Origin of the sequence: Vibrio sp. B7 (assembly GCF_963888765.1) — a bacterium.
Taxonomy (GTDB): domain Bacteria; phylum Pseudomonadota; class Gammaproteobacteria; order Enterobacterales; family Vibrionaceae; genus Vibrio; species Vibrio anguillarum.
In genome coordinates this window covers 57,672-115,342 of sequence record NZ_CAWPKR010000004.1, presented here as the reverse complement: position 1 = coordinate 115,342, position 57,671 = coordinate 57,672, and the positions used below count along the sequence as shown (strand labels likewise).

Genomic DNA, 57,671 nt, shown 5'->3' with positions numbered 1-57,671 from the left:
CTTTAGATAAAATTGAAGCGGTTGCGCTTTCTATTCCTCGCTCTAAAACGGCGGTGAAAGAGGACAATTATCTCCGCATTGAATGCACCAGTCGTATTTGGCGATTTGTGGATGATCTTGAACTTAAGATAGAGAACGGGCGTTTAATCGTACGATCTGAATCGCGCATTGGTTATTCAGATATGGGCGTCAATCGTAAGCGAGCAGAAACACTGCGAGAAAACCTCACCAAAGCAGGCTTGATTGAATAGTTGCTCAATATCGCACTGGCGGAAAGTTTCGTGCTAAACTTCGGCCAATTTTGCTATACCCAAACAACTTGGAGTTACAGGTAGGCGGCAAGTGAGTGAGTCCCCATGAGCATAGGCAAACTATGTGATTGGGGTGAGCGAACGTAGCCAACACCGCTGCGGCCTCAAGTAGGAAGGGCATATTCACCAGATATTTACTATTAAACGAATATTTACTACTAACCGAATAAGAGAAACCTCATGAAAATCGGCATTATTGGCGCGATGGAGCAAGAAGTCGCGATATTAAAAAACGCAATCGACAATGTTCAAGAAGTCAGCAAAGCGGGCTGCACCTATTTTTCAGGTCAAATCCATGGGGTGGATGTGGTGCTGCTACAATCTGGCATTGGTAAAGTCGCCGCAGCCATTGGCACCACTATTTTACTTAATGAATACCAACCAGATGTAGTGATTAACACCGGTTCTGCAGGTGGTTTTGATTCAAGCTTAACCATGGGTGATGTAGTCATTTCAAGCGAAGTTCGTCACCATGATGCCGATGTAACAGCATTTGGCTATGAAATGGGGCAAATGGCAGGTCAACCAGCCGCTTTCAAAGCGGATGATGCATTGATCCGCGTTGCAGAACAAGCACTCACACACATCAAAGATAAGCACGCGGTACGCGGCCTGATTTGTACCGGGGATGCTTTCGTTTGTACCGCTGAGCGTCAAAGCTTTATTCGCCAACACTTCCCAACCGTGATTGCCGTTGAGATGGAAGCTTCAGCAATTGCACAAACTTGCCACCAATTCAAAGTGCCTTTTGTGGTCGTTCGCGCCATTTCAGATGTAGCCGATAAAGCGTCGCCGATGTCCTTTGATGAATTTTTACCGCTTGCCGCACAAAGCTCATCAGAAATGGTGATTAAGATGATCGAACTGCTTAAGTAAGCAGTGACCGACTCAACATGGACGAGTTAATCACCTACTTGTATGCCAACGGTACGCTCCTCGTTATGTGGGGAGCGGTTGCCTTTCATCTTATTTTACCCATCCCGCGTAACGCTCATCCCGTCACTTTGTGGCGAAAATTTGCGGAAATATTAGCGGATAAAGTCAATACCAGTAGCAGTTATTCACAAAGCCTACTTTCCGGCACACTGGCTTGGCTATTGATGTGCCTACCCGCATGGGTCACCTTAGTCGCGTTAAAACCTTTGGTATGGCAACCTCAACTATTTGATTTAGCGCTACTATTACTCGCATTTGATTGGCGTAGCCAAGAATTATTAGCCAATCAGCTTATCGGCGCACTCAGCAAAGAAGACAAAAAATACGCTCGCAGCGTGCTTGCCCCTTTTGTGAATCGTGAAACCGATAGCTTGTCTGCGCTGGGGTTAGGTAAGGCGGGGGCTGAAACCGTCATTGTTGGCTATGGGCGCAACGTGATTGCAGTGCTATTTTGGTACGCCTGTTTTGGCGGTATTGGCGCGTTGATGTACCGTCTCATCGCTGAACTCGCCAGAGCTTGGGCGCCTTCGCGAGCGGCGTTTCATCCTTTTGGTATTCCATCGGTACGCTTGCTGGCTGTGCTTGACTTTGTGCCACTGCGCCTATTTAGCCTATTGATTATCATTGGTCGCAACGCATCAAACACCTTCTCAGCCATGTTACAACAAAGCCGCTTATGGCCACTCCCGGGGCCTGCATGGCTGTTAACCGCCGTCGGCAATAAACTATCACTGGCCTTAGGTGGCCCAGCTATCTACGGTGATAAAAAAGCCCTGCGCGTAAAAATAGGCGGACGTATCGCCCCATCAGCCTTCCACCTTGCGCAAATCCAAAAACTGTTAGCTTGGCGTATTTTCGCGTGGATAGCATTAGAGAGCGCGATACTGCTGCTCGTCCATCAAGGATTTTAGATGCGTTTACTGTTTCTCAATATTGTCGTCACGCTGTGCGTAGCTTTTCCAGTTCAAGCGCAAGTTAAACGCATCATTAGCTTAGCCCCTCATGCCACGGAATTGGCCTTTTCGGCTGGCCTTGGTGATAAATTGGTGGCCGTCAGCGAGTACAGTGACTACCCAGCACAAGCACTCAAACTCGAAAAAGTGGCCAATTACCAAGGGTTGAATATAGAGCGCATTCTTACCCTAAAACCGGATTTAGTGATTGCTTGGCCTGCGGGCAATCCGGCGAAGGAGCTCGATAAATTAGAGCAGTTAGGGCTGAGGATTTATACGACAAAAACTCAAAAACTCGATGACATTGCCAATAATATTGAAGCACTTAGCCAATTTGCCGATGATCCGAGTATCGGCCAGCAAGCGGCGCGTGATTTTCGTCAATCACTCATCACTCTGAAACAGAGTTATGGCAGCCAAAGTAAAGTTCGTTATTTCTATCAACTCAGTGAAAAACCGATCATCACACTGGCCAAAGGCAGTTGGCCCAGTGAGGTCTTTGAATTTTGTGGCGGCGAAAATATTTTTGCCAACAGCGCATCCCCCTACCCTCAAGTTGGGATTGAGCAAGTGCTGCTGGCTAAACCTGATGTGATTTTCACCTCTGAACATGCGATAAAAAATGGCACGATGTGGCAAAAGTGGCAACAGCAACTACCCGCTGTACAAAACGGGTTTGTGTGGGCACTGACCTCAGATTGGTTAAATCGACCAACGCCCAGAACACTGCAAGCGATAGAAGAAGTGTGTGAGTACTTTTCCGTCGTTCGCCAAAAACGCTAACGCTTGCGTAATAAAATCTCGTACAATTCCTGCCCGAATTTTGTTCCATTAACGACTAAAGAGAACCCAGTAACATGGACTCCATGCTGCTCTATCTTATTGACTTATTTGGTACAGCTATCTTTGCCATTTCTGGCGTATTATTAGCTGGTCGATTAAAAATGGACCCGTTTGGCGTGGTCGTGCTTGCGAGCGTTACTGCAATTGGCGGTGGAACAATTCGTGATATGGCATTGGGTGCGACGCCAGTCTTCTGGATAAAAGACACCACTTATCTTTGGGTCATTTTCATCACTTGTTTACTCACCATGCTGCTGGTTCGCAGGCCTAAACGCGTTGCTTGGTGGATCTTACCCGTTTGTGATGCAATCGGTTTAGCCGTGTTTGTTGGCATTGGTGTTGAAAAGGCGATGAACTATCAAGACTCGGCCATGGTTGCGGTAATCATGGGCGTTATTACTGGCTGTGGCGGCGGTATTATTCGTGATGTACTGGCCCGTGAGATTCCAATGGTGCTACGCAGCGAAGTCTATGCTACAGCTTGTATCATCGGCGGTCTGTTTCATACCACAGCACTGGCGATGGACTACGATAGCTCAAGCGCCTTTCTGGCCGGAGTCGCCTCAACCTTGATCATTCGACTTGGCGCGATCCGCTGGCACTTATCACTGCCCACTTTTGCACTGAATAAATAAAGCCGATCTCATCAAAACCGCAAACAGTAACATGTACAGACGCTATGGGTTATGGTCGCTTTGCGATAAGATGAGCTAATCTATTCCTCATCGTCATTAATTATGTTGCTAGAAGGTATCGAAACTTTGCTGGTGCTGAGCAAAGAAAAAACCATGGGGCGTACGGGCAGCCTACTCTACATTAGCCAGTCCGCCGTTAGTAAGCGGATTGCTAATTTAGAAAAAAGGGTCGGTAAAAAGCTGATTGAGCCTGATGGCCGACAGATTAAATTAACCACAGATGCACAGGCCTTGGTTGAAACTATTGGCCCAAGCTTTAGTGAGTTATGCGGTTTAATTTTCGATCAGCAATCTTTTACGGATGCCACACTGATCAGGATAGACTGCTCAGAAACGTTAGTCGCTGGCTATATTAATACCACCATGGGGCAGTACCTCAAGCACGATAAGTTCATCACCATCACCACGAACCATACGCCGAGGATTGTTCAGCACGTTCAATCAGGCAAAGCGACATTAGGATTTTGCGCAGGCTACTTACCCGTTAATCATGGGCTAATGACGTTTCATCTGGTAGATGAACCCTTTTACATTGTCAGCCAAACACCCTTATCTTCGTTACCTAAACAGCTCGTTACCAATGATTTATCCAACCCAGCGAACGCCTATCAAGTCGATATATTGGCGAAACTCGCCATCACGCCGCAGATGGAAATGGATTCGTATACGGCCGCAGCACAATTGGCATTAGGAGGCATGACGCCTGCTTTAGTACCACTTTCAGTGATTAAAGCGCTGAACATTGAACCTCGCTATTACTTTGATTTTGATGAACTGCAATCTTTAGTTCGACCTGTTCATCTCTGTCTGCGCAGCAATAGTTATCGCTCGCCAAGGGTCAAAAGATTGATAACAACCATTGCTGATGCTGTTGCCAAAGAAGTTTTATTGCCATTAACATCGACATCACAATAACTAATGGGCGGATCCATTTCTGCCCTTTAGTCACCACTATCTTTGCGCCCATTCTCGCCCCTAAAAAACCACCGACGGCCATCACCAGCCCTATCTTCCAAATCGGCAAGCCAGCAATAACAAAAAAAAGCAGCGCAGCAATGTTTGAAGTGAAGTTGAGAACCTTGGTTCTTGCAGTCGCTTCAATCAACGAAAAATGACCTAACACGACAAAACAGACCGTAAAAATAGACCCGGTGCCCGGACCGAAAAAACCATCATAAAAGCCGATACCAAAACCGACCGTAAAAGCAAAAGCCGTTTCAGACAATGGAGCAGACCCATTGTGGGTTTTCGTCGCGGGTGCAAGTAGAAAATAAAGTGAAATGCCGATCAGCAACAGCGGGATTAAGCTGGTCAACAAACTGGCATCCATATGCTGCACAAGTTCAGCCCCACACGCAGCGCCGATAAAAGTACAAGCTATCGCCAACTTCATCTCTTTTAGGTTCACAATGCCATTGCGTACAAAATACCAAGTGGCGGAGAAACTGCCAAATGAGCTTTGTAGCTTATTGGTAGCCAGCGCTTGAGTCGGTGGCACGCCTACTGCCAGCAAAGCCGGCAAAGTAAGCAAACCGCCACCGCCAGCCATCGCATCAATGAACCCTGCAATCCCTGCAACCAAAAACAACAGGCCTAATACTTCCAGTGAAAGTTCCATTTCTTATCAACGCATTGAACAATAAAAACCAACAATAGCACCACTTAAAAGGTGAAAACAGCGAAAGCCAAGACAACAACCCATTCCCATTTTTCATCAATTAAAAAGCTATCCTCTAGGCCAAATCTCTTCTTCATTGGTAAAACGATTCAATTCGGCCGAATAAAAAAAGCCCGCTTAATTCAGCGGGCAATGAGGTTGTCATGTAGGTCTTAGACCTACTGATTTATTATTTTTTAACGCTTATGCTAAGTGTGCTTTCACTTGCGCGTGTAACTCTTGCACTGACGTAACTGATGACTTCGCATCGGCCGTATGAGACATACAGGTTGCAAAGGCAGCATTCAGTGTTGTGGTGTAGTTGACTTTTTGTGCTAATGCTCCACGACGAAGAACTTTAGAATCTTCAATCGCTTGACGCCCCTCGGCTGTATTAATGATGTAGGTGTATTCATTATTCTTAATACGGTCAAGAATATGAGGGCGACCTTCATGCACTTTATTCACCAAACGTGGGTTAATACCGGCTTCACCTAAAATTACAGCTGTACCGTGGGTAGCATCAAGCTGATAACCTAATTTCACCAGTTTCGACGCTAAATCAACCACACGCTGTTTATCACCTTCACGTACAGAGAGCAGAGCTCGGCCACCTTCAGGATAAACATTACCGCAACCTAATTCCGCTTTTGCATAAGCTTCAGCAAACGTTGCACCCACACCCATCACTTCACCCGTTGAACGCATTTCAGGGCCAAGCAGTGGGTCAACACCAGGGAATTTATTAAATGGCAGAACCACTTCTTTCACTGAGTAGTAAGGAGGAATGATCTCTTTAGTAAAGCCTTGTGACTCTAGAGACTGCCCTGCCATCACGCGCGCGGCAATTTTGGCAAGCGGTGCGCCCGTTGCTTTTGACACAAACGGTACAGTACGAGCGGCACGAGGGTTAACTTCAATCAGGTACACTTGATTATCTTTAACCGCAAACTGCGTGTTCATCAAACCACGAACGCCTAATTCAAACGCCAGCTTCTCAACTTGTTCACGCATCACATCTTGGATTTCTTGGCTTAACGTGTAAGCCGGTAGAGAGCAAGCTGAGTCACCAGAGTGAACACCCGCTTGTTCGATGTGCTCCATGATGCCGCCAATGACGACACGCTCACCATCACAAATCGCATCGATATCGACTTCAATTGCATCATCGAGGAAGCGATCAAGCAGTACTGGGGATTCGTTAGACACACTGACCGCTTCGTTAAAGTAACGACGCAGATCTTGTTCGTCATAGACGATTTCCATCGCGCGGCCACCAAGAACGTAAGACGGGCGTACCACCAGCGGGAAGCCGATGTCTTTCGATTTTTCAATCGCCTGTTCCATTGTGGTCACTGTTGCGTTTTCTGGCTGCAGCAGACCTAAACGATCAACCGCTTGTTGGAAACGCTCACGATCTTCGGCGCGGTCAATCGCATCTGGGCTAGTACCAATGATAGGCACTCCAGCAGCTTCAAGTGCACGAGCCAATTTCAGTGGTGTTTGACCACCGTATTGCACGATGACGCCTTTAGGTTTTTCAACACGAACAATCGCCAATACATCTTCGAGTGTCACTGGTTCAAAATAGAGGCGATCGGAAGTGTCATAGTCTGTTGAAACCGTTTCAGGGTTACAGTTAACCATGATGGTTTCATAACCATCTTCGCGTAGCGCGAGTGAGGCATGAACACAACAGTAATCAAACTCGATACCTTGACCAATACGGTTTGGACCACCGCCGAGCACCATGATTTTGTCTCTATCGGTCGGTTGTGCTTCACATTCGTCATCATAAGAGGAGTACATGTAAGCCGTATCAGACGAAAACTCCGCCGCGCAAGTATCGACACGCTTGTAAACCGGATGAATATTATATTGGTCACGCATACGACGAATTTCACTTTCAGCCACGCCAAGCAGTGAAGAGAGACGCGCATCCGCAAAACCTTTGCGCTTCATCTTGCGTAGAACATCCGCATTTAAGCCAGCAAAACCACCCGCTTTGACTTCTTGTTCCATTTTGACCAGTTCTTCGATTTGTACCAAGAACCAGCGATCAACGTTAGTCAGGTTGAAGACCCCATCCACTGACAAACCAGCGCGGAAAGCATCTGCGATATACCAAATACGCTCAGCACCCGCTTCTTTCAGCTCATGGCGAATTTTAGTCAGTGCATCTGGCGCGTCTAAATCAACCATTTCGTCTAGGCCGTTTACGCCAATTTCCAGCCCACGCAGTGCTTTTTGCAGCGATTCTTGTTGGTTACGACCAATCGCCATCACTTCGCCCACCGACTTCATTTGCGTGGTTAAGCGATCGTTAGCACCGGCAAATTTTTCGAAGTTAAAGCGAGGGATTTTCGTCACAACATAATCAATAGTTGGTTCAAACGACGCTGGGGTTGCACCACCAGTAATGTCGTTCATTAACTCATCAAGTGTGAAACCTACCGCCAATTTGGCCGCAACTTTGGCAATAGGGAAACCCGTCGCTTTCGATGCAAGAGCCGAAGAGCGAGAAACACGTGGGTTCATCTCGATGATCACCATGCGGCCATCTTTCGGGTTGATACCAAACTGTACGTTCGAACCCCCCGTTTCCACACCGATTTCACGCAGTACGGCTAGCGATGCGTTACGCATGATCTGATATTCTTTGTCAGTTAGCGTTTGCGCAGGAGCTACCGTGATCGAGTCACCCGTGTGAATACCCATTGGGTCAAAGTTTTCAATCGCACAGACTATGATGCAGTTGTCCGCTTTATCGCGAACCACTTCCATTTCGTACTCTTTCCAACCGATGAGTGATTCATCAATCAACAACTCGTTGGTTGGCGAAAGATCAAGGCCACGGCGGCAGATCTCTTCAAACTCTTCTTTGTTGTAAGCGATACCGCCGCCGGTTCCACCCATGGTAAATGAAGGGCGAATAATGCAAGGGAAACCCACCATCTCTTGAACGCGGTAAGCTTCTTCCATCGTTTTTGCCGTATCAGCGCGAGGACAAGCTAAACCGATTGACTTCATCGCTTTATCAAAGCGAGAACGATCTTCCGCTTTATCAATCGCATCAGCCGTTGCGCCAATCATCTCAACGCCAAACTCAGCCAGAACACCATGCTTTTCCAGTTCAAGTGCACAGTTCAATGCAGTTTGGCCACCCATGGTCGGTAATACCGCGTCTGGGCGCTCTTTTTCGATGATTTTACGCACTACTTCCCAATGGATAGGCTCAATATAAGTCGCATCGGCCATCTCTGGGTCAGTCATGATAGTGGCAGGGTTCGAGTTAACCAAAATCACTCGGTAACCCTCTTCACGCAGGGCTTTACATGCTTGAGCGCCAGAGTAGTCAAACTCACAAGCCTGACCGATTACAATCGGGCCAGCACCTAGAATTAGAATACTTTTAATGTCAGTACGTTTTGGCATTGTCTACTACTCCGAATTACGCTGTGTGCTTTTTAATTAGTTCAATAAAATGGTCAAACAAAGGGGCGGCATCGTGCGGGCCAGGACTCGCTTCAGGGTGTCCCTGAAAGCTAAAGGCTGGCTTATCGGTGCGGTGAATTCCTTGTAGTGAACCATCAAATAGCGATTTGTGCGTTGCACGAAGTGTGATAGGCAGCGTTGCTTCATCAGCAGCAAAACCGTGGTTTTGTGCCGTAATCATCACCACATTACGATCCAAATCTTTCACTGGATGGTTCGCGCCATGGTGGCCAAATTTCATTTTTACTGTTTTTGCACCAGACGCCAATGCCAAAATTTGATGTCCTAAACAGATACCAAAAATAGGCAGTCCTTTCTCTAAGAACACTTTGGTTGCTTCAATCGCATAAGTACATGGTTCTGGGTCGCCAGGGCCATTTGATAAAAAGACACCATCAGGTTTCAGCGCTAGAACTTCTTCAGCCGAGGTTTGTGCTGGTACCACAGTTAGGCGGCATCCTCGGTCAACCAACATACGGAGGATATTGCGCTTTGCACCGAAATCGTAGGCAACAACGTGATAGGGCAACTCGCTGTCATCTTTCGCTTCAGGAAGTCCACCTTCGAGCGTCCACGAACCTTGTTTCCATTGGTACGCTTCTTTTGTTGTAACTTCTTTCGCAAGATCCATTCCTTTTAAACCGGGGAACTCTTTGGCTTTTACCAGCGCCAATGCTTCATCTAAATGGTCACCTGCCATAATGCAGCCATTCTGAGCTCCTTTTTCACGCAAAATGCGCGTTAGCTTGCGCGTATCGATATCGGCAATGCCCACAATATTTTGTGATTTAAGGTAGTCAGAAAGGGAAAGTTCATTACGGAAGTTAGAAGCGATAAGAGGGAGATCGCGAATCACAAGGCCTTGTGCATGGATAGAAGAGGATTCTTCGTCTTCGGAATTGGTTCCGGTATTGCCTATGTGGGGGTAAGTAAGAGTAACGATTTGTTGAGAATAGGAAGGATCAGTGAGGATTTCTTGGTACCCCGTCATCGAGGTATTAAAGACGACTTCACCAACGGATATTCCATCAGCGCCAATGGATACACCGTGGAACACCGTCCCATCTTCTAGGACTAACAGTGCTGACTTACTCAAGACAACCTCCAGAATAAAAATGCAAAAAATATAAATTAAACTGCAAACTTGTCTTCCTTAAGGCCATTGAGACGCGCCATAGGGTGAATTAGACAAATTGGCGGTATTCTAATGACCACCATGATTACTGTCAACATTTCATAATAAATTAAAGCAACATTTAAAGCGTTAGAGATAAAAAGCGAACCTAAGACAGCAAAAAGATAGGTTTGATGAGTAAAAAAATGAGAATGGAGGAATTAGAATCAGCAAACTGAAACTCTTTGATGCATTTTAAACAATCAACGATAAACAAAATCACGCAAACGTTAATCAAGCAGAGAATAAGTGCAATTTCAGAGATCTAAAACCAAAAGAAAGCAATATCAACTAAAAATACAACAAAAGTAAGTCAGTAAAGTGAAAATAAAGAGAGATAATTAAATCGGTAAAAAGAGGTGTAACAAAGATGCGCCAGCAAACACTGACGCATAATTATGTAATCAAAGATCGTTCAAACCTAACACGTCAGTCATGCTATAAAAACCCGCAGGTTTATCAGCAAGCCAAACCGCCGCTCTCACTGCACCATTGGCAAAAGTCATACGATCCGTCGCTTTATGGGTGATTTCTACACGTTCACCGATATCAGCGAACATCGCGGTATGCTCACCCACGATATCGCCAGCACGAATCGTAGCAAAACCAATCTCATTTTTAGTACGTTCACCGGTAATACCTTCTCGCGCATAGACGGCAACGTCACTCAGTTGGTTACCCATAGCATTAGCAATCGCCTCTCCCATGCCAATTGCGGTTCCTGACGGAGCATCCACTTTATGACGATGGTGGGCTTCAATGATCTCAATATCACAGTAATCACCCATCACTTTAGCCGCTTTTTCAAGCAATTTGAAAACAAGGTTAACCCCAACGCTGTAGTTAGGAGCCATGACAATCGCAATCTGTTGTGCGGCAGCATTGATTTGTGCTCTTTCTGCTTCAGAAAAGCCCGTTGTGCCAATCACTAGCTTCTTACCGTGTTTTTTACATAACTCAATATTGGCTAAGGTGCTCACAGGAGCTGTAAAATCAATGATGACATCGAAGTTATCTACGGCATTCTCTAGGTTATCCACCAACGCGATATCAAATCGCCCTTCACCGCATAACTCACCGATATCAACACCAACCAACGAGGACTCAGGACGCTCTGAGCCCGCACCCACTCGAGCATGGTTATTTTGATAAGTGGCTTTCACCAAATTGCGGCCCATTCGACCCGCCGCTCCTGCAATCGCAATTCTCACCATTGCGTTATTCTCCATTGTGACGACATCAGCTTAAGCTTGCATCGTTTCTCTTCGTTCAAGGTGTTTCTGTAAACTATCAACATTTGCTTGTGGTGGCTAGCGACTTAGGCAAACTCTTTCATGACGCGCTCGACGATGGGCGCATTGGCTTCAGGAAATGAATAGTTTGCCAACTCAGAAACCGCTACCCATTCTCCTTGCTGCCCTTCTTTACCATACGGCTGATGATCAAATTGTGTCACGCAAATAAAATCAAAAGTTAAGGACTTGTCTGAATAGTCAAACTCAAGGTATTGGTAAGGAGATTGCTCAGTAATATGAATACCAATCTCTTCATCTAGCTCGCGGAAAATGGCTTGTTCAATCGTTTCTCCCGCTTCAACTTTGCCGCCAGGGAACTCCCAAAAACCGCCTTTGTGAAGATGATCTGGTCGTTTGGTAATGTAAATTTCTGATTTATCGCTATTGAAGATAATAGCCGCAACAATATGAACACGTTTCATAAAGACTCCGATTCGCCGACTTCCCAACCTAGAAAAGAAAGATGAGAAATATTGAGTTAAAAAAAGAGTCGCCTAAGCGACTCTTGGGGTGATCATTCAAGGGATTAGTTGATCTGTCCGTGGCACTGTTTGTACTTTTTACCGCTACCACAAGGGCAAGGCTCATTACGACCAACTTTACGCTCTTCACGAACCATAGGCTGGTGCCCTTGATCTTCAGAAGCTTCATCTGCAACCGAACTGTCGGCACTTTGGTGCTGGAACTGTTGGCGACGCGCGGCTTCTTCCGCTTGCGCTTGACGCTGTGCTTCCATACGTTCAACTTCTTCTTGCTGTTGTACGCGCACCTTCGACAAGATAGTAATCACATCGGTTTTTAAAGAATTCAGTAGTTCTTCAAACAGCTCAAATGACTCACGCTTGTACTCTTGTTTTGGGTTTTTCTGCGCGTAGCCACGTAGGTGGATGCCTTGGCGCAAATGATCCATCGCCGCTAGATGCTCTTTCCACAAGGTATCCAGAGTTTGTAGCATGACCGATTTTTCAAAATTACGCAGAACAGAAGCCCCAACTGCTTTCTCTTTTTCACGATACACACTAACCGCTTGTTCAAGAATACGTTCGCGCAGCGCTTCTTCGTACAATTTATCATCAGCATCTAGCCATTGCTGTAATGGCAGCTCTAAATCAAAATCGTTTTTCAAACGATCTTCCAATCCTTTAACATCCCACATATCCTCAAGTGATTGTGGCGGAATGTATTCGTCAATAACGGAAGTCAGAACATCTTGACGATTCTGCTCAATCATTTCGCTGATATCGTCTGCTTCCATGAGCTCATCACGCAGCTCATAAACTACTTTACGTTGATCGTTCGCAACATCATCGTATTCAAGAAGCTGTTTACGAATATCAAAGTTACGTCCTTCGACTTTACGTTGTGCTTTTTCAATCGAGCGAGAAAGCATCTTACTTTCGATCGCTTCACCTTCATCCATACCACTTTGGATAAGGCTTGCCATACGATCTGAGGTGAAGATACGCAGCAGTGAATCTTCCATCGATAGATAGAAACGTGAAGAACCCGCATCCCCTTGACGACCAGAACGACCACGTAACTGGTTATCGATACGACGAGATTCGTGGCGTTCAGTACCAATAATGTGCAGACCACCAGCGGCTAACACTTGGTTATGAACCTCTTTCCACTTCGCTTTGATCTCATCGATCTGTTCTTGTGTTGGATTCTCTAGCTGCTCAATTTGTGCCTGCCAGCTGCCGCCCAATACAATATCAGTACCACGACCAGCCATGTTAGTCGCAATCGTCACCGCGCCCGGAATACCCGCTTGCGCTACAATTTCTGCTTCTTTTTCATGGAATTTCGCGTTAAGCACGTTATGTTTCACTTTAGCTTGCTTCAACGCATTAGAAAGTAGTTCAGATTTCTCAATCGAAACCGTACCGACTAGCGTTGGCTGACCTTTCGCAACACGCGCTTTGATGTCTTCAATGATCGCCGCAAATTTTTCAGCTTCAGTGCGATACACCACATCAGGCATATCATCACGAACCATAGGTTTATTGGTTGGGATCACCACGGTTTCCAAACCGTAAATCGATTGGAATTCGAACGCTTCGGTATCGGCAGTGCCCGTCATACCAGAAAGTTTTTCGTATAAACGGAAATAGTTTTGGAAGGTGATCGACGCAAGAGTCTGGTTCTCGTTTTGGATTTTAACACCTTCTTTCGCCTCGACAGCTTGGTGTAAACCTTCAGACCAACGACGACCTGGCATAGTGCGGCCAGTGTGCTCATCAACGATGACCACTTCGCCCTCTTCTGTCACGATGTAATCAACGTTTTTCTCAAATAACACATGCGCACGCAATGCGGCATTGACGTGGTGAAGTAAGCTAATGTTCGTGGGTGAATAAAGAGTATCGCCCTCTTCCATCAAACCATTTTTCACCATTAACTCTTCAACAAATTCTTGACCCGTTTCAGTCAAATGAACTTGTTTTGATTTTTCGTCAACCGTGTAGTGACCATCACCACGATACTCTTCAGAATCTTCTTTATCTTGCTTTTGCAGAAGTGGAATGAGGGTATTAATGCGGATGTACAACTCAGAACTATCTTCTGCAGGACCTGAGATGATCAACGGCGTTCGCGCTTCATCAATAAGAATCGAGTCTACTTCATCGACTACGGCAAAGAAACGTTCACGCTGTACACGATCTTCTTTACGGAAAGCCATGTTGTCGCGTAAGTAATCGAAACCAAACTCGTTATTGGTTCCGTAAAGAATGTCGGCTTGATAAGAAAGTTTTTTCTCTTGTGGTGGCATATTGGGTACGTTAATACCGACCGTCATGCCTAAAAATTCAAACAGTGGGCGGTTTGTTTCTGCGTCACGTTTAGCAAGATAATCGTTTACAGTAACAATGTGCACGCCTTTGCCAGGCAAGGCATTGAGATACGCAGGCAAAGTCGCGGTTAACGTTTTACCTTCACCAGTGCGCATTTCTGCGATTTGACCCGCGTTGAGAACCATACCGCCGATCAACTGTACGTCGAAGTGACGCATACCATATACGCGCTTGGACGCTTCACGCACGGTGGCAAATGCTTCAGGAAGTAATTGGTCTAAGGTTTCACCTTGCTCTAAACGTTGACGAAACTCAACCGTTTTGGCTTTTAATTCTTCATCAGTTAGTGCTTCAAAAGTAGGCTCGTAGCTGTTGATCTCTTTGACAATTTTTTTAAGGCGGCGCAGCGTTCTGTCATTGCGACTGCCAATAACCTTTGTCAGTAGCTTAGTTATCATGTGTCAGGAATCTCTCTTTATTAGATCGTTTTCGATCTACTCTTAATGCCGTCAGTCTCTACCAGTTTTAAACTAAGGATACTGAGATAAATCATGTATCACAGATATTGTGACGGTGAGGTTTATTTTCAAGGTATTAAATAATTATGTAACGCATAGTGTAAGGAATTTTTGCGGCAACAACCAATAGCAAAACTATTTGTTTGAAGCACACTTAATATTTTTACGCTTTTTGAGCACTGTTTAAGCAATAAAATGGATTTATTACTATACGCATCATAGGCACCACAATAGAATTGAATGGCAACTTAAGAGGGAGACACCATGCGCGATCACCGTCCCACGTTAACGAAAGAGCTGATCAGCGATTCATCTCTAAAGAAAATACAGCAACATGCCACCGAGATCCTCGCTTTAAATAAAGTGCTCAATAAGTTGCTTCCTAAAGGAACGGCCGATCATGTCCGAGCCGCTAATGTGCGCGGTGGTCACTTAATCGTTGAAGTGGCCAGTGCATCAATAAAAATGAAGCTTGATTATGACCGATTACACATTTTGAATCAGTTACGCAACCAAGGATTTGCCAAATTGATCAGCATTGAGCTCAAGATAAACCCAGCGCTCTATCGTAATCGTGGTATGAAAGAAGAAAAAGAAACGGTCGCTCGCCCACCACTATCTGAAAATACGGCGCAAGCATTATTGATGGTGGCAAGTAGCGCTTCCCCCAAAGTCAAAAAACGTTTGGAAAATTTGGCGAAATTGGCTAGGCCCAAATAAGCGTCATCAATGAATTAGTACAAATAAAAAGGCCAGACAACTGTCTGGCCTTTTTATTTAAAAATTGCGATTAAGCGAGAACCATATTTGGTTCAGCAAACGCCACTGGAGAGCCAACTTCTTCTTCAAAAGTAGCCCATTCCCACGCCTCTTGGTCGGCTAAGACCGCACGCAGTAGCTGGTTATTCAAACCATGGCCTGATTTATAAGCACGGAACTCACCCACAATGGAATGACCACACATGTACAAGTCACCAATGGCATCCAATACTTTATGAGTGACAAACTCATTGGCAAAACGCAAACCTTCTTCATTGAGAATACGGTATTCATCTAATACGATGGCGCAATCAAAGCTACCACCTAAACAGAGGTTTTGCGATTGTAGGTACTCAATGTCACGCATGAAACCAAAAGTACGAGCTCTTGAAATTTCTTTGACGAAACCTTGCGAGGAAAAATCAAACACCATGCGTTGTTCATCAGAATCGATAGCAGGATGTTGAAAGTCAATCTCAAAATCCATACGAAAACCGTTATGAGGTACAAGTTCTGCCCACTTATCACCATCTTCAAATCGAACTGGTTTCTTAATTCGAATAAAACGTTTTGGTGTATTCAGCGTTTGAATGCCCGCTTGTTGTAGCAAGTAAACAAATGGGCTAGCACTACCATCCATAATAGGAATTTCAGGTGCGTCAACTTCGATGATAACGTTGTCGATTCCCATGCCCGCTAATGCTGCATTTAAGTGCTCAACAGTAGATATACGAATACCTTCATCGTTGACCAAAGCAGTACATAGCATGGTATCGCGAACAGATTCAGGATCCGCAGGGAAGTCTACTGGAGGATTGACATCAGTACGGCGGTAAATGATCCCAGTGTTTGCAGCAGCAGGGCGAAGCGTTAATGTGACTTTACGACCAGAGTGTAAGCCCACCCCAGTTGTTTTCACTATTTCTTTCAGAGTTCGTTGTCTGATCATCTACTTGCCTCTATGTCAGTGCGACAAAACACGGTCGGTAAAGCACCGACCGCGAATGCTACCATAATTTTGAACAGTGTCAAATTATGTCTAATTGTTAATCAGCCTGACGACGTAAAAATGCTGGGATATCAAGATATCCATTTTCCTTATCAGCTTTCGGTGCCGTATTTTGGCTTGCACCGGAAGAAGATGAAACAGTTGACGACGATGCTGATTGCGGTTTCACTTCTGCTCTTTCCTGCAAAGGCTGTGCCGTTTTTTCTTCGATTTTCGCTGCTTGTTGAACCATTTGTGGTTGAACTGCTGGTGCGACTTTGGCTTTACCGCCTGCAACTAAAGTAATGTCTGGCTTTTTCTCATTGCCAATACCCGTTGCAACGACAGTCACGCGAATTTCGTCTGCCATATCAGGATCTAACGAAGTACCGATGACAACTGTCGCATTGTCAGACGCAAACGCCTTAACAGTATTACCGACGGTTTCGAATTCGTCTAGTCGCATATCCAAACCAGCAGTAATATTGACCAACACGCCACGAGCGCCTGCAAGATCAATATCTTCCAAAAGAGGGCTAGAAATTGCCATCTCTGCCGCTTCTTCAGCACGATCTTCGCCGCGAGCTACTCCGCTACCCATCATCGCGTGGCCCATTTCTGACATCACAGTACGTACGTCAGCAAAGTCCACGTTAATCATGCCTGGGCGTGTAATTAGCTCTGCAATACCTTGCACTGCATTTTTAAGTACATCATTCGCACTCGCAAATGCTTCAAGTAAGGTAATACCACGACCTAACACTTTCAGTAGTTTTTCATTAGGAATGGTAATCAAAGAGTCAACGTGTTTTGACAACTCTTCAATACCTTGCTCAGCAAATGCCAAACGCTTTTTTCCTTCAAAACTGAAAGGTTTAGTGACAACCGCTACGGTTAAGATACCCAGTTCTTTGGCAACTTCTGCAATAACAGGAGCAGCACCTGTACCTGTACCACCGCCCATACCAGCTGCGATAAACACCATATCGGCACCCATCAGAACTTCTTTAATTCTTTCTCTGTCTTCTAGAGCTGCATCACGTCCAACTTGCGGGTTTGCACCAGCACCCAAACCTTTAGTGATATCACCACCAATTTGAATGACGCTACTTACGCTTGTTTTACGAAGTGCTTGCGCATCGGTATTGACACTGATGAATTCCACGCCTTCGATGGACTCACGCACCATGTGTTCAACAGCGTTACCGCCACCACCACCAACTCCAACGACTTTAATTACAGCATCGTCAGACATTTCCATCATCGGTTCAAACATGTGTTATCTCCGTTTTCCCTGCAACTCAGGTTAAAACTCTTTTTGTATCCAGTTACGCAAACGACCAATTAAGCTCGACATGGATTGGCGTTTCGGTTCGCTGTATTCCGTGTCGTCATTAATTTGGCTCTCTTTCGCATAATGAAGTAAACCAACCGCCGTAGAATGATACGGCTCTTTTACATAATCTGTAAGGCCACTCACCTCTAAAGGCTTGCCTACGCGAACTTGATTGCGGAAAACGCGTTCCGCACACTCAACCAAACCTTCAATTTGCGCAGCGCCGCCAGTTAAAACAACACCAGCCGCTAAATGGTGTTTAATACCATTTTTGCGCAATTTGTCTTGGACAGTATCTATAGTTTGGTTAACTAATCCCATTAATTCAGTGTAGCGAGGTTCAATCACTTCCGACAAGGTTTGTCTTTGCAAACTTCGCGAAGGTCTTCCTCCTACACTTGGGACGTTAACGGTATCATCCTTGCTTACCAATTCACTCAGCGCACAGCCATATTTTACTTTAATCTCTTCAGCATCACTGACTGGTGTGCCAAACGCAAAAGCAATATCACTGGTTACTGCGTTTCCTGCATAAGAAAACACTTCAGTATGTCGTAACGCACCACCGGTCCAGATAGCAACATCCATAGTGCCTGCGCCTATATCAATCACGCACACACCTAACTCTCGCTCATCTTCCGTAATAACTGCATTACTTGCCGCTAAACCAGAGTAAACCAGTTGTTCAACTTTTAAACCACAGCGTTCTACCGCTTTGATAATATTTCTCGCCATATCATTATGACAAGAAATAAGATGCACGCTCACTTCCATGCGCACACCTGATAAACCAAGCGGGTTTTTAATTCCCTCTTGGTAATCAATCGTAAATTCTTGAGGAATGACGTGCAATATTCTTTGCTCTTCCCCAATTTTTATTGATTTGGCGGTATGAATCGCTCGATCCATATCTTCTTGAGAAACTTCTTCATCTGAAATAGTTCCCATGCCTTTTTCAATACGGCTCGCAATATGTCGCCCAGATAGAGAGAGAAACACATTACTAATTTGGCATTCCGCCATTAATTCTGCTTGGTCAACCGCTCTTTGGACAGACTTAACGACCGATTCAAGATCATTAACTCCCCCTTTATCCATCCCACGGGATGGGCTCGTACCAGCGCCAATAATATTAATTTGACCGTCAGGCAGTATTTCACCGACTAAAGCTGACACGGTGGCTGTGCCTATATCAAGACCAACAATAATGTTGTCATCAGCGGTCTTAGTCATTTTTACTCTCTTGTGCTTCTTGTTCAGGGAACCAACCTACTGCGGCTCCTGTATCATATCTAAGATCGATATAGCTAACTTGTTCAGCTTTATTACCTAAATTCTTATACAGCGAAATAAAACGTGCAACTCGCTCATCTAGTGATTCTTTACCTAACTCTAAGCGGATGCCATTATCTAAAATTATTTGCCACGCTCGACGATCGTTGAGTAACAGTGACGATATATTTAAGTTTAATGATTGAAACTTAGGGTTCGTTTTATTCCAAACATCCAGTACTTCGTGACTGGTTCCTTGCGGGCCATAAAGTTTCACTCTATCGCCGTTCAATTGACCAATATCACCATTAAATACCGTGCCATATCCGTCTAACAAAGCGTTGCCATTCCAAATCGCTACCGCTCTATACTCTGTCAGAAACACTTTTATTGTGTCAGGCCATTGTTTACGAATCGATGCATGGGCCACCCACGGGATGACCTGTACACTCGATTGAAGTACGTTAATATCTTGCGACATGAAAGTACCGATATGATCCAACTGAGCAAAAGCGCGCTGCACATCTAGCGAAGATACGTATTGCAAGTCACCTTGTAGAACAATTTTTGAAAGCGGTAGCCTCTGTTCGTCCCACATCCAACTGAGTGTTGAATAAATGAGTGAACTTATCAGCAACAACACCACAAATAAAAAAATAGCGCCAGCGGCGTGATCTTTTATGAGTGGCGAACGGGACACAGCTCGGCTTTCATCGAACACATTCATTAACAAAGCCTGATGTTCCTGTTTCTAAATCGCAATCGCATGCCCTATTTGGTTCACAATAGAGGTAAAAGCACTGACTTTAACCTCCGGATTATACTGAGGTCGCTGAAAGTATCAAACATTGAAAGTAATAAATCTGGACTGGATACCATGTTATTCAATATTGATACACAAATAAGCCATTTAAATTAAACCTGTTGCATTTTACTGATATTCAGTTCGAGTCCCGCTAAATGTTTCGCTACCTTGCCGATATCCCCAGCACCTTGCGTCAGCACGAGGTCACCATCTTGTAATACATTAGCCAGAATCGAAGGCAGTATGGTGCTGTCGGGAACAAAAATAGGATCAATTTTACCGCGACTGCGTATCGTTCGGCACAACGATCGACCATCGGCTCCCGCAATCGGCTTTTCTCCTGCGGCATAGACATCGAGCATGATCAGCACATCGACTTGCTCCAGTACATTGGCAAAATCATCATACAGATCGCGAGTTCGACTGTAGCGATGGGGTTGGAAAATCATCACTAGCCGTTTTTCTTGCCAGCCACTACGCGCCGCCTTAATAGTCACGCCCACCTCAGTCGGATGATGACCATAATCATCGACGAGCATCGCAACTCCATTGCCCGTATCAAACTCGCCCAGATGATCAAAACGACGTCCCGTACCTTGGGTGCTAGCCATCGCTTTTAAAATCGCTTCATCGCTGATGTCGTCTTCCGTTGCCACTGCAATAGCCGCGGAGGCATTAAGCGCATTATGACGACCTGGAATATTAAGCGTGATATCCAGATTGGCTCGTCCCTGTCTGACGACCGTAAACTGGCCTTGTTGCCCCTGCTGATGGTAATTCTCAATCCTGACATCTGCATCATCGGCAAAACCGTAGGTGATCACTTGACGGCTGATACGTGGGATGATTTCACGCACAACAGGATCATCAATACATAATATCGCCTGACCATAAAATGGCAGGTTGTGTAAGAAATCGATGAAGGTCTGTTTGAGCGTTTCAAAATCACCGCCATACGTATCCATGTGATCAGCTTCGATGTTGGTCACGATACTAACCATAGGCTGAAGATGAAGGAATGAAGCATCACTTTCGTCAGCTTCAGCAATCAAAATCCGACTTGAACCCAAACGCGCATTGGTGCCAGCGCTTTTGACTAACCCGCCATTAACAAACGTGGGATCTAAACCAGCCTCAGAATAAATTTGCGTAACCAATGCCGTAGTCGTTGTTTTACCATGCGTACCAGCCACCGCAATGCCATGACGAAAACGCATTAATTCCGCCAACATTTCTGCACGACGAACAATAGGAATGCGTCGCTCACGCGCCGCTTTCAGTTCAGGATTTAGCTCATCGATTGCAGTAGAGACTACCACCACGCTGGCGAGTTCAATATTAGTGGCTTGATGACCGATATAAATGATAGCCCCTTTACTTGCCAATCTTTCAGTCACAGGGTTGGAAGCGAGATCAGAGCCAGTAATTTGGTAGCCTTCATTGAGCAATACTTCTGCAATTCCGCTCATTCCCGCCCCACCAATACCGACAAAGTGAATACACTTGACGCGGCGCATCTCTGGCACCATGGCACGGATTTGAGCTAAATCTTGAGTATGTTTAATGGTCATGAAAAATTTCTCGTTATTGGGTAAGTGCGATGATAGCGTCGGCAACGACTTTATCAGCATCCAGTTGTGCGGCTGCACGCGCTTGTTGCGCCATCAACAGCAGATCATGACGCTCAAGTGAAGCAATCTCTTGCGCTAGTTTTTCTACTGTGAGCTGCGGCTGTTCAATCATTTTGGCCGCACCACAAGCGACTAAGTGATCCGCGTTAAGCGCTTGCTGTCGGTCTTTATGCATAAAAGGGATAAATATAGCGCCAACACCGGCCGCTGCCACTTCAGAAACCGTTAATGCTCCCGAGCGGCACACCAGTAAATCAGCCCACGCATAAGCGCCAGCCACATCCTCAATGAACTCAGTAACGTGTGCATTTTTGATCTGAAGCGCGCGATAAGCTTGCTCAACCGACTGTTGATTATTCTTGCCTGCTTGATGGCAAACTTGGTAATTATCGCCAAGCATAGCTAGCACATCAGGCAAAGTTTGATTGAGAATCTGCGCACCTTGGCTGCCGCCCATCACGAGAATGCGGATCGGTTCATTTCGCTCAGCAAAGCGTACTTGCGGTGCGGGTAATGTAGCGACATCTTGACGTACAGGGTTACCTACGACTTGTGCCTCAGTAAAGGCACCGGGGAAGGCTTGAAATACGCGTTTGGCAATTTTCGAAAGCCAACGGTTGGTTAACCCTGCTACGGCATTTTGCTCGTGAAGCACAACGGGAATTCCCATAGACCACGCTGCCACGCCACCGGGGCCACTGACGTATCCGCCCATGCCGAGCACCGCATCAGGTTGCCACTGCTTCAAATAACGACGCGCTTGAAAAATCGCGTTCACAATTTGAAAAGGCGCTTTCAGCAAACGCCCTATGCCTTGGCCACGTAAACCTTTGACCTGAATAAAGTCGATCTCAATACCATGTTTAGGCACTAATTCTGCTTCCATCCGATCCGCAGTCCCTAGCCAGCGGATCTGCCAACCTTGCTGTTGGAGCTGTTTAGCCACAGCGAGACCGGGAAAAACATGTCCCCCCGTGCCACCAGCCATAACCATTAAACGTTTATTGTTTATCATTGGATTCTTTTTCTATAGACACTCGATTGCGATCTTTGAGTCGACACTCATGATCAATTCTCAATAAGATCGACACCGCAACCGACATAATAATTAAGCTTGAACCGCCGTAACTGATCAAGGGCAGCGTTAGGCCCTTAGTCGGCACCATACCCGCTGCAGCACCCACATTGACGAGTGTTTGGAATGCAAACCAAATTCCAATACCAAAGGCCAAATAGCCACCAAATTGCTGATCATGCTCAAAGGCTTTTTTACCGATAAACACCGCTTTAAGCACCAGACTAAAAATCAGCAATAGAACCAGTACAACGCCAACAAAACCGAGCTCTTCAGCCAGCACCGCAAATACGAAATCAGTGTGCGCTTCAGGTAAGTACTCTAGCTTTTGAATCGAGTTACCAAGCCCTTGACCAAACCACTCTCCACGACCAAAGGCCATCAAAGATTGAGTCAATTGATAACCGCTGCCAAACGGGTCTTCCCATGGGTCAAGAAATGAAGTTACACGGCGAATACGGTAAGGCTCTGCCGCAATCAGTGCGATTACCGCAACAATTCCAGCCACCATGAGCGCAATAAATTGTGACAGTTTGGCCCCAGCAATAAACAGCATACCAAACAGAGTCACCAGCATCACAACCACGGTTCCCAAATCTGGCTGACCAAGTAGCAAGATAGCCAAGGTTCCAAACACCATAATCGGTTTCATGAAACCACCAAAAAAGGTTTGCCTCACTTCATCTTGTTTACGAACTAAGTAACCAGCCATGAAAATAAACAGTGACAGTTTCGCGACCTCCGCAGGTTGCAGGTTAAATAACCCCAAAGGGATCCAACGCGAGGCACCATTGACCGATTTGCCCGCGAGCAAAACCACAATCAGCAGCATAAAAGAGACGCCAAGTAGCACCGAGCTGTATTGCATCCAACGTTTCATTGGCACTTGCAACACCACACTCGATGTCACGATAGCCAGCATCAAGAAAATGGCGTGACGAAACATAAAGTGAAACGGTTGATCCGTTAAACGCGAACTGATAGGAAACGAAGCCGATGTCACCATCACAAGCCCAGTCAGCATCAAACCTAAAGCAATCCATACCAATTGACGATCAAACAAGGCTTCAGGCGCTTGGCTCTGAAACCATTGACGAGTCATTTTGATGAGGCTTGAAAAGGACAAAATGCAATTTCCTGTTGATTAAGCGTAACGCTGCGCAAGCTCGGCAAAGGCGTCACCTCTGGCCATAAAGTTTTTAAACTGATCAAAACTGGCACAAGCAGGCGAAAGCATCACCATATCACCACGACGCAGCTGCGGTTTGATCGATACGATAATCTCTTCCATCGATGAATAAAACTGAGCCGATGGATGCAGTGGCATGAATTGCCCACCGTCAACGCCAAAACAGCACAGTTTTACGTTCAATGTTTTTAGTATCGGTGCTAATGGCGAGAAATCAGCGCCCTTGCCAACGCCCCCCACAAGCAGATACAAAGTCCCTTGGCAATTTAACCCCGACAACGCCGCTTGAGTGCTTGCGACATTGGTCGCTTTCGAGTCATTGACCCATTTTACGCCGTGATTATCAGCAACAACCTGACAACGATGTGTCAGCCCGCGGTAAGATTTCAATGCATCAAGCGCAGATGAGTAATCAACACCCGCCAAATCGAGCAGTGCGAGCACAGTGAGCACGTTGGCACTATTGTGTCGTCCCACTAAGCTGAGTTCCTCGCTTGCCAACAATGGCGTGCCTTTCGCCACTAAGAACGATTTGCCATCAATCATTTGCGTGCAATAGTCCGCGTCATGTTCAACGGAAAAACGTGCGATGTGACCTGAAAATGAGGGAGGTTCCGTCTGGCTATCATCGGCGTTCACGACCGCCGCTTGCGCATACTTAAAAATGCGCAATTTAGCTTGGCGATACGATTCCATACCATCGTAGCGATCCATATGATCTTCAGTCAGATTGAGAAAGGCAGCAGAGACGAGTTTTAAACTTGAGGTCGTTTCCAGCTGGAAGCTTGAGAGCTCCAGCACATAAAGATCGGCCTCTTGCTGAAGTAGATCTAAAGCAGGCACACCAATATTGCCGCCAACGGCAACCTTAACCCCAGCAGCTTTAGCAAGTACTCCGGTTAAATCCGTCACAGTGCTCTTGCCGTTGGCTCCTGTGATAGCGATAACAGGCTTATCCACCTGCCAAGCAAAGAGCTCAATATCGCCCACCACGGGAATATGTCGTGCTAACGCCTGTTGAATCTCTGGCGTAGCTAAAGCAATACCCGGATTAGTAACAATCAGGTCAGCGTCAAATAGCCAAGCTTGGTTCCAGCCACCACAATGTAGCTCAACTTGCGAGCTTAAATGCTCTCGACCTGGCGGGTTTTCCCGTGTGTCGATCACCTTAATCGTGAGCGAGCGATCTAAGCTCAAAAGGTAGTTAACCACCGAGAGACCCGTCATACCCAGCCCCACGACCACCACATTATTAACAGTTTGCCAACGATCCATCTTCATTCCATTCAACACCGTTTTGCTCTATCACTAGCGCACTTTTAGTGTAGCCAAACCCACTAACACCAACACAATTGAGATAATCCAAAAACGGACGATCACGCGTGGTTCTGGCCAACCTTTCAATTCATAGTGGTGATGGATAGGGGCCATCCGGAAAATACGTTGACCACGCAATTTGTAGGAACCGACTTGTAAAATCACCGACAAGGTTTCCATCACAAACACGCCGCCCATGATCACTAACACAAACTCTTGACGAACCAACACTGCAATTGTACCGAGTGCACCGCCTAAAGCGAGTGAACCCACATCGCCCATAAAGACTTGCGCAGGATAAGTGTTGAACCACAGAAAACCTAAACCGGCCCCCACAATTGCAGTACACACCACCACCAACTCTGAGGCATAAGGAACATAAGGAATATGCAGATAACTGGCGAAATTGACGTTCCCAGTTGCCCATGCAATCACAGCAAAACCAGCAGCAACCAAAACAGTCGGCATGATGGCTAAACCATCCAGACCATCGGTTAAGTTCACCGCGTTACTGGTTCCGACGATGACAAAATAGGTCAGCACAATGTAGAGCAAGCCCAGTTGCGGCATCACATCTTTAAAGAAAGGCACCACAAGCTGAGTAGCTGCGGTATCGTTGCCATGTGCATAGAGAGCAAACGCCACTATTAACGCAATGGCCGACTGCCAAAAGTATTTCCAGCGTGCGATCAATCCATCACTATTTTTACGCACCACTTTGCGATAATCATCCACAAAACCGACGACGCCATAACCAAGCAGCACCGCGAGTACAGCCCACACGTAAGGGTTTGAGAGATCAGTCCACAGCAGTACGGTAATAATGATAGAGGCGAGGATCATCACTCCGCCCATGGTTGGCGTACCGCGCTTACTAAAATGTGATTCTGGGCCGTCGTTCCGCACTACTTGACCAATTTGCAGTAGTTGCAAACGTTTAATCAAGCGCGGCCCCATCCATAACGACAGAGCAAGTGCGGTTAAAATACTGACGATGGCCCGAAATGAGAGATATTCGAACAGACGAAAAAAAGAGAAGTATGGCTGGAGTAGATCCGCGAGCCAAATAATCATGAGTATTTCTCCTTGAGAGCAGCCACAATTTTACTCATACCCGCACTGTTTGCACCTTTGACAAGTAAGGTATGAGACTCTTGATCGAATTGTGATAATTGCTGCTCGATATAAGCAATCATGTCCGCATGGCTTTCAAAATGGAGGCCATGGCATAGGTCACTGATCACTTTTGCATCGCGACCGTAAGTAAGGACATAGTCAAACTGGAATGGTGCAGCATGTTCACCGACTTGACGATGAAGTGCAAGGCTTTCATCGCCCAACTCAGCCATATTACCTAAAATTAACCAACGCCTTGCAGAGAAAGTGTTAAGTAGATCAACCGCCGCTTTCATTGCTGGAACACTGGCATTGTAACTGTCATCAATCAGTTTCACAGTCGAGCTCAATTGGGTGACATCAACACGCCCTTTCACCTGAGCTAGATGCGCAAGTCCGTACTGCACCTCTTCAAGATTCGCCCCCAACTCAATGGCTAATGCCGCCGCCGCCAACGCATTGGAAACGTTATGTTCACCCACAATATTGAGCCCAATATCAATATGACCGACGGGTGTGATCATTTCAAACTGGGCTTCACCTTGTTCATTAAGCCTAATACCACGGGCGTAAAAATCTGCCATTTGACGGCTAGAAAAGGTTTTAACGGTTTTGTCCGCTAAAATAGCGCTCCACCGCTCACCACCGTGGCTTTCTAAATTAATAATGGCTGTCGAACCTGAAGCAAGGCCTTGATAAATTTCACCTTTCGCCTGTTTTACGCCCTCAATTGAGCCAAAACCTTCCAGATGCGCCGCGGCAACATTGTTCACTAATGCGACATCCGGCTTCACTAAAGAGGTGGTATAAGCAATTTCACCAATATGGTTCGCCCCTAACTCAATCACCGCATACGCATCATTAAGATCAGAGCGAAGCAGAGTGAGCGGCACGCCGATATCATTATTAAAATTGCCAGCAGTAAAGAGCACGCGCCCTTTGGCTGATAAAATATTTGCCACCATTTCTTTGACTGTGGTTTTACCACAACTGCCTGTAATCGCAGCGGTCGGTGTTTGACACTGTTGGTGAACCCAAGCGCCAAGCTGGCCTAACGCCTGTTTGGTGTCGGTGACCACCAGTTGAGGAACCGAAACTGCCAAGGGGCGCTGAACCAATAACGCCTTTGCACCAGACGCAACCGCTTGTGCAGCAAACTCATGAGCATCAAATTTATCCCCGACCAAGGCAACAAAGAGCGCACCGGGTTTGATTTGACGCGTGTCGGTCGAGACCTCAGACACGGTGACATCACAACCAACCAATTGTGCCTGCAAAACGTGCGTCAATTGCTGTAAAGAGACTTCTATCATGCACTTATCTCCAGTAAGGTTTGCGCCGTTTCGCGATCCGAATAGTGAATAGTTTGATGGGCCATCACTTGATAATCTTCATGCCCTTTGCCTGCCAATAAAATGATGTCTTGCTGATCAGCATGTTGCAGGGCGTATTGCACGGCAGCGTAACGATTGTGTTCAACGTGTGCGCGACTTGTAAACTCAAGCCCTGCCACCATATCTTGCACAATGTCTGCCGGTTTTTCGCTACGAGGGTTATCGTCGGTCAAAATGACCTTATCGGCGCAGCGCTCTGCAATTTCGGCCATCATCGGGCGTTTGCCTTTATCACGGTCGCCACCACAACCAAAAATCGCCCATAGCTGACCTTGGCAATGAACGCGAAGTGCTAATAGTGCTTTTTCCAAAGCATCAGGCGTGTGTGCATAATCGACGACGATCTTCGCACGATTTGGCGCTTGAAAGAGCTCCATTCGCCCTAAGACCGGCTGCAGTTGAGAAGCCGTTGTCATCAAGGCTTGTTTATCAAAACCTAAAGTCAGCATAGTGGTAAACGCGAGTAGAAGATTGCTGGCGTTAAATTCGCCAATCAACGGCACGCTCAATTCACCTTGACCATAGTAGCCGTCGAAGGTTAATGAAATACCATTATCACGGTAAGAGACCGAGCTCGCCCACAGCGCTTTAGCGCATTGCGGTTGCTGCTTTAAAGAGACGGCAATCGGTGCTTTCAGCTGTGCTAACCAACTCGCCCCCACCGCATCGTCGGCATTAATGACAGCGTATTGGCAGTGATGAGCGGTAAATAAGGAGAGCTTTGCTTTGGCGTACTCTTCCATGGTGCCATGATAATCGAGATGATCGCGGCTTAAGTTAGAAAACACGCCCACAGCGAACTTCAATGCTTGAACTCGCCCTTGAACTAATCCGTGCGAAGAGACTTCCAGAGCGGTATAGCGAGCGCCCTGCTGCGCTAATTGATAGAGTGTTTCTTGGGCCTCAATGGCATTACCTGTGGTATTGGCGGCAGGCTGTAAATGGTTAAGAAAACCATTCCCCGTCGTCCCCAGCACCGCCGCTTTCTCGCCTAACAAGTCAATCCACTGCGCGATTAATTGAGTAATGGTGGTTTTACCGTTAGTTCCCGTAACCCCAATCAACGTATTGGTCTTCGAACGATAAAGCCGCGATGCCAGTTGAGATAGATGTTGGTTTAGATCAGCAAGGTAAATCACTAACACGCCATTGACGGTAGTCATACTGCCATGCGGATGCTGCCCACACGCTTGAGCCAATACCAGATTCGCTCCAGCTTGAGTGGCGCTCTCAATAAACCGCCTTCCGTCGATGGCATGGCCGACCACTGCAATAAAGGTATCATTGGGTGATATTTTACGGCTATCGAGCACTAAACGAGTCACCGACAACGTTGAAATAGAATGGCCATCGAGGTCAAGCCAAGGGGCGATGAGATCTTGTAAACACATACTCGGCGTCATTGTGCTTCTCTCTTAATTATTTTTGGAATCGATTTTCATCAGGAGCGACATTGAGGATCTGCAACGCTCCTTTCATTATTTCGGCAAAGACAGGGCCGGCAACGGAGCCGCCATAATATAAGTCACCTTGAGGTTCATTCACCATCACCACTAACGAGACTCGAGGGTCGCTCACTGGAGCCACTCCTGCCGTGTAAGCAAAATATTCATCACCATAACCGCCGGCAATCGCTTTGCGCGAAGTGCCTGACTTGGCCGCAATACGATAGCCCGGAACCGCGGCTTGAGTTGCTGTGCCACCGGGTTGGGTAACGGTTTCTAACATTTCCAACACTTTCTTAGCATTAGTTTTATCAACCACTTGGCGTGATAAATCTTGCTGGTTGCTGTCAATAATATGGATTGGTTGGTACTGACCTAAATTGCCTAAAGTAGCATAAGCATGAGCCAACTGAATGGGGGTAATTGACAAACCATAGCCAAATGCCAAGGTGGCAATTTCAAACGGTGACCAACGGCGGCGATTCGGGAAAATACCCAAAGTCTCACCGACGAGGTTTAAACCGGACATTTCACCAAGCCCTACAGAGGTATACATACCTAATAGAGCTTCGAGAGGCATTTCAAGCGCCAGCTTAGCCACTCCGATGTTACTCGATTTTTTCAGAATTAAGGTTAAATCGGCTTTGCCGACTTTTGAGGTATCACGCACTCGACTGCCGCCGATTTGCATGATGCCATTCCCTGTATCAATCACCGTTTTGTCATTCGCAACGCCATTTTCAAGCGCGGCCAATACCACAAAAGGTTTGACAGTTGAGCCCGGTTCAAAGGCGTCCGTGATCACGCGGTTACGCATTTTAAAACTTTGCCAATCGGAACGGTTATTGGGGTTGTATGAGGGGGCGTTAACCATCGCTAATACTGCACCCGTTTTCACGTCGAGCAAAATAGCCGATGCCGAAGTGGCACGATAGTCCGCCACAGCTTGCTTGACCGCACGAAAGGCGATCGCTTGCAAACGTTGGTCAATGGTCAACGCCAGTGGCTTGCCCTCTTCACGCTCTTCAAGCGAGATATTTTCCACCACTCGGCCATACCGATCTTTGCGGATCACCTGTTTGCCAGCTTCCCCCGTCAGCCATTTATCATAGCTGCGCTCAACCCCTTCTAAACCGTGGCCATCGATGCCCGTCACACCAATTAAGTGCGCACTCGCCTCACCAGCTGGATAGTAACGGCGAGATTCGGCCTTTAGCCCCACACCCGCTAATTTAAGTTCGCGAATATAATTGGCCATTGCAGGGCTCACTTGACGCTGCAAATAGATAAAACGGCGGGTTTGGTTCTCTTCAATTTTTTTCAGCAGCTCACTGCGCTTAATGCCTAACACATCAGCCAGTGCGTACCAACGTTCACGTTCAACTAAGCCGCCGGCTTTAAAAATAGCCACAGGATCAGCCCATACTGCATCGACAGGAACACTGACTGCGAGAGGTTCACCATTACGATCTGAAATGATTCCGCGTGCCGATGGCAAGGTTTTGGCTCGGACAGAGCGCATATCCCCTTCGCGGATCAAATTATCCGGTTCGATAATTTGGATGAAGGCAACGCGCCCAACCAATAAAGCGAAAGCAACGAATACAAAAAAGAGGATGAGATAGAATCGCCAACGGATCAAAATAGGAGATGTCGCTTTTTCTTGACGAGGTGCCGCTTGGGCTTTGTCTTTGTTTTTTTTCATTTGAGCGTAATCACCACTTCTTTATCAGAATCAGGTCGCTTCATTTCCAGCTCTTGTTTGGCAAGATTCTGCACGCGGCTATGTTCTGCGAGGGCCGTTTCCTCAAGAATGAGGTTACGCCATTCATTATCGAGCCGCTCGCGCTCAACTAAGGTTTGATCTTTTTCTGAAATCGCCTGCCTAGAATGATGGGTAATAAACACCACTCCCATCGCACTGGCAAAAATTAACATTAACAAAATAAGCGGCACTCGACCCACCGTAAACAGGTCAAGTGCAATCAGTTTGGTTAAGTTAGGCGGCGACTTAGACATGGACTACAGTTTTTCAGCAACTCGTAATACTGAGCTGCGTGAGCGGGGATTGAGTTCCACTTCTTCTTTAGTTGGCATAATCGCTTTCCCAACTGGTTTTAAGTTGGCTGAGCCCAATGCCTGAATTTGTATTTCTGTTAACGGCAAACCATGTGGAACCTCTGGGCCTTTACTCTCTTTACGAATAAAGCGTTTGACCATGCGATCCTCAAGCGAATGGAAACTGATCACCGATAAACGCCCTTGTGGGGCTAAGATCTTAGCTGCGCCTTTTAATGCAGTGTCGATCTCTTCTAATTCACTATTGATATAGATACGAAATGCTTGAAATGAGCGCGTAGCCGGGTGCTTTTTCTCTTTAAAGCTTTTCGGCGCAGCTTCTGAAATCAGTTTAGCCAATTGACTGGTGCGCGTCAGAGGCTCTTTTTCATCGTCTTCACGGTAAGCGACAATCGCTTTGGCAATACGGCGCGCGTGCTTGTCTTCACCAAATTCACGAATCACCCAAGTAATGTCGTCCAAATCGGCTTGCGCAAGCCACTGCGAGACAGGGATCCCTGACGTCGGGTCCATACGCATATCAAGCGGGCCATCTTTCATGAAGCTAAAACCGCGCTCGGCATCGTCCAACTGCGGCGAGGAAACGCCTAAATCAAGTAGTACTCCATCCACTTTCCCGACCAGATCGTAGCGCTCAGCGTATTGTGCCATGCCAGAAAATGGGCCATGGATGATAGTAAAACGCGGGTCGTTAATTTTTCCAGCTTCAGCAATCGCTTGTGGATCGCGATCTATGCTGTACAGACGACCATTGTCACCCAACTTAGAGAGAATTGTACGACTATGACCACCACGGCCAAACGTGCCGTCGATATAAATACCGTCTGGTTTGATAGCAAGGCCATCAATGGATTCATTCAGTAGTACAGAAATGTGTTGAAAAGGTTCAGTCATCGTTTTCTCATCGGGCTAAAGCTGAAATATAGCAATCGGCTACGGCGCAAGTATTCAGTTTACTGATTTAACGCCGCATCGCTACCACTTGACGTTGGCATCACGTGATATTGCGCTAAGTTTAGTGCTTACGAAATAATTTTCGTCAATAAAAAGCAAAAAACCCATCATAACCGCAAGAGTTATGATGGGTCTGCAATAGGTGGAGTTGACGTATAAGCCGGGTTCTGTTCCGCTTGCGCGGCAGTAGCCATTCGTCTAGGCCAGCAATCACTCACTGGCTCAAGCAACCTACCCGCTTCCTTACGCGAGCAACGCAATGTGGAAGCCTATTTGGTCTTGCTCCGGGTGGAGTTTACCTTGCTACGAACTGTTGCCAGACGCACGGTGCGCTCTTACCGCACCCTTTCACCCTTACCTGTGCCCATTCCGAAGAAATTGGGCCATCGGCGGTCTTCTCTCTGCTGCACTTGTCGTAGGCTTTCGCCCCCCAGGCGTTACCTGGCACCCTGCTCTATGGAGCCCGGACTTTCCTCCCCTCCATCAGTCTCCTCAGCACAAGGCTAAAGGACATCAATGAAGCAGCGACTACCCAGTCAACTCCGAGGGCGGATTGTATAGAGAAAGATAGGTACTGTCTAGGCTCAAACAACTTCTGTGTTTAATTCACGCTTAAGCGTTTAATTATCCATCGATTTAAAACATCAAGATGCCGCTGGCTAATTAAGCAGATAGGTTTTCAAGCCCCCACTTATAAAGGGCATTTTTCTTAAGGTTATAAATTTCAGCCGCCAATGCGGCCGCTTTTTTCAGAGGCAGCTCTTTTGTCAAAATCGCTAAACTGCGCAATGCTTCGTCCGGCAAGCTATCGTCCACGCTTTCTCTGTAACCATGGATCAGTAACACCATTTCACCACGCTTGCGGTTCTCATCTTCATTAATCCAATTAATCAGTTCGCCTAACGGCAAACCTTGAATCGTCTCGAAGGTTTTGGTGAGCTCGCGGGCTAGCACCACGTTACGATCTGGCCCTAAGATAGCTAACATATCTTGCAGTGATTCGCTAATTCGGTGTGGTGACTCATAAAAAATACAGGTGCGTTCAGCCTTAGCGATCTCTAGGAATTTATCTTTACGCCCTTTGCTTTTCGGCGGCAAAAAACCTTCAAAACTGAAACGATCAGAAGGCAAGCCTGATGCACTGAGCGCAGTAATCACAGCACAGGCGCCCGGAAGTGGCACAACTCTCACACCAGCTTGACGACATTGATTGACAAGATGGTACCCTGGATCACTGATCAGTGGCGTTCCTGCATCAGAAACCAACGCAATAGATTGCCCTGATAATAATTTATCGACTAACACTTGTGCTTTTTGCTGTTCGTTGTGATCATGCAAGGCAAAGGTTTTAGTCTGGATATTGAAGTGAGCGAGAAGTCTGCCAGTATGGCGTGTATCTTCCGCAGCGATAACATCAACACTTGAGAGTACTTCAATGGCTCGCTGGGTAATATCACCCAAATTGCCAATTGGCGTAGGAACAATGTAGAGAGTTGGGATCTCTGCTGGCAAGGTTTTGCTATCTGTCATTTGTTTACCATCACTTCAACGATTAATATAGAGACAATTTTACACGGAATAACGAAAGAACTCATGGCTATGAAGAACCATCCGAGACTCAGTGTACCACGCTTATTCACGCCCGTTGCATTAGCAATGGCTTTGGCGGCGTGTTCGTCTTCACCGTCGACGCCCACCTCAGTCGATATTACGCAAGATCCCACCAAGTCAGCGCAAACTTACTTGATGCAAGCAGATAGTAGCCAAGGTCCACTGCAAAATGATTGGTTGATCATGGCTCTTAAAGCCGCCATTAACGAAAACAACAGCGAACAAGCGCAACTGTTGATTATGCGCTTAGCCAAACAGTCGCTCTCTGAAGCGCAACAAGCTGAATGGCAAATGGCTAAAGCGCAGTTGTTGAGTAATGCGGAACAGTTTTCACAAGCGCTCTCTCAGCTTAATTTTCAGGCTTGGTGGAAGCTAAGCCCTGAAACATGGGCTCAATACCATCAAATGCGCGCCGATATTTTTACCGCGCTCAGCCGCCCTTTTGATTCAAGTAGGGAGCTTATTGCATTAAGCACTTACGTTGATGATGCCGAGCAAGAGGCGATTGCCGATCAAATTTGGCTCAATTTCAATCACTATAGCGAACGTGAAATTACCCAATTCAATCCAGAGCCTAACGAAAACGTGCTCGATGGCTGGCTACAACTGGCTGTATATATGAAAACGCTCAATAGCAATATTCCGCAGCTGAAGAATACGCTCGAAAAATGGCTTGCGGAAAACAGCAATCACCCAGCGGCTCGTTATACGCCTAAAGCGATACAAGATATTTTAGCGCTGGAGATCATCAAGCCCACTAACACCGCGTTGTTACTTCCTCTTTCAGGAAAGTTTGCCACGCAAGCTCAACTGATCCGTGATGGCTTTATCATGGCGATGATGAATGACCGTAACCGTGACCTCAATGCTACCTTGACTGTGATTGATACCAATGTCGAAGACGCCGCGCTCATAGACAAGCAACTGATTGAAAAAAACATTGATTTCATTGTTGGACCACTCATCAAAGAGAACATCGAGAATCTACATAAGCTTCAACAAGCACGCTTAGCTTCTATCCCTACGCTGGCGTTGAATATTCCAGACCAAATTGAAGATCATCCTAACACTTGCTATCTTGCACTTTCGCCAGAGCAAGAGGTTGAACAAGCCGCTAAGTATCTGTTTAGCCAAGGCTATCAATACCCTTTAATACTCGCTCCTCAAGGTAATTACGGCCAGCGTGTAGTAGAAGCGTTTAACGCAGAATGGCAAAAATACAGCAAGAATAAAGTATCGGTGAACCTATTTGGTGATAAGCGTCAATTGCAACGCAACATTAACTCAGTATTTGGTCTGCAAGATAGCCAACAAAATATCGCGCAAATGGATGCGTTGATGGGTATTGATTTACAAAGCCTGCCCCGCAGTCGTCGTGATATCGATTCGGTTTATATCGTGGCTAACAGCGCAGAATTGACTTTAATTAAACCCTTTATCGAGGTCGCAATTAACCCTGACACTAAGCCACCCAAACTGTTTTCAAACTCTCGTAGTAACAGTGGTAACACACAGTATGAAGACCTCTCTGGTGTAACTTATAGCGATATTCCATTACTCATTCATCCCAATTCAATGCTGGATAATGAAATGAACCAATTGTGGCCAAAGAACTCCAATAGCGAGCGGCGCTTACAAGCATTAGGTATGGATGCTTATCAGTTAATGATTGAGTTGCCACAAATGAAAGTCGTCGAGGGGTATAGTATCGATGGCAAAACAGGCACATTAAGTATTGATGAGCAATGCGTGGTACAGAGAGAGATCAGTTGGGCGGTGCATGGCGCTCTTTAGTCGCCGCGCAGTTGGTCAACAGTATGAAACCGCAGCCAAACACTATTTATTAGGTTGTGGTTTGACTTTTATTGAACAAAACTTCAATACCAAAGTCGGTGAAATCGACCTCATTATGCGAGATAAAAACACCTTAGTGTTCGTAGAGGTTAAATACAGAAAAAACCAATGTCATGGGCATGCCGCAGAAATGGTTACTACCGCAAAAATGGCAAAGTTGATCAAAACCGCGAATTTATGGCTACTGAAACATGGCCTATCGCCCTATGACACCGATTTTCGTTTCGATGTGATCGCCATCCACCAAGATGTGCACCACATTGAGTGGATTAAAAACGCAATAACTCAAGGATAAACGATGCTCGACAGCATTAAAGACAGTTTTACCGAAAGCATCCAAATTCAAATTGCGGCTGCTGAAGCACTACCCCATGCGATCACGCATGCTGCACAAGCCATGGTGGCAACGCTACTTAACGGTCATAAAATTCTCTGTTGCGGTAATGGTGGCTCTTCGGCCAATGCCCAGCTTTTTTCTTCTTGCTTACTGAACCGTTTTGAAACTGAACGTCCGAGTTTACCCGCCATTGCATTAACCGCAGACAATACCACGTTAACCGCAGTTGCTAACGACTATCACTACCAAGAAATATTCTCTAAACAGGTACGTGCATTTGGTCAGCCTGGTGATGTTTTGTTGGCTATTTCAACCAGTGGTAACAGCAAAAACATCATTAAAGCGATGGAAGCGGCTGTGACTCGTGATATGACGATTATCGCTCTCACAGGCAAAGACGGTGGAGAAATGGCTGGTCTTCTAGGTGAAAATGATGTGGAGATCCGCATCCCCTCGCAGCGGACGGCTCGAATCCATGAAGTTCATATGGTCACCCTACACTGCTTATGTGACTTGATTGATCAAGTCCTTTTCCCTTCTCATGAAGAATAGACAATGAATAGATTAAAACTTTCACTCATTCTACTGTTGAGCTTTGCTGTATCAGGTTGTGCAGGAGTTATCCTTGCTGGCGCGGCAACAACAGCGAGCCTAGTAACAGACCCTCGAACCACTCAAGAAATTTGGAATGATAATAACATCGAATTTGAAGTAGCAGGTATCGCCAATAAAACCCCCTTTAACGGAAAAACTCGCATTACGGCCAGTTCTTATCAAGGGATTGTCGTGTTGATGGGACAAGCTGAAAACTCCGGATTACTCAATGAGTTTGAAAATAAAGCACGTGAGACAAAAGGGGTCAAAACCATTCATAATCAAGTCAGAATAAAAGCGCCTTTATCAATTGGCGAAATCAGTAACGACAGTTGGATTACGACTAAAGTAAAATCAGCGCTGTTGGCCAATTCTGAACTGAACACAATCAAAATCAAAGTAATCACAGAAAATAGAGAAGTATTTTTACTTGGCTATGTATCGGCAGAACAGGCTAATCTAGCCAGTGATATTGCCCGAAACATATCAGGCGTAAAACAGGTGATTAAGGCATTTCAATACAGCGAATAACCTCGGTTATCCTTTGTTTTTTTTAGAAAAAAAGCAGCGAATATCGCTGCTTTTTCGATCATGACTGCTTAATGTGTGAAAATGAGTTACTTAATAACTCTTAAGCTTGGTTTTCCCTTCGGCCGAGAAGTTTCTTGTGCTCGAGTCTCTAATAATTCCTCATCTTCTTGAGAAGCAACGCTTAACATCGGCTCTTGTTCAGATTCCTCTGTTATGCCCGCTTCTAGATAAGGGATATAGGCCTCTTCAGGTTCAAACATAGTACCTGCACCGTTTTCACGTGCATAGATAGCTTGCACTGCGTACAAAGGCACTATGACCGAATGAGGACGTCCGCCAAAGCGAGCATTGAACGTAATCGCTTCATTACCAAGCTCAAGGTTACCTATCGCTCTTGGGGCAAGATTAAGGATAATTTGTCCATCTTGCACAAACTCCATCGGCACTCGTACACCTGTAAGAGTAGCATCCACAACAACATGAGGAGTCAATTCATTTTCTAATAGCCAATCATAAAATGCTCTAAGCATATAAGGTCGGCGAGGAGTCATTTGAGAGATATCCATCAAACTGCCTTAACGAACTAAACGCATCTCACGTTCAGCTTCTGTTAAAGAAGCCAAGAATGAATCACGCTCAAAAACACGATTCATATATACTTTAAGCTCTTTAGAGCCAGGACCAATCAGATCAATACCCAAAATAGGTAAGCGCCATAGTAATGGAGCTAAATAGCAGTCAATGAGGCTAAACTCTTCACTCATAAAATATTCGTATTCCGCGAACACAGGACCAAGAGTAAGCAGATCATTGCGTAATTTATTACGAGCAGCTTCTGACTCTTCCGCATTACCCTTCACGACTTTCTCAGCCAGTGAGTACCAGTTTTTCTCAATACGGTAAATCATCAAACGGCTATTACCACGAGCCACAGGATAAACAGGCATCAGCGGTGGATGAGGGAAACGCTCATCTAGGTATTCCATGATGATCTTTGAGTCATAAAGAGCAAGCTCACGATCAACTAACGTTGGTACTGTCTTATATGGGTTTAGCTCAATAAGGTCAGCTGGCAGATTGGTTTCATCAACTAATTCTACTTCAACACTGACACCTTTTTCCGCTAGAACAATACGTACCTGATGACTATACATATCAGATGCACTCGAAAATAGCGTCATCACAGAACGTTTATTGGCAGCTACAGCCATGGAGCCCTCCAGCACACTTACAGATATAAAAACAATGGAGGCCAAGCCTCCATTGAAGATTCTAAAAATTAGAAATTAACGCCGCATGGTAGCACAATTAATGCACATCACGCCAATATTCTTTCTTCAATAGAACAACCACGATAGTAAATAGCACAAGGAATGCCATTACCCACCAACCTAAAGTTTGACGTTCAAGCTTTACTGGTTCTGCTGAATATTCAAGGAAGTTAACAATGTCACGGACCGCTTGATCATACTCACTTTGGCTCAGCTCACCCGTTCCATCAGACTCGGCACCAATAACAGCCTTGACTTCCTCGCCATTGACAATATGAGTACCATAAACTGGTTGTGGGATCCCTTGTAGCTCTTCAAGCACATGAGGCATACCGACACTTGGGAATACGATGTTGTTTACGCCAAAAGGCCTGCTAGGATCGGCATAAAATGAGCGAAGGTAAGTATACAACCAATCTGTTCCTCGAACACGAGCCACAAGCGTTAAATCTGGTGGTGGTGCACCAAACCATTTCGCTGCCGACTTATCTGGAATCGCATTCTCCATCAGTTGACCAATTTTGGCATTCGGATCAAAGATCAAATTCTCTTTCATCAAATCCGAGGGAATATTCAAATCATTCGCTACACGCTCATAACGCTGGTACTGAGTTGAGTGGCAACCAAAACAGTAGTTCATGAATAGCTTTGCACCATGCTGCAATGATGCTTGATCTGTTAAATCATTATTTGCTTTATCTAAATGTACATTTGCGCCAGCTGCCAAAGCAAGAGATGGCAGCATTGCAAACAAAATTACAATCCACTTTTTCATTTAAATGTCACCCTCTCTGGTAATGGTTTCGTTGCTTCATTTTTGCTGTAGAAGAACAACAAAACAAAGAACATGAAGTAACCAACGCTAAATATACGTGCAAGCATTGTGTAAGTGGCTGTCGCAGGTAACGCACCTAAAACACCTAACGCAATAAAGCAGATAGTGAACTGAATAATATTGATTAAGTGGAACTTACTACGATAACGGTAAGAACGAACCTTACAACGATCCAGCCATGGCAATAAGAACAACACCACAATCGATGCACCCATCGCAGCCACACCAATTAATTTATCAGGAACAGCACGTAAAATTGCATAGAAAGGCGTGAAATACCAAACAGGTGCGATGTGTGCTGGCGTTTTTAGTGGGTTTGCCGCTTCAAAGTTAGGCGGCTCAAGGAAGTAGCCCCCCATCTCTGGGTTAAAGAACAACACATAACAGAACAGGATTAAGAAACCAGCTACACCAATAAGATCTTTCACTGTCCCGTAAGGATGGAATGGAATCGAATCAATGATGTCGTATTTCTTGGTGTAGTAGTCATGAAATTTAAACTGCGTTTTATAATCATCGCCCATCGACCCTTTTGGTACTTTGGTTTCGATACCGTCAGGGTTATTAGAGCCGACTTCATGCAGTGCTAATATATGGAGAACAATTAGCAACAATAAAACAATAGGTAAAGCAATCACATGCAGTGCAAAGAAACGGTTCAGAGTGGCACCTGAAATAACGTAGTCACCACGTATCCATAGAGTTAAATCATCACCGATAACGGGGATTGCACCGAACAAAGAGATAATAACTTGCGCTCCCCAATAGGACATTTGTCCCCATGGTAGCAAGTATCCCATAAAGGCTTCGGCCATCAACACTAAGAAGATCAGCATGCCAAATAGCCATAGCAGCTCACGAGGCTTCTGATAGGAACCGTAAATTAAGCCACGGAACATATGTAGATAAATCACCACAAAGAAAGCTGAAGCGCCAGTGGAGTGCATATAGCGCAGTAACCAACCATACTCAACATCACGCATGATGTATTCAACAGATGCAAAAGCCCCTTCACCTGATGGCACATAGTTCATGGTTAGCCACACGCCAGTGAGCAGTTGGTTAACAAGAACCAACATGGCTAACGATCCAAACAAATACCAAAAGTTAAAGTTTTTCGGCATTGGATATTCAGATAGGTGTTTTTTGTAAGCGTTCATTGCAGGTAAACGCTTTTCTACCCAATCAAGTAAAACTTGCATTATGCAGCCTCCCCGGTCTCATCTAATCCTATGACAATACGAGTATCGCTAAGATACATATATTGAGGGATAACCAAGTTTAGTGGTGCCGGAACACCTTGAAAAACTCGACCCGCCATATCAAATTTCGAACCATGGCAAGGACAGAAAAAACCAGATTTAACCCCTTGAACTTGTTCACTAAAAGAATCAGGCAAATAAGTAGGTGAACAGCCAAGGTGAGTACAAATACCTACAGCAACGAAATATTCAGGTTTAATCGATCGATAAGCATTTTGCGCATAATTAGGCTGCTGCTGCTCATCCGATTGAGGATCTCGAAGTTGGTTTTCGATATCTTTTAGCCCATCGACCACTGATTGAGAACGACGAACAACCCAAACAGGTTTTCCTCGCCACTCAACACGAACCATTTGCCCCTCTTCAAGTTTACCGATTTCAACTTCAACGGGGGCTCCAGCCGCTTTGGCTTTGGCACTTGGGTTCCAAGATTTAATAAAAGGAACGGCGACAGCAGCGGCTCCTAACCCTCCGACAACGGCTGTTGTCGCGGTTAAGAAACGTCTGCGACCGTTATTTAAAGGCGCATTGCTCATCCAAACATTCTCCCATTTGCTCCCTGTGGATTATTATTATTCCGCTTATCAAGAGCATGGCTAACAAAATACGAATCTAGTTGTATTTATTTGATGGCAAATCATAAATAAAACCCTACTTTTTGACAAGATAAAGCTACCTTTTCGTAACATTCGTGAAGTAAATCGCACGTGAGGTCACAAAAGGAAGATTAAAGAGCAACAACCAAATGATGTGATTAAAAAAATGAGTGTTTGCTAACACCAAAAAACAAAAAGCCCGGTATAAATACCGGGCTTTTGAACCACAATCCAGTAACACTGGAAGCGAATCTTTTGAAAAAAGATTAACGCTTAGAGAATTGTGGTTTACGACGTGCTTTACGCAGACCAACTTTCTTACGTTCAACGCAACGAGCGTCGCGAGTAACGTAGCCAGCTGCACGTAGAACAGGACGTAGTGATTCGTCGTATTCCATTAGAGCGCGAGTGATACCGTGACGGATAGCACCAGCTTGACCAGAAATACCACCACCTTTAACAGTGATGTATAGATCTAGTTTCTCAGTTAGTTCAACTAGCTCAAGAGGTTGTTTAACAACCATGCGAGAAGTTGGACGACCAAAGTAAACATCAAGGCTACGCTTGTTGATTACAATGTTGCCGCTGCCTGGTTTAATAAAAACGCGTGCAGCTGAGCTTTTGCGACGGCCAGTGCCGTAGTATTGATTCTCTGCCATTTTCGAAATCCCCAATTAGATGTCTAGTACTTTTGGTTGTTGAGCAGCATGGTTGTGCTCAGCGCCAGCGTAAACTTTCAGCTTACGGTACATAGCACGGCCTAGAGGACCACGTGGTAGCATACCTTTAACCGCTAGCTCAATAACCATCTCTGGCTTACGAATAATCAGCTTGTCGAAAGTGATTGATTTTAAGCCGCCTGGAAATTCAGTGTGACGGTAGTAAGTTTTAGCTGCTGCTTTGTTACCAGTTACAGTAACTTTCTCAGCGTTTACAACGATGATGTAATCACCAGTGTCTACGTGAGGAGTGTATTCAGCTTTATGTTTGCCACGTAGGCGAGATGCAATTTCACTTGCTAGACGACCTAGAGTTTTACCCTCAGCGTCTACGATATACCAGTCGCGTTTTACAGTTTCTGGTTTAGCAACGAAAGTTTTCATGCTAATAATAACCCGTTAAATAAAATTTACACTAAAAGGAGCATTAAAATGCCCCCACTGTCTAAGAGTCCAAAGTTGCCCCTTCGAGCGTTTGGTTTCTCTCGGCCTCTCGTTTCACAGAAACAGGCCTGCAGTAACGGTGGGTCGCAGGATTATAGGGAAGTCAGTAGAAAAAATCACCTCTTTTTGAACAAAATCACGAATTTTTTATTTTGCTTTAAAAGTGTTCGGATTGAGCTAGGCCAGATGTTCCCTTGATAAATACTCATGACTTTGCATTTCAATTAACCGCGACTGACAACGTTTGAATTCAAACTCAAGTTGCCCATGCAGATACAGATCGTCCAGCGCCACTTCGGCGGAGATAATTACTTTTACATGTCGTTCGTAAAATTCATCAATCAACGCAATAAAACGCCGCGCTGCATCATCGATGGCGCGATCCATTTGCTTCACATCAGCCAGCAGTACTGTATGGTAAATTTTGGACAACTCAATGTAATCGTTTTGGCTTCTCGCCGTTTGGCATAACTGTTCAAATGTCGCATGTAAAATACCATCACTAGCCTTTACAACAGAGAGGGTGCGATGATTGATTTCAATCTCACTGCGTGCTTCTTTTTTCTCGTCACCAACCAATTGCCGATAGTAATGTTGTAAATTGTGGCTTGCTGCTTCATCCAATGGATAGTGGTAAATTTCCGCTTGCTCTAATGTTCTTAAGCGATAATCAATGCCACTATCGACGTTCAACACATGACAGTGTGATTCAATCAAAGCAATTGCAGGGAGAAAGCGTGCTCGCTGCAAGCCGTTGCGGTATAAGTCGTGCGGTGGAATATTCGATGTCACCACTAAGATAATGCCGCGCTTAAACAGTGCTTGAAACAAGGTACCCAAAATCATCGCATCGGTAATATCTGATACAAAAAATTCATCAAAACAGATAATTTCCGTTTCAGACTTTAAAATATCGGCAACCTTTTCTAAGGGCTCTTCAACTCCAGCCAGCGCCTTCAGCTCATCATGAACTCGATACATAAAACGGTGGAAATGCACTCGCATTTTGCGAGTGGTTGGCAGAGCTTCAAAAAACGTATCCATTAGATAGGTTTTTCCTCGCCCGACACCGCCCCAAAAATAGAGCCCTTTAGGTAAGTTAGGCTGTTTAGGTTGGCGGCCAAGCCATTTGGTCCAAACCGCGGAGAGCTTAACTGGTTGGTTAAGATAATCCTGAAACTGATGGTAGAGTAAATCCAGCGCATCGACGGCGCTTTCTTGGGCAGAGTCTCGCTGAAAACCGAGTTTTTTTACATCGTGTTCATATCGCTGTTTTGGTGTCATGACCGCCTACTGCACTAAAGAAAATGGAAACTGCTATTTCGTGTATTTCGCTTTATTGGCTAGAGCAGTCATAGTAACATGTCCAAGCGACGTGTGTAACCAACAGGTAAAAAACATGTTAAATAACAACAATAAGGAGCTGTTATGCCTTGGATATATGCCATTGTAGGCTTGCTAGTAGGGGCCGTGTTGGGAATGGTCATTTCACGATTGACTACGCCTCAATATAAAAACCAAAAGTCTCTACAAAAAGAATTAGATAACGCGAAATTTAGTTTGGAACAACAACGCCAAGAATTGTCGGATCACTTTGCTCAAGCGGCAGAAATACTCGATACCCTAGGTAAAGATTATACAAAACTGTATCAACACATGGCCAAAACATCGTCTGAAATTCTGCCGAATATGCCAGAGCAAGATAACCCATTTATCAAAAAAATCGCTCTGCATAATGATACAGAGAAAAGCAACGATGACATTTTGGAACAGCCACCGAAAGATTATGCCAATGGCGCAACAGGGCTTTTTAATACCCCTAAAAAAGAGATCATTCATTCTGCAGACGTGGTTAAGGTGAAAGCCGTTTAATCTGAATTCATGAACTTTATAAAGGTTTTTGAGTCATAAACCTCACGAGAGTGTTGAAGTTTTGTCTTTCGTACAAATATTAAACTTCGAACACAGTTATTCCAAAGGAGCTTATGATGAAAAAACCTTTACTTCTTTTAACCGCTCTATCGTTAAGTTTAAGTTCAATCATCACCCCACTACCCGCAATGGCAGCGCTACCCTTTTCTGTCAGTGGTGAGCCACTGCCGAGCTTAGCACCGATGCTAGAGCAAGTGACACCAGCGGTTGTGAGTATCTCAGTTGAGGGGACTCAAGTCTCCCATCAACGTTTACCCGAGCAGTTTCGATTTTTCTTTGGTCCTGACTTCCCAATCGACCAATCGCAAGAACGGCCATTTAGAGCATTAGGCTCTGGTGTCATTACTGACGCAGACAAAGGCTATGTTGTGACTAATTATCACGTCATCGATGGCGCTGATAAGATTCGCGTCAAACTATACGACGGCCGAGAATACGATGCGGAGCTCGTCGGTGGCGATAAAATGTCCGATGTCGCGCTGATCAAACTCAAAAAAGCAAAAAATTTAACCCAAATTCGTATCGCAGATTCAGACAAACTGCGTGTAGGTGATTTCACTGTCGCGATCGGGAACCCGTTTGGTCTTGGTCAAACGGTGACTTCCGGCATTGTTTCTGCGCTAGGACGAAGTGGACTTAATCTTGAAAACTTTGAGAACTTTATTCAGACCGATGCCGCGATTAACAGTGGCAACTCTGGTGGTGCCTTAGTCAATCTCAATGGTGAATTGATTGGGATTAATACCGCGATTCTTGGGCCGAATGGTGGCAACGTTGGGATAGGTTTTGCAATACCATCAAATATGATGAAAAACTTGACCGAACAGATCTTAGAATTTGGTGAGGTAAAACGTGGCGTGCTCGGTGTTCAAGGGGGTGAAATAACCTCTGAACTGGCTGAAGCGCTAGGCTATGAGTCAAGTAAAGGGGCGTTTGTTAGCCAAGTTATTAAAGATAGCGCCGCCGATAAAGCAGGGATCAAAGCGGGTGATGTCATCACAGCTATTAATGGAAAAAACGTTTCTACCTTCAATGAATTAAGAGCCAAAGTGGCAACATTAGGTGCAGGTAAAAAAATCACAATCGATGTTATCCGCGATGGTAAAAGCAAAACCTTCGACGTAACCTTGAGTGAAAACAACACCACAACTAAAGCAGAGCAACTGCACTCGGGGTTGACTGGTGCGGCACTGACCAATACGACGGATCAAGACCCAATCGCTGGCGTTAAAGTGACTGCTATAGAGAAAGGGTCAGCGGCAGAAGCGTATCAACTACAAAAAGAGGACATCATCATTGGTGTTAACCGCCAACGAGTGAAAAACCTCGCACAATTACGCGAAATTTTGGAGAAAAAGCCGAGCATACTTGCGCTGAATATCCAACGAGGTGATAGAACTATTTACTTGGTTATTCGCTAATTAGTGAGAATCTCTTGTCGAGTGATCAGGGCAGCATTTAAATGCTGCCCTTTTCTTATTCAATCATGTAGTGCTATTCTTCCTCTCTCAAGCTCAGGTGTAAAATAAGCTGAGTATATAGCGGGTTTTGTTTGGGGAAGATATGCTTAACTTTTTACTTCGTTCAGTGGGGCTTGGGCTTCTCGCTGCTATTGTTATTTTACTAGCGGTTCCCTCGCTACGTTCAAATGTTCTCCCGCAAATCGCGGCCGAAGAGTCTCCCAATGCGCTCTCTTTGCAAATTTCGTTTAACCAAGCCGTTCGCCGCGCCGCACCTGCTGTAGTCAATATTTACAACCAAAAATACACCGAAAGCGATCGCAGTAAACTGTCGATTCAAGGGTTAGGTTCTGGTGTGATTGTGAGCGAGAAAGGGTACATCATTACTAACTATCACGTAGTAGCCCAAGCCGACCAAATCGTAGCGGCCTTACAAGATGGCCGTCTCGCAGCAGCGCAATTAGTAGGCAAAGATCGACGCACGGATATCGCAATTTTGCGAATCGAAGGAACGAACCTTCCCGTTATTCCACAAAATCCCAATTACTCGGTGAAAGTTGGCGATGTGGTACTGGCCATTGGCAATCCATACAACCTTGGACAAACCACTACTTTTGGTATCATTTCTGCCACTGAACGTTCATCAGTCAGTACCGATGGACGTCAAGCTTTCATCCAAACTGATGCGGCCATTAATGAAGGCAATTCAGGTGGAGCTTTGGTCAACACTCAAGGAGAGCTCGTCGGTATTAACACGGCTTCGTTTCAACAAGCAACTGAAATGAAAACCGATGGTATATCATTCGCGATTCCTTACAAATTAGCCAATACCATTATGGAAAAAATCATTGCTGATGGACGCGTGATTCGCGGCTATATCGGTATTGATGGGCAAGATATTACTCCAGTAACATCTCGCCTACTTGGCAGTGAACATATTGGCGGCATAGTTGTGTTGGGCATTGACCCCAATGGCCCTGCGGAAACGGCTGGTTTTAAAGAGCGGGACATTATTCTAAAAATTGGCGGTAAAAAAATTAATGGTCGCAAGAGTGTGATGGAAATTGTCACTGACTTGCGCCCAGGTACCGTTGTCGATGTGCTCATCTTACGTAAGGGTGAAGAGATGACACTTCCCGTGACAATTGTTGAAGACCTACGCGAATAAAACTAAGCCACCAAAAACAAAACAAAGAGACATAAAAAAGCCCCCAACTCACGAAGGGGGCTTTTATTTATAGACTTTTACTCTTGCTCAAGATCTGAATCACTAAGTTCTGATTCAATCTCAATCGCAGTAACACGTTGTAACCCTCTCGGCAGTAAGCTACCTCGACGTCCACGCTCACCACGGAAGTTTTCTAGATCGCTGGCTTTTAAACCAAGTTTGCGTTTGCCGGCATAGAGCGTAATAGCCGCTCCTTGAGGCAAGGAGATTAAGTGTGACACAAACTCTTCACGCTCTTTGGACTTAGCCGCAGGAATATTGATTATTTTGTTGCCTTTGCCTTTGGTTAGCTGTGGTAAATCTTTGATTGGGAATAGCAACATTCGGCCCTGATTCGTGATCGCTAAAATGTCATCAGACTCCAAATTACCGATGGCCTGCGGCGTCATTACCTCTGAGTTCTCAGGCAAATTAACTAAGGCTTTACCACTACGGTTTTTCGACAGCAGTTCACCACCTTTACACACAAAACCATAACCGGCATCAGAGCCCACTAACCAGAGTTGCTCCTCTTCCCCCATCACTACTTGGCGAATAGACGAGCCCTCTGTGATGTTGAGACGACCCGTAATCGGTTCACCTTGGCTGCGCGCCGAAGGTAGCGAGTGAGCTTCAAGCGAATAACTTCGACCATCGCTACCCAAGAATACGACCTGTTGATTGCTCTTACCACAAGCATGAGCCAAATACTGGTCGCCGGATTTGTAGCTCAAACTTTGGCAATCCACATCATGCCCTTTGGCATGACGTACCCAGCCTTTTTCCGAAAGCACAACGGTGATCGCTTCACTTGGCACAAGGTCACGCTCAGTCAACGCTTTAGATTCAGCACGCTCAATCAGTGGTGAACGGCGATCATCACCGTACTTCTCAGCATCCGCTTTGATCTCTTTCTTCAACAATGTGTTCAAGCGACGCTCAGAACCAAGCAACTGCTCTAATTTTTCGCGCTCTTTGGCAAGCTCATCTTGCTCACCACGAATCTTCATCTCTTCAAGTTTGGCTAAGTGGCGAAGTTTGGTATCTAAAATCGCATCGGCTTGAATAGCACTAATACCAAAACGGGCCATCAGTACCGCTTTAGGTTCATCTTCAGTACGAATGATTTCAATCACTTCATCAATATTCAGATAAGCAATGAGCAAACCTTCCAAGATGTGCAAACGCGCCATGACTTTATCAAGACGGTACTGTAAGCGGCGGCGAACCGTGGTGCGACGAAACTCAATCCACTCAGAAAGAATGGTCACTAAACCTTTCACTTCAGGACGATTGTTTAAGCCAATCATGTTCAAGTTAACACGGAAGCTTTTCTCTAGATCGGTTGATGCGAACAAGTGGCTCATCAACAAGTCACAATCTACGCGGTTAGAACGCGGCACAATAACAATACGCGTAGGGTTCTCATGATCCGATTCATCGCGTAAATCTTCAACCATTGGCAATTTCTTCGCGCGCATTTGGTTAGCGATTTGTTCGAGCAATTTAGCGCCTGAGACTTGATGAGGTAATGCTGTGATCACAACATCACTACCCTCTTTATGCCAAACCGCGCGCATTTTGATACTGCCGCGACCTGAGCGATATATTTTCTCAATTTCAATTCTGGGTGAAATAATTTCCGCTTCGGTCGGATAATCTGGCCCTTGCACGTACTGCATCACATCATGCAGTTGCGCTTCCGGGTTATCGATCAGGTGAATCGTCGCATCGGCAATTTCACGCACATTGTGTGGCGGGATATCGGTCGCCATGCCCACCGCAATTCCCGTGACGCCATTGAGCAAAATATGAGGTAAACGCGCCGGCAGCATTTGTGGTTCTTGCATTGTGCCATCAAAGTTAGGCTGCCAATCAACGTTGCCTTGTCCAAGCTCACCCAGTAAAACTTCAGCGAATTTAGACAGTTTCGCTTCGGTATAACGCATCGCCGCGAAGGATTTTGGATCGTCCGGAGCACCCCAGTTACCTTGACCATCCACCAGTGGATAGCGGTAAGAAAAGGGTTGTGCCATTAATACCATCGCTTCGTAACAGGCCGAATCACCGTGCGGGTGGTATTTACCGAGCACGTCACCAACGGTACGCGCTGATTTTTTGTACTTGGCTGACGCCGAGAGTCCAAGCTCCGACATCGCATAAATAATACGTCGCTGTACCGGTTTTAAACCATCGCCAATATAAGGCAGTGCGCGGTCCATGATGACGTACATCGAATAATTGAGATAGGCGTCTTCAGTGAACTTACGCAGCGGCAGTTTCTCAACACCATCAAAGGTTATTTCAGTTGACATTTATTGCACCTCTGCCATATCGCCATAACGTTGCAACCATGCGCGGCGGTCATCTGCACGCTTTTTACCTAGCAACATGTCCATCATCTCATCCGTTGCTTCAGCATCATCAATGGTCAGTTGCACCAAGCGGCGCGTGTTTGGATCCATCGTTGTTTCACGCAATTGAAGCGGATTCATTTCACCCAAACCTTTAAATCGCTGGACGTTGATTTTGGCTTTTTTCTGGCTAAGTCGCTCTAAAATGCCCTCTTTTTCAGCATCATCGAGTGCATAAAAGACCTCTTTGCCGCAGTCGATCCGATACAAAGGAGGCATCGCAACAAAAATATGACCCGCTTTGACTAATGCTCGGAAATGTTTGGTAAATAAGGCACAGAGCAAGGTGGCAATATGTAAACCATCAGAGTCCGCATCTGCGAGAATACAGATTTTACCGTAACGCAATCCATCGAGATCGTCGTTATCAGGATCAATCCCAAGCGCAACAGAAATATCATGCACTTCTTGTGAAGCCAGCACTTGGTCTGCCGAGACTTCCCACGTATTTAAAATTTTCCCACGCAGTGGCATAACCGCTTGAAATTCACGATCGCGCGCTTGCTTAGCACTGCCGCCTGCTGAATCCCCTTCGACAAAGAAGATTTCCGTGCGGCTCAGGTCTTGCACTGAACAGTCGGTCAATTTACCGGGGAGCGCGGGGCCTGATGCGATTTTTTTCCGTACCACTTTTTTGCTGGCTCGCATGCGGCGATGCGCATTGGCTATGCACACTTCGGCAAGTAATTCAGCGAGTTGTGGTTTTTCATTCAGCCATAAACTAAAGGAGTCTTTTATTACACCTGAAACAAAAGCCGCGGTTTGACGTGAAGAAAGGCGCTCTTTGGTTTGCCCTGCAAACTGTGGGTCTTGCATCTTAACCGACAACACATAAGAACAGCGGTCAAAGACATCTTCACCAGTTAACTTAACGCCACGCGGCAACAGGTTGCGGAATTCACAGAATTCACGCATCGCATCGAGCAACCCTTGGCGTAAGCCGTTAACGTGCGTACCACCTTGTGCGGTAGGGATTAAGTTAACATAGCTTTCAGTGATCATCTCACCACCTTCAGGTAGCCAAATCACTGCCCAGTTGGCCGCTTCAGTTTCAGCGACAAACTCACCCGTAAATGGCTCTTCAGGCAATAAGGTGTAGCCCTTTACACCTTCTGCGAGATAATCTTTTAAGCCGTCTTCGTAGTACCAACGGTGCTCAAGATTGTTAACCTTATCACTAAAGGTGATCTCGAGCCCCGGGCAAAGTACCGCTTTAGCGCGCAAATTATTGATTAGGCGAGTCACTGAAAAGTTAGGCGAATCAAAGTAGCTGGTATCGGGCCAAAAGTGGACACTCGTCCCTTTATTGCGACGACCACAGGTGCCAGTTACTGTCAATTCCTCGACTTTATTACCGTGCTCAAACGCCATTTCATAGATTTGCCCATCACGGCGAACGGTCACTTCCACACGCTTGGATAGGGCATTCACTACGGAAATACCTACCCCATGTAAACCACCGGAGAACTGGTAGCTTTTGTTTGAAAACTTACCACCCGCATGCAATTTACAGAAGATAAGCTCAACGCCTGATATTTTCTCTTCAGGGTGAATATCAACAGGCATACCACGCCCATCATCGATCACTTCAAGTGATTGATCTGCGTGGAGAATAACTTGTACCTTGGAGGCATATCCGGCTAGCGCTTCATCGACACTGTTATCGATAACTTCTTGGCCTAAATGGTTAGGTCGCGCGGTGTCCGTATACATCCCAGGTCGGCGACGTACTGGTTCTAAACCATTAAGAACTTCAATGGCCCCAGCATTATATTGTTCAGTCATAATACGGAATGCTTTTATAGATAAATGATTCGTTACTTTTTCGACAGTTTATCAATGATGTGCTTGTGATTAATTAACGACAACAACGCTGATTTTTTCAGCATTACAAACTGCAAAAGTATAGATAGGACATAGTCTGGAAGAGCCTTGCTTATGTCAAGCGAGATAAGTAAGTTACAGGTAAAATTATGACTCCCCCCTCAATGAATCGGTCAGAGATCTAGGAATTCGATGATTTGTCGCGGATATCGCTCAAAGTTCACAAAACTATGATCGCCGCCAAATTCAACCGTCTGTTTTGCTCCCGCCAATTTAGCGACGGCTTGACGGTAATCTAAGACTTCATCACCCATTTGTTGCAACAACCAAAATGACGTGACGTCATTAATTTTAACCTCTAATGCTTTGAGCTCTTCAATATGTTTCGCCTCTAGCCGATAGTGCTCTTGCGTGTAGGGGTTGACTTGTTCGCCTAAAAAATTGACCAATAATTCATACGGTTTGATTGCTGGGTTTATCACCACGGCACGAAAACCAAACAAATGGTTTAACCAAATAGACAAATACCCGCCTAATGAACTCCCCACCAGCGCAATACGATATTGATCTTGATGTTGATGAATAAGATCAAGTAGATATTCCGCAGCTTGCGCGGGAAAACTGGGTAACTTAGGCACCATCACTTTGATATCAGGACGCTGCATTTGGCAATACTTCACCATCACTTGTGCTTTGTGCGACAGCGGCGAGCTATTAAAGCCGTGAATATAAAGCAGCATAGGTTGACGAGTAGGCATCTCAGTATCCATTAGCGTTAAAATCCGGTTGGAATGCGCCGTTAGCTAAACGTTTGACTTGAGTTTCTATTTGACCATCAGCAGATAGCGTCAATTCACGCCATCCAGGGGAAGTACGATCCAAAGCAAAATCATCTGAATTGGGCTTAAATTGTACACAGGTCGAGGGAGTGGCCATCACTCGGACACCGTGATGGAGTTTATCCATATTTTGATGAACATGACCACACAGGACGGCTTTCACATTGCGATGTTGCGTGACGATATTCCAAAAAGCATCGCTGTCTTTAAGGCTATGTTGATCGAGCCAGGCGCTCCCCACCAATAGAGGATGATGATGCAGCACAATCAAGGTGTGTCGCTGATGGTGCGTCGATAATTTTTCGTCAAGTAAAGCCAATTGTTGATCGCTCAGCCGTCCATGCGGTACGCCCACAACTTGAGAATCGAGCATCACCATCTGCCAGTGTTCACCGAGTAATACATGCTCCGACTGTTGAATCTGCTCTGACGGGAATACGGCGCCCATATTAGGTTTAAAGTCGTGATTACCGGGAAGCCAAAAACAAGTTTTTTCTAATGAGGAAATACCACGAGAGAAACGAAGATAAGACTCAGCACTATGATCTTGCGAGATGTCGCCCGTGGCTAGAATTGCATTAAATTCAACACGTTGCGCGCAGATCTCTGCCACAACAGCATGAAAGCTATCTACCGTATTAACACTCAACAGGCTGCCATCATCCGGCGCAAACAGATGCGTATCGGTAATTTGTAGCAGCTTGATGCTGTCTGAATTGTCTAGAGTTGGCGACACGTTCAAAATTTATTAATCCAAATTGAATGACTAATTTTCATCTATGACGAAGACTAAATTGGAGCTCGACTAATCCCGTGCTTTAAACAGAAAGTAAGCCAATCGCCTAAAAAGCGATTGATTTGCGCTTTCTCATCTTTTTGCATCATTTGTTCATTCGGGTAATCATAGCGAGCTTTGATCTGATTTATCCGCGCACTTGCACACACTTCGGAAACACGTGCATCGTGGTAAAGCCTGACAGACATCGACGGTAATGGAAATACTGAAACGTCATCACTCTGACAAATCTCCACTAAAGTTGTGTACTTTGTGACCTCTAGCACTTGTAATTGATAGGTCATTTGAGCAGCCTGATAACAGCGTAAGTCACCCACGCTCGGCTGACTTGGTAACAAAGCGTTCAATTTCGCGTAGTTAGTTTCGTACACACGCATTAGTTCCGATAAATCAACGTGATACGGTTTTTTCAATGCTAATTCTGCCATTGCAATTGTAACTGTTGATAGTTTAGCTCTAACCATTGTAAAGCGATAATTGAGGCACCATTCTCAATTTGGCCGTTTTTCACTAAGCGGTAAGCCTCTTCACGGCTCATGACATGAACTTTGATGTCTTCACCTTCATAGTCAAGCCCATGTACGCCTTTAGCTTGCGTTGCATCGATTTCACCAACAAAGACGTCGAGTAATTCAGAGCATCCGCCAGATGATGGATAATAAGAGCTAATTTTTTCGATTCGGTTCACTTCAATTCCCGCCTCTTCCATCGCCTCTCGACGAATAACCTGCTCGGACGTTTCATTAGGGTCGATGACTCCAGCAATAATCTCCAGTTGCCAAGGATGGGCGTGCTCTAGTGCTCCAACTCGAATTTGCTCTATAATCACGACTTCATCACGCACAGGATCATAAGGAAGCATAGCCGCAGCATGACCTCTTTCAAACATTTCTCTTTCAATCTCCTCACTCCATCCACCTTCAAACAACTTGTGTTTAAAGCGGTATTTCACCATGCGGAAAAAACCTTGGAACAGTGTTTCTTTTGAAATGACGTCCACATCTTGGGGCGTAAAAATGTTGTACTGTTTGTCAGACTGCTGCATTTGAAACCTCGCTCAGTGAATCTCATAGTTTAATCATGGAATTCATCCATCACCAAGGATATTGCTCAACTTTTTATATAAATTTTATATTTATTTTTAAACGAGCATCGAATTTTATTGCACAGATGGACAGTTATGTGTAAAAAAGTGCAAAGTTTCGAGTGAATTACCACCAATTTAAGTTAAACTCCTTAAAAGTAACCTTCTTACATATTAAGGCAGGGAATAGGACCAATGAAAAAACTGCTTCCACTATTCATCAGCGCAGCATTAGGCAGCCTGAGTTCTTCAGTATGCGCGGATACTCTTACTGAAATCTATAATCAAGCCAAAGAAAATGATCCTCAGCTACTGAGCTCTGCAGCTCAACGTGATGCTGCATTTGAAGCGGTAACATCTAGCCGTGGTGATCTGTTACCACAAATCAACCTGACTGCTGGTTACAATATCAACCGCAGCGATATTGATGCACGCGAAAGTGATAAGCTCACAGCAGGCATCAGTTTCTCTCAGCAGCTTTATCAACGTTCAAGTTGGGTTTCTTTAGACACGGCAGAAAAGAATGCACGCAAAGCGGATTCTGCCTATGCGGCCACCCAGCAGGGTCTGATTTTACGCGTTGCACAAGCCTATTTTGAAGTGCTTCGCGCCAAAGATAACTTGGCATTTGTCCGTGCAGAAAAAGCGGCAGTGGCTCGTCAATTAGAGCAAACGAAACAACGTTTTGAAGTCGGCCTTTCTGCAATTACTGACGTGCATGACGCACAAGCGCAATACGACGGCGTGCTTGCTGATGAAGTTTTGGCAAAAAATAGCCTCACCAATAGTTATGAAACCTTGCGTGAAATTACCGGCCAAGAACATTCTGATTTAAGTGTGTTGGATACTAATCGTTTTTCAGCCAGCAAAACAACGCAGCCGATTGATGCTCTGCTTGAAGAAGCCCAACAGAAAAATCTCTCTTTGCTGACCGCTCGTATTGCTCAAGATGTCGCGAAAGATAATATTTCATTAGCAAGTTCAGGGCACTTACCCTCACTGACTCTTGATGGCGGCTACAAGTACGGCGATGAAAGTAATAATAACAGCGGCTCTAAAGGGGATTATAACGATTTTAATGTCGGTATTAACCTTGCGGTGCCATTGTACACTGGTGGAAAAACCACTTCGCAAACCAAACAAGCTGAATTTGCGTACGTTGCTGCAAGCCAAGATTTAGAAAAAACGTATCGCAGCGTTGTGAAAGATGTACGCGCATTTAACAACAACATCAATGCCTCTATTGGCGCTTTACGTGCTTATGAGCAGTCAGTTATTTCAGCGAAATCAGCACTGGAAGCGACCGAAGCAGGGTTTGATGTCGGTACGCGAACTATTGTTGATGTACTTGATTCAACGCGCCGTCTCTACGATGCGAATAAAAATCTCTCTAACGCACGTTATGACTATGTGCTGAGCGTACTGCAATTGCGTCAAGCAGTAGGCACCTTGAGTGAGCAAGATATTTTAGATATCAACGCTGGCTTAAAAGCAGACAGCTAAAAAAGTAAAAGCCGCTGACAATTCAGCGGCTTTTTTGTCGTGATTGGCTCATTTTATACAAAATGCCAAAGGATACGGCGCGATGTTAGCCTCTACCGCCTTTAATCGCTTCAATAATTTCTGTGGTTGAGCAACCATCTTCAAAGTTCAACACTTTGACTTCTCCACCCGCAGCAATCACTTCTTCACCACCGGCGATATCTTCAGGTTTATAGTCACCACCTTTCACCAGTAAATTAGGTAGTACAGCCGCTATCAAACGCTGTGGCGTATCTTCAGAAAAAGGAACCACCCAATCGACAGCGCCCAATGCAGCCAGTACCGCCATGCGGCGATCTGTTGTATTGACTGGGCGACCTGGGCCTTTCAAACGCTTAACCGACTCATCCGTGTTAACAGCAACAATCAGGCGATCGCCCAATTTGGCTGCGTGGTTAAGATAAGAAACATGTCCTGCATGCAAAATATCAAAGCAACCATTGGTCATCACCACCTTTTCGCCCTGAGCTTGAGCCACTTTTACCGCATCAATTAAGGCTTGTTCACTGATGACACCATAATCAGTATCTTTGCTACCGTGAACCGCTTCCGCTAGTTCAATGGTTGAAACGGTTGACGTGCCCAGTTTACCAACCACAACACCCGCCGCCGCATTGGCCAATGCGCACGCTTCATCAAGTGGTTTACCTGCCGCAACTGATGCTGCAAGCACTGAAATCACCGTATCTCCCGCGCCCGTTACGTCATACACTTCTTTGGCTAATGTTGGTAAATGGAATGGCTTCTGATTGCGTTGTAACAGTGTCATGCCATGTTCGCTGCGAGTCACCAATAGTGCGCCAAGATCAAACTGTTCAATCAAGGCAAAGCCTTTTTCTACTAGCTCTTGCTCTGTTTTTACTTTGCCTACGACCTGTTCAAATTCAGACATGTTAGGTGTGAGCAATGTTGCGCCACGATAACGTTCGAAATCGGCTCCTTTAGGATCGATAAAAACGGGAACGTTGGCTGCACGTGCTTTTTGGATCAATTGCTGCACATGCTCTAATGCGCCTTTGGCGTAATCGGACAAGATCACCGCTTTTACTTTCGGTAACGCCAGCTCCATGCGAGATAAAATCAGTTCTGGATCGGTGTTCTCAAACTTATCTTCGAAATCCAAACGGATCAGTTGCTGGCCTCGGCTTAGCACGCGTAATTTTGTAATGGTTGGATAATTTGGCAGAGCAACAAAATCACAACTCACTTTCAACGCTGTTAACGTTTCAGTCAGAACGTTAGCTGGCTCATCCACGCCAGTTAAACCAACAATATGCGCATGACCGCCCAGCGAAGCAATGTTCATTGCAACGTTTGCCGCGCCGCCTGGACGTTCTTCGCTATTCTCTACTTTTACTACAGGAACGGGGGCTTCTGGTGAGATGCGACCGGTTGGACCATACCAGTAGCGATCAAGCATCACATCGCCAATAATCAATACACCTGCATCATTGTAGTCAGGTAGGATTGGTTTCATTGTGGATCTCCAATTTTTGTTATTGCGCTGAGTGTAACACAGCTCATTGAGTCTCTAAAACACTCAACCTAGCCACTGCTGCCAAGCGTTTGTGACTCGTTTTCGCAGGTCAACAAACTTACTTTCGTCAATATCCGCATCCAAGTTAAGCAAGTTTCGATGATGGATCTGATTGCGCATCGAAGTATAGGCATCGGTGAGAGCCTGCGCTTGTTCTTTGTCCATCACACCTTGGTTCAGTAGTGACTCAAAAATGCGTACGTTGTCTGACCAAAACGTCAATTTTGGCTTTTCATGGCTAAAACGCAGCACTAGATATTGAGCTAAAAACTCAATATCAGTGATGCCACCAGCATCTTGTTTAAGCATAAAACGGCCACTTTTCTTTCCCCCCAAATGATCGCGCATTTTTATCCGCATCGCGACTACATCATGCTTGAGCTTGGTTTCATCTCTTGCCAATGACAAAATCTCATGGCGGGTGCGATGGAAAGCCTGTTGCAGTGGCTCATCACCATAAATCATTCGAGCTCGAACTAAGGCTTGGTGTTCCCACGTCCACGCTTCATTGCGCTGGTATTCATCAAACGCTTCAGCGGGGCTAACTAACAAACCGGACGCTCCAGACGGGCGCAAACGAGTATCAACTTCATACAAAATACCAGAAGCGGTACGAGTAGCAAAAATGTGGATCACGCGCTGGGCTAAGCGCAAATAAAACTGACGGCCATCAATCTCTTTTGCGCCATCAGTGTAACAATCCACTGGGCAGTCATGGAGAAACACGATATCAAGATCAGAATTGTAGCCCAACTCCCAGCCCCCCACTTTGCCATAACCAACAACTGCAAACCCTTTACCATCCCTCTCTTTTAAATGAGTGGGTTGGCCGTATTTTGCACTGACTTGCTGCCAAGCTTGGTTGATCACCGCTTCAACGATGGCTTCAGCAAGGTAAGTTAAGTGATCGCTCACTTTCATCACAGGCAACGCACCAGCAATATCAGCAG

The 57,671-nt window shown here is 45.6% G+C and carries 52 protein-coding genes and 1 other RNA gene (2 of these 53 cut by a window edge); 15 read left to right on the top strand and 38 right to left on the bottom strand.

Annotated features, from left to right (window positions below; translation table 11 throughout):
• The 6 genes from AACV32_RS02940 to AACV32_RS02915 form a co-directional block, all read left to right on the top strand.
• On the top strand, positions 1 to 251 hold the 3' portion of the coding sequence (locus AACV32_RS02940) for a DUF1499 domain-containing protein (RefSeq protein ID WP_081244961.1). 175 nt of this gene lie to the left of the window's left edge; the window shows 251 of its 426 coding nt (coding positions 176-426); the start codon falls outside the window, past its left edge; its stop codon occupies positions 249 to 251.
• Between the two features lie 240 nt (positions 252 to 491).
• Complete coding sequence (mtnN, locus tag AACV32_RS02935; protein WP_170895628.1) at positions 492 to 1,187, top strand: 5'-methylthioadenosine/S-adenosylhomocysteine nucleosidase; 696 nt, start codon at positions 492 to 494, stop codon at positions 1,185 to 1,187.
• A gap of 17 nt (positions 1,188 to 1,204) precedes the next feature.
• On the top strand, positions 1,205 to 2,158 hold the full coding sequence (locus AACV32_RS02930) for a cobalamin biosynthesis family protein (RefSeq protein WP_017046528.1): 954 nt from the start codon (positions 1,205 to 1,207) through the stop codon (positions 2,156 to 2,158).
• Positions 2,159 to 2,983: a vitamin B12 ABC transporter substrate-binding protein BtuF gene (gene btuF / locus AACV32_RS02925; RefSeq protein ID WP_017046527.1), complete on the top strand. Its 825-nt coding sequence runs from the start codon at positions 2,159 to 2,161 to the stop codon at positions 2,981 to 2,983.
• 74 nt (positions 2,984 to 3,057) lie between these two features.
• Positions 3,058 to 3,678 carry a TRIC cation channel family protein gene (locus AACV32_RS02920; protein WP_017046526.1) on the top strand — a complete coding sequence of 207 codons (621 nt, stop codon included), beginning with the start codon at positions 3,058 to 3,060 and terminating at the stop codon, positions 3,676 to 3,678.
• Between the two features lie 102 nt (positions 3,679 to 3,780).
• Positions 3,781 to 4,653 carry a LysR family transcriptional regulator gene (locus AACV32_RS02915; RefSeq protein WP_017046525.1) on the top strand — a complete coding sequence of 291 codons (873 nt, stop codon included), beginning with the start codon at positions 3,781 to 3,783 and terminating at the stop codon, positions 4,651 to 4,653.
• On the opposite strand, the gene AACV32_RS02910 is transcribed toward AACV32_RS02915, so the two are convergent.
• The 6 genes from AACV32_RS02910 to secA all read right to left on the bottom strand — a co-directional run bounded on the left by AACV32_RS02910 (position 4,577) and on the right by secA (position 14,612).
• On the bottom strand, positions 4,577 to 5,356 hold the full coding sequence (locus AACV32_RS02910) for a TSUP family transporter (protein ID WP_170895627.1): 780 nt from the start codon (positions 5,354 to 5,356) through the stop codon (positions 4,577 to 4,579). The genes AACV32_RS02915 and AACV32_RS02910 overlap by 77 nt on opposite strands.
• A 243-nt stretch (positions 5,357 to 5,599) precedes the next feature.
• On the bottom strand, positions 5,600 to 8,830 hold the full coding sequence (gene carB, locus AACV32_RS02905; protein ID WP_017046523.1) for a carbamoyl-phosphate synthase large subunit: 3,231 nt from the start codon (positions 8,828 to 8,830) through the stop codon (positions 5,600 to 5,602).
• 16 nt (positions 8,831 to 8,846) lie between these two features.
• A complete protein-coding gene (gene carA / locus AACV32_RS02900) occupies positions 8,847 to 9,986 on the bottom strand; it encodes a glutamine-hydrolyzing carbamoyl-phosphate synthase small subunit (protein ID WP_017047461.1) in 1,140 nt (379 codons plus the stop codon).
• Between the two features lie 482 nt (positions 9,987 to 10,468).
• Entirely contained in the window at positions 10,469 to 11,278 is an 810-nt protein-coding gene (dapB, locus tag AACV32_RS02895) for a 4-hydroxy-tetrahydrodipicolinate reductase (protein WP_026027267.1), read from the bottom strand.
• A gap of 104 nt (positions 11,279 to 11,382) precedes the next feature.
• A complete protein-coding gene (mutT, locus tag AACV32_RS02890; protein WP_026027953.1) occupies positions 11,383 to 11,781 on the bottom strand; it encodes an 8-oxo-dGTP diphosphatase MutT in 399 nt (132 codons plus the stop codon).
• Between the two features lie 104 nt (positions 11,782 to 11,885).
• On the bottom strand, positions 11,886 to 14,612 hold the full coding sequence (gene secA, locus AACV32_RS02885; RefSeq protein ID WP_013856087.1) for a preprotein translocase subunit SecA: 2,727 nt from the start codon (positions 14,610 to 14,612) through the stop codon (positions 11,886 to 11,888).
• Between the two features lie 324 nt (positions 14,613 to 14,936).
• On the opposite strand from secA, the gene AACV32_RS02880 reads away from it, so the two are divergent.
• Entirely contained in the window at positions 14,937 to 15,392 is a 456-nt protein-coding gene (locus tag AACV32_RS02880; protein ID WP_017046518.1) for a DUF721 domain-containing protein, read from the top strand.
• A 70-nt stretch (positions 15,393 to 15,462) separates the two neighbouring features.
• Here the strand turns inward: AACV32_RS02880 and lpxC are convergent, their stop codons facing one another.
• The 16 genes from lpxC to rsmI form a co-directional block, all read right to left on the bottom strand.
• Complete coding sequence (gene lpxC / locus AACV32_RS02875) at positions 15,463 to 16,380, bottom strand: UDP-3-O-acyl-N-acetylglucosamine deacetylase (RefSeq protein WP_010317993.1); 918 nt, start codon at positions 16,378 to 16,380, stop codon at positions 15,463 to 15,465.
• Between the two features lie 97 nt (positions 16,381 to 16,477).
• Positions 16,478 to 17,695, bottom strand: a complete 1,218-nt coding sequence (gene ftsZ / locus AACV32_RS02870; protein WP_017042647.1) for a cell division protein FtsZ — start codon at positions 17,693 to 17,695, stop codon at positions 16,478 to 16,480.
• 30 nt (positions 17,696 to 17,725) lie between these two features.
• Positions 17,726 to 18,988 carry a cell division protein FtsA gene (gene ftsA / locus AACV32_RS02865; RefSeq protein WP_010317995.1) on the bottom strand — a complete coding sequence of 421 codons (1,263 nt, stop codon included), beginning with the start codon at positions 18,986 to 18,988 and terminating at the stop codon, positions 17,726 to 17,728.
• A complete protein-coding gene (locus AACV32_RS02860; protein WP_088718004.1) occupies positions 18,981 to 19,754 on the bottom strand; it encodes a cell division protein FtsQ/DivIB in 774 nt (257 codons plus the stop codon). Before AACV32_RS02860 ends, ftsA begins: the two co-directional genes overlap by 8 nt.
• A 188-nt stretch (positions 19,755 to 19,942) precedes the next feature.
• On the bottom strand, positions 19,943 to 21,403 hold the full coding sequence (gene murC, locus AACV32_RS02855; RefSeq protein WP_013856083.1) for a UDP-N-acetylmuramate--L-alanine ligase: 1,461 nt from the start codon (positions 21,401 to 21,403) through the stop codon (positions 19,943 to 19,945).
• 13 nt (positions 21,404 to 21,416) lie between these two features.
• Positions 21,417 to 22,478, bottom strand: coding sequence for an undecaprenyldiphospho-muramoylpentapeptide beta-N-acetylglucosaminyltransferase (murG, locus tag AACV32_RS02850; protein WP_170895626.1), 1,062 nt, complete (start codon positions 22,476 to 22,478; stop codon positions 21,417 to 21,419).
• Positions 22,465 to 23,640: a cell division protein FtsW gene (ftsW, locus tag AACV32_RS02845; protein ID WP_038148764.1), complete on the bottom strand. Its 1,176-nt coding sequence runs from the start codon at positions 23,638 to 23,640 to the stop codon at positions 22,465 to 22,467. Before ftsW ends, murG begins: the two co-directional genes overlap by 14 nt.
• A gap of 42 nt (positions 23,641 to 23,682) precedes the next feature.
• Complete coding sequence (gene murD, locus AACV32_RS02840; RefSeq protein WP_373568411.1) at positions 23,683 to 25,020, bottom strand: UDP-N-acetylmuramoyl-L-alanine--D-glutamate ligase; 1,338 nt, start codon at positions 25,018 to 25,020, stop codon at positions 23,683 to 23,685.
• Between the two features lie 15 nt (positions 25,021 to 25,035).
• Positions 25,036 to 26,118, bottom strand: a complete 1,083-nt coding sequence (mraY, locus tag AACV32_RS02835) for a phospho-N-acetylmuramoyl-pentapeptide-transferase (protein WP_017046513.1) — start codon at positions 26,116 to 26,118, stop codon at positions 25,036 to 25,038.
• Complete coding sequence (locus AACV32_RS02830) at positions 26,115 to 27,473, bottom strand: UDP-N-acetylmuramoyl-tripeptide--D-alanyl-D-alanine ligase (RefSeq protein WP_170895624.1); 1,359 nt, start codon at positions 27,471 to 27,473, stop codon at positions 26,115 to 26,117. The genes mraY and AACV32_RS02830 overlap by 4 nt, the downstream gene beginning before the upstream one ends.
• A complete protein-coding gene (gene murE / locus AACV32_RS02825; RefSeq protein ID WP_170895623.1) occupies positions 27,470 to 28,957 on the bottom strand; it encodes a UDP-N-acetylmuramoyl-L-alanyl-D-glutamate--2,6-diaminopimelate ligase in 1,488 nt (495 codons plus the stop codon). The genes AACV32_RS02830 and murE overlap by 4 nt, the downstream gene beginning before the upstream one ends.
• Positions 28,958 to 28,973: 16 nt before the next feature.
• Complete coding sequence (locus AACV32_RS02820) at positions 28,974 to 30,704, bottom strand: peptidoglycan glycosyltransferase FtsI (RefSeq protein WP_013856076.1); 1,731 nt, start codon at positions 30,702 to 30,704, stop codon at positions 28,974 to 28,976.
• A complete protein-coding gene (ftsL, locus tag AACV32_RS02815) occupies positions 30,701 to 31,018 on the bottom strand; it encodes a cell division protein FtsL (protein ID WP_010318013.1) in 318 nt (105 codons plus the stop codon). Before ftsL ends, AACV32_RS02820 begins: the two co-directional genes overlap by 4 nt.
• A 3-nt stretch (positions 31,019 to 31,021) precedes the next feature.
• Entirely contained in the window at positions 31,022 to 31,972 is a 951-nt protein-coding gene (gene rsmH, locus AACV32_RS02810) for a 16S rRNA (cytosine(1402)-N(4))-methyltransferase RsmH (RefSeq protein WP_010318016.1), read from the bottom strand.
• A gap of 200 nt (positions 31,973 to 32,172) precedes the next feature.
• Positions 32,173 to 32,576, bottom strand: an RNA gene (gene rnpB, locus AACV32_RS02805) — RNase P RNA component class A.
• Between the two features lie 119 nt (positions 32,577 to 32,695).
• The gene (rsmI, locus tag AACV32_RS02800; protein WP_013856074.1) at positions 32,696 to 33,562 is read right to left on the bottom strand and encodes a 16S rRNA (cytidine(1402)-2'-O)-methyltransferase; all 867 of its coding nucleotides are present in this window, start codon (positions 33,560 to 33,562) and stop codon (positions 32,696 to 32,698) included.
• A gap of 69 nt (positions 33,563 to 33,631) precedes the next feature.
• On the opposite strand from rsmI, the gene AACV32_RS02795 reads away from it, so the two are divergent.
• From AACV32_RS02795 to AACV32_RS02780, 4 genes are read left to right on the top strand one after another with little or no spacing between them, the layout of a single operon-like run.
• On the top strand, positions 33,632 to 35,437 hold the full coding sequence (locus tag AACV32_RS02795; protein WP_170895633.1) for a penicillin-binding protein activator: 1,806 nt from the start codon (positions 33,632 to 33,634) through the stop codon (positions 35,435 to 35,437).
• Positions 35,424 to 35,792, top strand: a complete 369-nt coding sequence (locus AACV32_RS02790) for a YraN family protein (protein ID WP_170895622.1) — start codon at positions 35,424 to 35,426, stop codon at positions 35,790 to 35,792. Before AACV32_RS02795 ends, AACV32_RS02790 begins: the two co-directional genes overlap by 14 nt.
• Positions 35,793 to 35,795: 3 nt before the next feature.
• Entirely contained in the window at positions 35,796 to 36,386 is a 591-nt protein-coding gene (locus AACV32_RS02785; RefSeq protein WP_010318025.1) for a phosphoheptose isomerase, read from the top strand.
• A 3-nt stretch (positions 36,387 to 36,389) separates the two neighbouring features.
• A complete protein-coding gene (locus tag AACV32_RS02780) occupies positions 36,390 to 36,959 on the top strand; it encodes a BON domain-containing protein (protein ID WP_170895621.1) in 570 nt (189 codons plus the stop codon).
• A gap of 86 nt (positions 36,960 to 37,045) precedes the next feature.
• Here AACV32_RS02780 and sspB read toward each other — a convergent pair whose 3' ends face one another.
• The 8 genes from sspB to zapE all read right to left on the bottom strand — a co-directional run bounded on the left by sspB (position 37,046) and on the right by zapE (position 43,370).
• A complete protein-coding gene (gene sspB, locus AACV32_RS02775) occupies positions 37,046 to 37,525 on the bottom strand; it encodes a ClpXP protease specificity-enhancing factor (RefSeq protein ID WP_026027949.1) in 480 nt (159 codons plus the stop codon).
• Positions 37,526 to 37,534: 9 nt separating this feature from the next.
• Entirely contained in the window at positions 37,535 to 38,170 is a 636-nt protein-coding gene (sspA, locus tag AACV32_RS02770; RefSeq protein WP_026027272.1) for a stringent starvation protein SspA, read from the bottom strand.
• Between the two features lie 97 nt (positions 38,171 to 38,267).
• Entirely contained in the window at positions 38,268 to 39,005 is a 738-nt protein-coding gene (locus AACV32_RS02765) for a cytochrome c1 (protein WP_094123837.1), read from the bottom strand.
• Positions 39,002 to 40,267, bottom strand: a complete 1,266-nt coding sequence (locus AACV32_RS02760; RefSeq protein ID WP_017046505.1) for a cytochrome b — start codon at positions 40,265 to 40,267, stop codon at positions 39,002 to 39,004. The genes AACV32_RS02765 and AACV32_RS02760 overlap by 4 nt, the downstream gene beginning before the upstream one ends.
• On the bottom strand, positions 40,267 to 40,863 hold the full coding sequence (gene petA, locus AACV32_RS02755; protein ID WP_010318038.1) for a ubiquinol-cytochrome c reductase iron-sulfur subunit: 597 nt from the start codon (positions 40,861 to 40,863) through the stop codon (positions 40,267 to 40,269). The genes AACV32_RS02760 and petA overlap by 1 nt, the downstream gene beginning before the upstream one ends.
• Positions 40,864 to 41,189: 326 nt before the next feature.
• A complete protein-coding gene (rpsI, locus tag AACV32_RS02750; RefSeq protein ID WP_010318040.1) occupies positions 41,190 to 41,582 on the bottom strand; it encodes a 30S ribosomal protein S9 in 393 nt (130 codons plus the stop codon).
• A 15-nt stretch (positions 41,583 to 41,597) separates the two neighbouring features.
• On the bottom strand, positions 41,598 to 42,026 hold the full coding sequence (gene rplM, locus AACV32_RS02745; RefSeq protein WP_013856066.1) for a 50S ribosomal protein L13: 429 nt from the start codon (positions 42,024 to 42,026) through the stop codon (positions 41,598 to 41,600).
• 237 nt (positions 42,027 to 42,263) lie between these two features.
• Positions 42,264 to 43,370, bottom strand: coding sequence for a cell division protein ZapE (zapE, locus tag AACV32_RS02740; RefSeq protein WP_170895620.1), 1,107 nt, complete (start codon positions 43,368 to 43,370; stop codon positions 42,264 to 42,266).
• Between the two features lie 144 nt (positions 43,371 to 43,514).
• Here zapE and zapG point away from each other — a divergent pair, with 144 nt between their 5' ends.
• The 3 genes from zapG (at position 43,515) to degS (ending at position 46,646) form a co-directional block, all read left to right on the top strand.
• A complete protein-coding gene (gene zapG, locus AACV32_RS02735) occupies positions 43,515 to 43,958 on the top strand; it encodes a Z-ring associated protein ZapG (RefSeq protein WP_017046504.1) in 444 nt (147 codons plus the stop codon).
• Between the two features lie 116 nt (positions 43,959 to 44,074).
• Complete coding sequence (locus AACV32_RS02730) at positions 44,075 to 45,439, top strand: Do family serine endopeptidase (RefSeq protein ID WP_026027948.1); 1,365 nt, start codon at positions 44,075 to 44,077, stop codon at positions 45,437 to 45,439.
• A 142-nt stretch (positions 45,440 to 45,581) separates the two neighbouring features.
• Positions 45,582 to 46,646, top strand: a complete 1,065-nt coding sequence (gene degS, locus AACV32_RS02725) for an outer membrane-stress sensor serine endopeptidase DegS (protein ID WP_026027947.1) — start codon at positions 45,582 to 45,584, stop codon at positions 46,644 to 46,646.
• A gap of 77 nt (positions 46,647 to 46,723) precedes the next feature.
• On the opposite strand, the gene parC is transcribed toward degS, so the two are convergent.
• The 6 genes from parC to nudF all read right to left on the bottom strand — a co-directional run bounded on the left by parC (position 46,724) and on the right by nudF (position 53,603).
• The gene (parC, locus tag AACV32_RS02720) at positions 46,724 to 49,000 is read right to left on the bottom strand and encodes a DNA topoisomerase IV subunit A (RefSeq protein ID WP_017046502.1); all 2,277 of its coding nucleotides are present in this window, start codon (positions 48,998 to 49,000) and stop codon (positions 46,724 to 46,726) included.
• Positions 49,001 to 50,884, bottom strand: a complete 1,884-nt coding sequence (gene parE / locus AACV32_RS02715) for a DNA topoisomerase IV subunit B (protein WP_017042666.1) — start codon at positions 50,882 to 50,884, stop codon at positions 49,001 to 49,003.
• A 212-nt stretch (positions 50,885 to 51,096) separates the two neighbouring features.
• Positions 51,097 to 51,693 (bottom strand): esterase YqiA, encoded by a 597-nt coding sequence (gene yqiA, locus AACV32_RS02710; RefSeq protein ID WP_013856059.1) that lies wholly within the window; start codon positions 51,691 to 51,693, stop codon positions 51,097 to 51,099.
• Positions 51,683 to 52,504: a 3',5'-cyclic-AMP phosphodiesterase gene (gene cpdA, locus AACV32_RS02705; protein WP_170895619.1), complete on the bottom strand. Its 822-nt coding sequence runs from the start codon at positions 52,502 to 52,504 to the stop codon at positions 51,683 to 51,685. Before cpdA ends, yqiA begins: the two co-directional genes overlap by 11 nt.
• Positions 52,505 to 52,551: 47 nt before the next feature.
• Positions 52,552 to 52,986, bottom strand: a complete 435-nt coding sequence (locus AACV32_RS02700) for a DUF1249 family protein (RefSeq protein ID WP_017042669.1) — start codon at positions 52,984 to 52,986, stop codon at positions 52,552 to 52,554.
• Positions 52,974 to 53,603 (bottom strand): ADP-ribose diphosphatase, encoded by a 630-nt coding sequence (gene nudF, locus AACV32_RS02695; RefSeq protein WP_170895618.1) that lies wholly within the window; start codon positions 53,601 to 53,603, stop codon positions 52,974 to 52,976. Before nudF ends, AACV32_RS02700 begins: the two co-directional genes overlap by 13 nt.
• Before the next feature lie 234 nt (positions 53,604 to 53,837).
• On the opposite strand from nudF, the gene tolC reads away from it, so the two are divergent.
• Positions 53,838 to 55,145 (top strand): outer membrane channel protein TolC, encoded by a 1,308-nt coding sequence (gene tolC / locus AACV32_RS02690; protein ID WP_170895617.1) that lies wholly within the window; start codon positions 53,838 to 53,840, stop codon positions 55,143 to 55,145.
• A gap of 85 nt (positions 55,146 to 55,230) precedes the next feature.
• Here the strand turns inward: tolC and hldE are convergent, their stop codons facing one another.
• Positions 55,231 to 56,661: a bifunctional D-glycero-beta-D-manno-heptose-7-phosphate kinase/D-glycero-beta-D-manno-heptose 1-phosphate adenylyltransferase HldE gene (hldE, locus tag AACV32_RS02685; protein WP_017042672.1), complete on the bottom strand. Its 1,431-nt coding sequence runs from the start codon at positions 56,659 to 56,661 to the stop codon at positions 55,231 to 55,233.
• A 63-nt stretch (positions 56,662 to 56,724) separates the two neighbouring features.
• Positions 56,725 to 57,671: the 3' end of a bifunctional [glutamate--ammonia ligase]-adenylyl-L-tyrosine phosphorylase/[glutamate--ammonia-ligase] adenylyltransferase gene (gene glnE / locus AACV32_RS02680; protein ID WP_170895616.1), read on the bottom strand. It continues 1,900 nt past the right edge of the window; the window shows 947 of its 2,847 coding nt (coding positions 1,901-2,847); its start codon lies off the right edge, out of view; the stop codon is at positions 56,725 to 56,727.

Excerpts from the sequence above, each read along its gene's own strand:
- mtnN (WP_170895628.1), top strand. The coding sequence starts at position 492 with ATGAAAATCGGCATTATTGGCGCGATGGAGCAAGAAGTCGCGATATTA.
- AACV32_RS02930 (WP_017046528.1), top strand. The coding sequence starts at position 1,205 with ATGGACGAGTTAATCACCTACTTGTATGCCAACGGTACGCTCCTCGTT.
- btuF (WP_017046527.1), top strand. The coding sequence starts at position 2,159 with ATGCGTTTACTGTTTCTCAATATTGTCGTCACGCTGTGCGTAGCTTTT.
- AACV32_RS02920 (WP_017046526.1), top strand. The coding sequence starts at position 3,058 with ATGGACTCCATGCTGCTCTATCTTATTGACTTATTTGGTACAGCTATC.
- AACV32_RS02915 (WP_017046525.1), top strand. The coding sequence starts at position 3,781 with ATGTTGCTAGAAGGTATCGAAACTTTGCTGGTGCTGAGCAAAGAAAAA.
- AACV32_RS02910 (WP_170895627.1), bottom strand. The coding sequence starts at position 5,356 with ATGGAACTTTCACTGGAAGTATTAGGCCTGTTGTTTTTGGTTGCAGGG.
- carB (WP_017046523.1), bottom strand. The coding sequence starts at position 8,830 with ATGCCAAAACGTACTGACATTAAAAGTATTCTAATTCTAGGTGCTGGC.
- dapB (WP_026027267.1), bottom strand. The coding sequence starts at position 11,278 with ATGGTGAGAATTGCGATTGCAGGAGCGGCGGGTCGAATGGGCCGCAAT.
- mutT (WP_026027953.1), bottom strand. The coding sequence starts at position 11,781 with ATGAAACGTGTTCATATTGTTGCGGCTATTATCTTCAATAGCGATAAA.
- secA (WP_013856087.1), bottom strand. The coding sequence starts at position 14,612 with ATGATAACTAAGCTACTGACAAAGGTTATTGGCAGTCGCAATGACAGA.
- AACV32_RS02880 (WP_017046518.1), top strand. The coding sequence starts at position 14,937 with ATGCGCGATCACCGTCCCACGTTAACGAAAGAGCTGATCAGCGATTCA.
- lpxC (WP_010317993.1), bottom strand. The coding sequence starts at position 16,380 with ATGATCAGACAACGAACTCTGAAAGAAATAGTGAAAACAACTGGGGTG.
- ftsZ (WP_017042647.1), bottom strand. The coding sequence starts at position 17,695 with ATGTTTGAACCGATGATGGAAATGTCTGACGATGCTGTAATTAAAGTC.
- ftsA (WP_010317995.1), bottom strand. The coding sequence starts at position 18,988 with ATGACTAAGACCGCTGATGACAACATTATTGTTGGTCTTGATATAGGC.
- AACV32_RS02860 (WP_088718004.1), bottom strand. The coding sequence starts at position 19,754 with ATGAATGTGTTCGATGAAAGCCGAGCTGTGTCCCGTTCGCCACTCATA.
- murC (WP_013856083.1), bottom strand. The coding sequence starts at position 21,403 with ATGACCATTAAACATACTCAAGATTTAGCTCAAATCCGTGCCATGGTG.
- murG (WP_170895626.1), bottom strand. The coding sequence starts at position 22,478 with ATGATAAACAATAAACGTTTAATGGTTATGGCTGGTGGCACGGGGGGA.
- ftsW (WP_038148764.1), bottom strand. The coding sequence starts at position 23,640 with ATGACTCGTCAATGGTTTCAGAGCCAAGCGCCTGAAGCCTTGTTTGAT.
- mraY (WP_017046513.1), bottom strand. The coding sequence starts at position 26,118 with ATGATTATTTGGCTCGCGGATCTACTCCAGCCATACTTCTCTTTTTTT.
- AACV32_RS02830 (WP_170895624.1), bottom strand. The coding sequence starts at position 27,473 with ATGATAGAAGTCTCTTTACAGCAATTGACGCACGTTTTGCAGGCACAA.
- murE (WP_170895623.1), bottom strand. The coding sequence starts at position 28,957 with ATGACGCCGAGTATGTGTTTACAAGATCTCATCGCCCCTTGGCTTGAC.
- AACV32_RS02820 (WP_013856076.1), bottom strand. The coding sequence starts at position 30,704 with ATGAAAAAAAACAAAGACAAAGCCCAAGCGGCACCTCGTCAAGAAAAA.
- ftsL (WP_010318013.1), bottom strand. The coding sequence starts at position 31,018 with ATGTCTAAGTCGCCGCCTAACTTAACCAAACTGATTGCACTTGACCTG.
- rsmH (WP_010318016.1), bottom strand. The coding sequence starts at position 31,972 with ATGACTGAACCTTTTCAACACATTTCTGTACTACTGAATGAATCCATT.
- rsmI (WP_013856074.1), bottom strand. The coding sequence starts at position 33,562 with ATGACAGATAGCAAAACCTTGCCAGCAGAGATCCCAACTCTCTACATT.
- AACV32_RS02795 (WP_170895633.1), top strand. The coding sequence starts at position 33,632 with ATGAAGAACCATCCGAGACTCAGTGTACCACGCTTATTCACGCCCGTT.
- AACV32_RS02790 (WP_170895622.1), top strand. The coding sequence starts at position 35,424 with ATGGCGCTCTTTAGTCGCCGCGCAGTTGGTCAACAGTATGAAACCGCA.
- AACV32_RS02785 (WP_010318025.1), top strand. The coding sequence starts at position 35,796 with ATGCTCGACAGCATTAAAGACAGTTTTACCGAAAGCATCCAAATTCAA.
- AACV32_RS02780 (WP_170895621.1), top strand. The coding sequence starts at position 36,390 with ATGAATAGATTAAAACTTTCACTCATTCTACTGTTGAGCTTTGCTGTA.
- sspB (WP_026027949.1), bottom strand. The coding sequence starts at position 37,525 with ATGGATATCTCTCAAATGACTCCTCGCCGACCTTATATGCTTAGAGCA.
- sspA (WP_026027272.1), bottom strand. The coding sequence starts at position 38,170 with ATGGCTGTAGCTGCCAATAAACGTTCTGTGATGACGCTATTTTCGAGT.
- AACV32_RS02765 (WP_094123837.1), bottom strand. The coding sequence starts at position 39,005 with ATGAAAAAGTGGATTGTAATTTTGTTTGCAATGCTGCCATCTCTTGCT.
- AACV32_RS02760 (WP_017046505.1), bottom strand. The coding sequence starts at position 40,267 with ATGCAAGTTTTACTTGATTGGGTAGAAAAGCGTTTACCTGCAATGAAC.
- petA (WP_010318038.1), bottom strand. The coding sequence starts at position 40,863 with ATGAGCAATGCGCCTTTAAATAACGGTCGCAGACGTTTCTTAACCGCG.
- rpsI (WP_010318040.1), bottom strand. The coding sequence starts at position 41,582 with ATGGCAGAGAATCAATACTACGGCACTGGCCGTCGCAAAAGCTCAGCT.
- rplM (WP_013856066.1), bottom strand. The coding sequence starts at position 42,026 with ATGAAAACTTTCGTTGCTAAACCAGAAACTGTAAAACGCGACTGGTAT.
- zapE (WP_170895620.1), bottom strand. The coding sequence starts at position 43,370 with ATGACACCAAAACAGCGATATGAACACGATGTAAAAAAACTCGGTTTT.
- zapG (WP_017046504.1), top strand. The coding sequence starts at position 43,515 with ATGCCTTGGATATATGCCATTGTAGGCTTGCTAGTAGGGGCCGTGTTG.
- AACV32_RS02730 (WP_026027948.1), top strand. The coding sequence starts at position 44,075 with ATGAAAAAACCTTTACTTCTTTTAACCGCTCTATCGTTAAGTTTAAGT.
- degS (WP_026027947.1), top strand. The coding sequence starts at position 45,582 with ATGCTTAACTTTTTACTTCGTTCAGTGGGGCTTGGGCTTCTCGCTGCT.
- parC (WP_017046502.1), bottom strand. The coding sequence starts at position 49,000 with ATGTCAACTGAAATAACCTTTGATGGTGTTGAGAAACTGCCGCTGCGT.
- parE (WP_017042666.1), bottom strand. The coding sequence starts at position 50,884 with ATGACTGAACAATATAATGCTGGGGCCATTGAAGTTCTTAATGGTTTA.
- yqiA (WP_013856059.1), bottom strand. The coding sequence starts at position 51,693 with ATGGATACTGAGATGCCTACTCGTCAACCTATGCTGCTTTATATTCAC.
- AACV32_RS02700 (WP_017042669.1), bottom strand. The coding sequence starts at position 52,986 with ATGGCAGAATTAGCATTGAAAAAACCGTATCACGTTGATTTATCGGAA.
- nudF (WP_170895618.1), bottom strand. The coding sequence starts at position 53,603 with ATGCAGCAGTCTGACAAACAGTACAACATTTTTACGCCCCAAGATGTG.
- tolC (WP_170895617.1), top strand. The coding sequence starts at position 53,838 with ATGAAAAAACTGCTTCCACTATTCATCAGCGCAGCATTAGGCAGCCTG.
- hldE (WP_017042672.1), bottom strand. The coding sequence starts at position 56,661 with ATGAAACCAATCCTACCTGACTACAATGATGCAGGTGTATTGATTATT.